This is a genomic window from Knoellia altitudinis (genome assembly GCF_042666355.1).
In the GTDB taxonomy this organism is placed as follows: domain Bacteria; phylum Actinomycetota; class Actinomycetes; order Actinomycetales; family Dermatophilaceae; genus Knoellia; species Knoellia altitudinis.
The window spans coordinates 2109843-2164259 of record NZ_JBHTDK010000001.1 but is presented as its reverse complement, the minus strand read 5'-3'; the positions used below and the strand labels follow the sequence as shown (position 1 = coordinate 2164259).

The window sequence follows — 54417 nt, the reverse complement described above, 5'->3', positions numbered from 1 at the left end:
AGCTTGTCGGCGTAGAGCTCGCGCCCCTTGCCCGAGGTGCAGATGAAACCGTCACCGGACCGGCCGGCATACCGCGCGACGAGCGGACCACCGGCAGCGATGTAGACGGGGATCGGGGCATCCGGGCGGTCGAAGATCCGCGCGTCCTCAGTCCGGTAGTAGTCGCCCTCGAACGTCACCGACTCCTCGGTCCACAGTGCGCGCATCAGCCTGACCGACTCCCGCAGACGGGCGTAGCGCTCTTTGAACTCAGGCCATCCGCTCTCCGGCACCGAACCCACGGCCACCTCGTTGAGCGCCTCACCCGTGCCGACACCCAGCATGATGCGGCCGGGCGCGAGGCACCCCAGCGTCGCGAACGTCTGCGCCACGACGGCCGGGTTGTAGCGGTAGGTGGGGGTCATGACCGACGTCCCGAGCATGACCCGCTCGGTGCGGGCCGCGACCCACGACAGCCAGGCGAGGGAGTTGGGCGCGTGGCCGCCCTCGAGCCGCCAGGGTTGGAAGTGGTCCGAGATCGTGACGGAGTCCAGTCCCAGCTCCTCGGCGAGCACGGCGTATGCCGCCAGGTCGGAGGGGGCGAACTGCTCCGCCGAAGCCTTGTAGCCGATGCGCATGTCCCCCATCCTCTCCCATGCCGGTGCCATAGTGACGAGGTGCTTGACCACCTGGGCCAACGACGACGTATGCCGCGACTTGCCCTCTCCGGGGCGGCTCTGCTCGCGCTCGTGTCGCTGAGCGGCTGCGCCGGGCGCGGGTCGGTCGAGCAGGAGGCGGTCCGGTCCACCGCCTCCGGCTTCGTGCTCGCCACGAGCTCGGCTCCGGCGGAGGCGTGCGCCATGCTGGCACCGGCCACGACAGAGGAGCTCGCCGGCGACGGCGAGGAGTGCACGGACCTCGTCAGCGACGCTGCAGCCTCCGCCCCGGATGGTGACGCGCTCGACGTCGAGGTCTACGGCCGGGACGCGATAGCCCGGTCCGGCGACAAGGCGATCTTCCTCGCGCGGTTCGACGACGGCTGGCGGGTGACCGCGGCCGGATGCACGCCTCGCGGCGAGGACCTTCCCTACGACTGCACCATCGAAGGTCGGTGAGGGCGATGCGCTGGTCGTTCATCGGGTGGCTGCTCTTCATCGTGGCCGGGCTCACGTGGTGCCTCGTCATGGGAGTGACCGGTCGATGAGACGTCTGCGCAGCCACGGGCTCGCCCTCGCCTTCGGGGCCCTGCTGGTGCTCGCCCTCGTGGGTCAGGCGCTCTCGGGACTGGCAGGCACGAACGGTGACGCCCGGGACCACGGACTCGCGACCATCGGGATGGGCGAGTACCTCGCGTCCTCGAGCTTCGCCGTCGACCTCGCCGAGAACTGGCAGTCCGAGTACCTCCAGTTCCTCCTCTTCATCGTGCTCACCGTCTGGTTCGTCCAGAAGGGGTCTCCAGAGTCCAAGGAGCTGGACAAGGTGGGCCGGGAGAGCGACAAGGACCAACAGGTCGGGCGCTACGCCACACCCGACTCTCCCGCATGGGCGAAGGTGGATGGCTGGCGGCGCGGCCTCTACTCGCACTCCCTCGGGCTCGTCATGGCCGCGATCTTCGTCGGGTCGTGGGCGGCTCAGTTCGTGGCGGGCCACGCGGCATACAACGCAGACCAGATCCGCGACCTCAAGGCACCTCTGGGCTGGGGCGACTATCTCGCCGCGCCGGACTTCTGGAGCAGGACGTTCCAGAACTGGCAGTCCGAGTTCCTCGCGGTCGCGAGCATGGTCGTCCTCTCGATCTACCTGCGCGAGCGGGGCTCCCCGGAGTCGAAGCCGGTCGGCGCATCCCACGAGGCGACCGGGACCGAGGGCTGAGCGCGACGTCGGTGACGTGCCACAGGCCTAGGCTGGGACCTGCGTGAGACCCACGCATGCCCCACGCTGCGTCATCCCGCGGCCCAGCACTGACAAAGGAGTCACCACCGTGACCGCGTCGCCCACGACCTCCGCTCCCGCGCGTCCGACCGCCCCGTCGAACCCCTCGCTGGCTGAGCATGAACAGGTCATCCACTGCTCCGACCCCGCGTCCGGCCTGCGCGCGATCATCGCGATCCACAACACCGCCCTCGGCCCGGCCCTCGGTGGCACCCGGTTCTACCCCTACGCGACCGACGACGAGGCGCTCGCCGACGTCCTGCGCCTCTCCCGTGGGATGTCCTACAAGAACGCGGTCGCGGGCATCCCCCACGGCGGCGGCAAGGCCGTCATCATCGGCGACCCGTCGACCCTCAAGACCCCCGAGCTGCTGCGGTCCTACGGCCGGTTCGTCGAGAGCCTGGGCGGGCGCTACGTCACGGCCTGTGACGTGGGCACCTACGTGCAGGACATGGACGTCGTGGCCGAGACCACCCGTTTCGCCACCGGCCGCTCTCTCGAGAACGGTGGAGCAGGAGACTCGTCGGTGCTCACGGCATACGGCGTCTTCCAGGGCATGCGCGCCGCCGCCCAGCACACCTGGGGCGAGCCGACGCTGCGCGGCCGCCGCGTCGGCATCGCCGGCGTGGGCAAGGTGGGGCGCATCCTCGCCGGCCACCTCGTCGAGGACGGAGCGCAGGTCGTCGTGACCGACGTGAACGCCGCCGCCGTCACGGCCCTCCAGGCGGTCCACCCGGGTATCGAGACCTCGGGAGACGTCGCCGCCCTCGTGCGCGACGACCTCGACGTCTACGCCCCGTGCGCCCTCGGGGGCGCGCTGGACGACGACACCGTCGACGTCCTGAGGGCCCGCATCGTGTGTGGTGGCGCCAACAACCAGCTCGTCACCGAGGGTGACGGGGGAACCGCCGACCGACTGGTGGCCCGTGGCATCACCTACTGCCCCGACTTCCTGGTCAACGCCGGCGGTGTCATCCAGGTGAGCGACGAGCTGCGCGGCTTCGACTTCGACCGGGCCAAGGTCGGCGCGACCGCGATCTTCGAGCACACCCTCGAGGTCCTGCGCACGGCCGACGAGCGTGGCGAGACCTCTGCCGCGGCGGCCGACCACATCGCCGAGGAGCGCATGCGGGCCGGGTTGTCGACCATCTGGCTGCCCCACCGCTGAGCAGGCGCCCGACGTGTCGGGCGACACCGTCCCAAGAGTCGACCCCTGGAGCGGAATCACCTTGGCCTGCTGTAGCGTTGACCCCACGACAAACACACGATTCCCGGGACCACAGCTCGACTTGGGATGACCCCTCGGGGCCGTCCCTTCGGGTATGTCGCCCGGCAGACGCACAAGGGGGTCTCGCCATGGGGCGCGGCCGAGCAAAAGCCAAGCAGACCAAGGTGGCACGGGAGCTGAAGTACTACAGCCCCGACACTGACCTGAGTTCGCTTGAGCGCGAACTCCACGGCAGTTCCTCGACGCTGCCCTCGACTCGGGTCGCCGAGCCGGACGGCGACGAGGACGACGACTACGACAAGTGGGCCAGCGGACGTCGTTGACGCCTGATGGTCCGCTCGATCCTCTTTTGCCTGTCCTCGCGCGACTCGTGCGTTCTGTTGCCTGAGGTCTGAGATGCTCTCGGGCATGACTGACGTGCGCACTGCCGAGGCTGCCCAGCGGCTCGGTGTCGAGACCACCGGCATCGAGATCATCGACGAGGCGGAACGCACCGCCGCACCCCGAGATCTCTTCTGGCCCTGGTTCGCCGCCAACGTGTCGGTGTTCGGGATCTCCTACGCGGCCTTCGTCCTCGGCTTCGGCATCTCCTTCTGGCAGGCCGTCGTCGTGACGGTCATCGGCATCGTGGTCTCGTTCGCGCTGTGCGGGGTCATCGCCATCGCCGGCAAACGCGGCTCGGCGCCGACGATGGTCCTCTCTCGTGCCGCGTTCGGCGTCAAGGGACAGAAAGTGCCCGGCGTCGTCTCCTGGCTGGTCTCGATCGGCTGGGAGACCGCGCTGGCCATTCTCGCCGTGCTCGCGACCTCGACGATCTTCGAGCGGCTGGGGTGGGGCGGCGGAACCGCCACCAAGATCGTCGCCTCCGTCGTCGTCGCCGCGCTGATCGTCGCTGCCGCCGTGGCCGGCTACCACGTCATCATGCGGATGCAGTCGGTCCTCACGTGGGTCACCGGCGCCATCACGCTCCTCTACATCGCCATGACCGTCGGTGACGTCGACTGGTCGGCCGTGTCGGCGATGCCGGCCGGGGGCATCGGCGCCACGATCGGGGCCTTCGTCATGGTCATGACCGGATTCGGCCTGGGCTGGATCAACATCGCGGCCGACTGGTCGCGATACCAGCACCGTGATGCGAGCGGCGCCGCGATCGTCGGCTGGAACACCTTCGGTGGCGCCCTGGCCCCCGTCCTGCTCGTGACCTTCGGGCTCGCCCTCGCCGGGTCCGACCCCGCCGTGCTCGAGGGCATCGGTGCCGACCCGATCGGCACCCTGGCCACGCTGCTCCCGACCTGGGTCCTCGTGCCCTTCCTTCTCGCGGCGGTCCTCTCGCTCGTCTCGGGAGCTGTCCTCGGCATCTACTCGTCCGGGCTCACCCTGCTCTCGCTGGGGGTGCGGATCCCGCGCCCCCTGGCGGCTCTCGTCGACGGCATCATCCTCACCCTCGGCACGTTCTTCGTCGTCTTCGTGGCGGAGGACTTCCTCGGGCCGTTCCAGTCCTTCCTCATCACCCTCGGCGTCCCGCTCGCCTCGTGGGCGGGGATCATGATCGCCGACATCGCGCTGCGCCGGCGTGACTACGACGACGACGCCCTCTTCGACTCGACCGGCCGCTACGGAGCCTTCGACTGGGTGTCGATCGGGACGATGGTCGCGACCTCCGTGCTCGGCTGGGGACTGGTCGTCAACAGCTACGCCGACGACGCCGCGTGGAACAACTGGCAGGGCTTCCTGCTCGACCCGCTCGGTCTGGGCACGTTTATCGATGACCCCGCCGGGTCCTACTGGGAGGGCACCTTCGCCTACGCCAACCTCGGTGTCCTGCTCGCGTTCCTCCTGTCGTTCGTGCTCACCTATGTCGCCCGGCGGGGCACGGTGCAGCGCCAGGAGAGCCGGGCGTGACCCCGACACCCGTCGACGCCGTGGAGCCCCTCGACGATGAGTGGCTCGTCATCGTCGACCCGCAGATGGTCTTCGCCGACCCGGAGTCCAGCCCGTGGGGATCGCCGATGTGGGCAGAGACGGTGCCGCGCATCACCCGTCTCGCCACGGCATACGCCGGTCGTGTGGTCGTGACCCGCTTCGTCGCCGACCCGGGGCTCGGCGGCTCGTGGGCGGACTACTACGACGAGTGGCCGTTCGCACTCGTCCCCGACGAGGACCCCCTGTATGCCGTCGTGCCGGAGCTCGCGTCTCTCGCCGACCATGTGGTCACCGAGGGGACCTTCGGCAAATGGGGTCCACAGCTGCGTTCGGTCGTCGGCGACCAGCCTCGCATCGCCCTCGCCGGGGTCGCCACCGACTGCTGCGTCATCGCGACCGCCATCCCGGCGGGCGACGCAGGGGCGAAGGTGCGGGTCGTGGCCGAGGCCTGCGCCGGCTCCGGGATCGCCGCGCACGAGCAGGCGCTGCGCGCCATGGCGCTGTTCGCGCCCCAGATCATCGTCCTCTGAAGTTCGTCCGCTGGTCAGAGGACGCCGGTGACGGCGAGCACTGCCACGCCCACCAAGGCACCGAGCGACCCTGCTGCGACACCCGCGCCCCGAGGCTGCATGGACTCACCGCGACCCAGCAGCGCGGCCGCCGCGAGCCCGACACCCCACCCGACGAGCACGCCCGGCGCCACGTCCAGCAGGAGTGACGTGAGGTCGAGCGCCGCGGTCTCCACGTCCCTGACGGCATCCACCGCCGACACCAGGAGCCAGGCGGCGACGATCACCAACGTGAGGTACCCGGCCAGCACCAGCGTCGCGGCAGACAGCACGCCGACGGCCCACCATCGCGCACTGAGCGGCCTTGAACCTGACATGGTCCGAGGATGCTCCCCCGCCGGGTGTCATGTCACTAGGTCGGGTACTCATGGCCGACGGCGCGGCGCTGGGTCCGACCCGGCCGATAAGCTCGGCGTCAGCGGTTGCGCTCGTCCCACCGGGTGTAACCGGCGCGGCGGGCGGACTCCTCGTCCTCGAACCACTCCTCCGCGTGGGTGTCGCGGTACTCGGGGCTGTCCTCGGTGTGGAAGCGGCGCGACCCGCGATGACCCTTGATCCCCCGGCCCGCCGGCGTGACGCCGTGGGCGTCCGAGCCGGCGCTGCCGTGGTGGACCCGTGCGGTCGTCGTAGGGGTGACGACGTGGTGTTCACGCCGGACCACGGGCGCGACCTGACGGGTGGCCCGGCGGACCACCCAGAACCAGGTGATGACCGCCCCGAGGACGAAGGACAGCAACATGAGCCACCAGCTGACGTCACTCATCGGTGCTCTCCGATCCTCGTGGCGCGCGGGAGATCCGCGAAGGCCTCGTCCTCACTGGTGGGTTTGATGCGGCGGGCTGCCAGCCACGCCACGAGGGCACCCAGCGCGAAAGCGATGAGGTACCAGAACCACTGGATCAGGAACTCGGTCATAGGGGGCCTCCTCAGCCGACCGTGATCTCGACGCGTCGGTTGGCCTCGCGACCGGCCTCCGTCGAGTTCGGTGCGATAAACTTGGTCTCGCCGTAGCCTTTGGCCACGACCTTGTCGGCGGCGATGCCACCCTTGATGAGGGCGGCGCGCACGCTCCGGGCTCGCTCCTCGCTGAGCCGCAGGTTCTTCTGCGCGCTGCCGGGGGCGCTCGTGTAGCCCCGGACATCGACGACCGGCGCCTCGGGACACGTCCTCCACGTCTGCGCGATCTGCTTGAGCGCGGTCTGCGAGGCCGGTGTCGGCGTCGCCCCGTCGTCCGGGAAGGTGATCTTGGTGCGGGCCGTGATCTCCTTGATGTCGCTCGCGAGCGTGGCGCAGCCGTCGCCGCCGGCACTCGGCGAGGCGCTCGGGCTGGCGGAGGGGGAGGCTCCGGCCCCGACAGTGAGCTGGTTGTCCACCGCGGCTTTGGGGAAAGCCGACTTCGCGGCGGTCTCGGCGGCTGCCTTGGCCTCCTCGGAGGCGGCCACCCCCTTGAGCACGACGGTCTCCCCGTCGGCCTCGAGCGAGAAGTCCTCGGCGCTGGCGGCGTCGGCGAGGGCGGTGACCGCGGCTCCGGCCGCGGGGGCACCAGCCCTGACCTGCATGTTGTCCACCACGTTCACGCCCGGAATCCTCGCCTTGACCTCGTCCACGATCGTGGTCCGGGCCGCTTCATCCGGGACCGTTCCCTCCAGCGTCACCTCGTTGCCGACGCGCTTGACCGAGAAGGGCTGCGCGTCAGCGTCGGCGGCGTCTCCGCCGGGACTCTGTGAGGTCGACGGCTCCGCAGCGCGGGCGTCGTCGTCACCGTCCAGGCCCAGGCCGACGGCGGCGAGGATGGCGGGCACGCCGACGAGCGCCAGCCACCAAGGGGCGCCGAGGCCGCGACGGTAGCGGCGGGTGACGGTCTCCCCGCCCGTGGCCGCGGTGGCGGTCGTGTCCACGCGGGCGGCGCCGGGCTCACCTGCCACGCGACGGCGCTCGTCGTCGTCACGGGGTCGGGGGTTCTCTGGAACGTTCATGTGGCCTCTCACGTCACCAGGCGCGGGGGCCTGCGTGGAGGCGTCATACCCCGACCTGGCCTCCGGCAATAGCGCCGAAGCGAAAAGATCAGGGCGAGAGGTCGTCAGGTCAGGCCGTGGGGTGCGAACCGACGACCTGCACCGAGCCGCCGTCGACTCCCTTGGCGCCCCGGACCACCTCGACGCCGTCCTCGATGGGCGCGCCCTCGAGCGCCGTCACCTCACCCATCGGCCAGGCCGCGATGCCGCTCCTGGCCAACGTGGACACCGCCAGGTCGGTCTGATCAGCGGGCAGCATCGCCACGAAGCCGACGCCCATGTTGAGCGTGCGCTCGATGTCGGCCCGAGGCACGCGACCGAGCGACTGGACCGTCGAGAAGACCGCGGGTGGGGTCCAGGTGGCCCGGTCGACCCGGGCGAAGACGTCGTCGGGCAGGACCCGGGCGAGGTTGGCCGCCAGCCCTCCACCGGTGACGTGGGAGAGCGCATGGATGTCGAGGTCGTCGGTGCCGATGAGGTCGAGCAGGTCGCGGGAGTAGACCCGCGTGGGCTCGAGCAGCTCCTCGCCCAGCGTCCGGCCGAACTCGTCGACGTGCCGGTCGAGTGACCAGCCGGCCTGCTCGATGACCTTGCGCACGAGCGAGTAGCCGTTGGAGTGCAGGCCCGAGCTGGCCAGCCCCAGCACCACGTCTCCGGGACGGACGCGCTGCGGACCCAGCACGGCGGCATACTCCACGACACCGGTCGCGGCGCCGGCGACGTCGTACTCGTCCGGCTCGAGCAGGCCCGGGTGCTCGGCGGTCTCGCCACCGACGAGGGCGACACCGGCCTGCTCGCAGGCCCGGGCTATGCCGCCCACGATGGCGGCGATGCGCTCGGGCACGACCTTGCCCGTCGCGATGTAGTCGGTCATGAAGAGCGGCTCGGCGCCGCACACGACGATGTCGTCGACGACCATGCCGACGAGATCGAAACCGATGGTGTCGTGGATGTCGAGGGCCTGGGCGATGGCGACCTTGGTGCCGACACCGTCCGTGCTCGTCGCGAGGACCGGGCGGTCCATGCGGGCGATGGCGCTGGCGTCGAACATGCCCGCGAAGCCACCGAGCCCGCCGAGCACCTCGGGCCGGGTCGCGCGCCTGACGTCGGCCTTCATCAGCTCGACGGCCTTGTCACCGGCCTCGACGTCGACTCCTGCCGCGGCATAGGTGATCTGTTCGCCCTGGTCGCTCACGCCGGTCAGCCTAGAGGTCGGGCGGTCACGGGCGCCGGACGGCCTCTGCCGCACCGCCGGAGGCCGTGACGGAGACCCGCTCGACGTCGAGCGTGCCGGCATCGGTCGGGTCGGTGCCGCCCTCGTCCACGGGGAACTCGAGCTCGAGCAGACCCTTGCCGAGCCGGTCGGACGACGGCAGCTCCAACGGGTAGACACCGGTGAAGCAGGCCGTGCAGAGCCGCTCACGCTCCTGGTTGGTCGCTGCGATCATGCCGTCCTCGGAGATGTAGCCGAGCGAGTCGGCACCGATGGAGTTGCAGACCTCCTCGACCCCGATGCCGGTGGCGATGAGCTCGGCCCGGGTCGCGAAGTCGATGCCGTAGAAGCAGGGCCAGCGCACCGGCGGCGACGAGATGCGCACGTGGACCTCGGCTGCACCTGCTTCGCGCAGCATCCGGACGAGTGCGCGCTGGGTGTTGCCGCGCACGATCGAGTCGTCGACGACGATGAGGCGCTTGCCCTTGATGACGTCCTTGAGCGGGTTGAGCTTGAGCCGGATGCCGAGCTGTCGGATGGTCTGCGAGGGCGCGATGAACGTGCGTCCGACGTAGGCGTTCTTGACCAGCCCCTGGCCATAGGGGATGCCCGACTCCTGCGCATAGCCGATCGCCGCCGGGGTGCCCGACTCCGGCGTCGGCATGACGAGGTCGGCCTCGACGGGGTGTTCGCGGGCCAGGGCACGGCCCATCTCGACCCGGGCCTCGTGCACGACCTGGCCGTTGATCGTGGTGTCCGGGCGGGCGAGGTAGACGTACTCGAAGACACAGCCCTTGCGGTCGGTCTCGGCGAAGCGCTGCGAGCGCAGCCCGTCCTCGTCGATGGCGATGAGCTCGCCCGGCTCGACCTCGCGGATGAAGGAGGCACCGACGATGTCGAGCGCGGCGGTCTCGGACGCGACGACCCAGCCGCGCTCGAGGCGACCGAGGACCAGGGGACGGATCCCCTGGGGGTCGCGGGCGGCATACAGGGTGTGCTCGTTCATGAAGACGAAGCAGAAGGCGCCGCGCAGCCTGGGGAGCACGTCGAGGGCCGCGGCCTCGACGGTGCGGTCGGGGTCGGCGGTGAGCAGTGCGGTCACGAGGGCGGTGTCGGTGGTGTTGCCCCGGCCGATCTCACCACGGTGGCGGCTCGTGCCCGACGCCTCGTCGACGAGGTCACGCAGCTCGGCCGAGTTGATGAGGTTGCCGTTGTGCGCCAGGGCGAGGGTGCCGCCGTCGTGGCCCCCGAGGGTCGGCTGGGCGTTCTCCCAGGTCGAGGCACCCGTCGTCGAGTAGCGGCAGTGGCCGATGGCGAGATGACCGGTCAGCGAGCCCAGGGAGCGCTCGTCGAAGACCTGGGAGACCAGCCCCATGTCCTTGTAGACCAGCAGGCGTCGGCCGTTGCTCGTCGCGATGCCAGCGGACTCCTGGCCACGGTGCTGCAACGCGTAGAGGCCGTAGTAGGTGAGCTTGGCGACCTCCTCGCCGGGGGCCCATACTCCGAAGACGCCGCAGGCGTCCTGCGGCCCCTTCTCGCCGGGCATCAGGTCGTGGGTCAGTCGTCCGTCTCCGCGTGCCACACTCCCAGTGTCCCACGAGTTCCCGGGACGCCGACACGGCGAGGTGCGGGCCTGTGCGACCCATCCACCTCCCGCCCCTGCTCCGAATGGCTTGCCATGGACACTCCCGCTCGCACCAGACCGGCACGATGGCCGTATGCCGTGAGCGGGCTCCTCGCAGCCGCTTCCGGCGCCGCTGCCGGCCACCTCGTCGCTGCCTTCGTGGCGCCCGAGTCCTCACCCGTGCTCGCCGTGGGCTCACAGGTCATCGACGCCACGCCCACACCGGTCAAGGAGTGGGCGGTCCGGACGATGGGCACCGCGGACAAGCCGATCCTCATCGGCAGCGTCGCCGTCGTCACCCTCATCTTTGCCGCCGTGGCGGGGCTCGTGTCCCGTCGCCACCCCACCGTCGGCCGACTCATGATCGTGGTCCTCGCCGCGCTCGCCGCCGCCGCTGCCGTGCTGCGACCCACCGCCGGGCAGACCGACGTCATCCCCGGACTGGTCACCGGCCTCGTCGGCGTGCTCGTGCTCGGCGCCCTGCTGCGACTCCTTCCGCGCGCTGGGGGCGCCGAAGCCACCGAGGGTCAGGGCACTGACCGTCACGCCGTCGAGAGCCCTACCGACCACAACGCCCGGGCGACCGGCGAGCCGAGCCCCGCAGGGCGGCGCGCCTTCCTCCTCGGAGCCGGTGGGGCGACGGTCGGAGCAGCCGCCGTCGGCGGCCTCGGGCAGAAGCTCACGAGCGACGCGATCGCGCCGTCGACGGTTGCCCTCCCGGGCGCCACCGAGCCGCTCGCGCCGCTCCCCGCGGGCATCGAGGGCAAGGTGCCCGGCCTGACGAAGTGGCGCACCGCCAACAAGGACTTCTATCGCATCGACACGGCCCTGGTCATCCCTCGAGTCGACCCCGACTCCTGGGAGCTGAGGATCGACGGCGACGTCGACAACCCCTTCACCCTCACCTATGCCGAGCTCAGCGCGATGCCGCTCATCGAGAAGGACATCACGATGTGCTGCGTCAGCAACGAGGTCGGTGGAGGCTACATCGGTGGCGCCCGCTGGCTCGGCGTCCCCGTGCGCGAGCTGCTCGAGAAGGCCGGCGTGCGCTCCGGCGTCGACCAGATCCTCAGCACCTCGGTCGACGGCATGACCATCTCGACACCGGTCCAGGCCCTGACCGACGACCGCGACGCACTTCTCGCGATCGGCATGAACGGCGAGGCGCTCCCTCGCCGCCACGGCTACCCCGTGCGGCTCGTCACGCCCGGACTCTTCGGCTTCGTCGGGTCGACCAAGTGGCTCGAGAGCCTCACGGCCACGACGTATGCCGCCAAGAAGGCCTACTGGACCGAGCGCGACTGGGCCATCGACGGGCGGGTCATCACCCAGTCCCGCATCGACACCCCCCGCGGCCTGGCCCAGCTCAAGGCCGGCAAGACCGTCATCGGTGGGGTCGCCTGGGCCCAGGGCCGCGGCATCGAGAAGGTCGAGATCCGCATCGACGACGGGCCGTGGCAGAAGGCCACCCTCGGCCCGGACGCCAACATCGACTACTGGCGGCAGTGGTTCCTCGAGTGGGACGCACCCGCAGGGCTCCACGACATCACCGTGCGGGCCACGGACCTCACCGGAGCCGTGCAGGTCGAGAAGAGGGCCTCCCCCTTCCCACGTGGGGCCACGGGCTGGCACTCCATCCCCGTCAACGTCGAGTAGCTGTCACGACTTTTGCTCCCCATGAGGGGAACTGAAGGGTCCGGAGGGAGATTCTCCCTCCGGACCCTTCGCTGTCCGTCATGGGGGAGCACAAGGCGAGGTGGGCCGGGAGCAGGAGGTGGGCGTACGGCATACCCAGCGGTAGAAATCCGAGAAAGGTTGTGTCACAGCCAATCCGGTCAACAGGTGGCGGCGAATAAGAGGTGTACGCCAACCCGCACTGAGGAGACCACCATGAAGCTCACTACCCGCACCGCCGCCCTCGCTCTCGCCCTGACGCTGCCCCTCGGGCTCGCGGCCTGTGGCAGCTCCGACGAGCCGGACGCCGCGTCGTCCTCGTCGACCACGTCCGAGCCCACCCCCTCGGAGACCCCGTCGGAGTCCCCCTCGGAGTCGGCTTCCACCGACGCCATGGCGGGCAAGCCCTTCGGTCCTGGCTGCGCCCAGGTCCCCGCCTCGGGCGCCGGTTCGTTCGACGGCATGTCCACCGCCCCGGTGGCCACCGCCGCCAGCGCCAACCCGCTCCTCAAGACGCTCGTCACCGCAGTCGGTGAGGCCGGCCTCGTCGACACCCTCAACGGCGAGAAGGCCCTCACGGTGTTCGCGCCGATCGACAGCGCGTTCGCTGCCCTGCCCAAGGCGACGATGGACGCCGCGATGGCCGACCCCAAGGGTCTGCTCACCAAGGTGCTCACCAACCACGTCATCGCCGGCAAGATCGGCCCCGACATGATCGCCGGCGAGCAGAAGACGCTCGGTGGCGGGACGATCACCGTCTCCGGCAGCGGCGAGGACTTCAAGGTCGGCGACGCCAGCGTCATCTGTGGCAACGTCCAGACCGCCAACGCCACGGTCTACATCGTCGACAAGGTCCTGCTCCCGGCCATGTGATCGACGGTCACACGGGCTCGATGAGTACGCACGAAGCGAAGTAGGCAATCATGGTCATCATGGCAGCAGTCGGATCAGGCAACACGTCCGCACCGGCTGCTGCCATGGGACCGGATCTCGGAGCACTGCTGACCCGATCCGCTCGCGGTGACGAGTCAGCCTTCGCCCAGCTCTACGACGCCACCGCGGCCAGGATCCACGGCCTCGTCGTCCGAGTCGTCCGTGACCGGGCACAGAGCGAAGAGGTCACCCAAGAGGCCTTCCTCGACATCTGGCGGCACTGCACACGCTTCGACCCGTCGAGAGGTTCGCCCCTCTCGTGGATGCTCACCATCGCGCACCGCAAGGCCGTGGACCGGGTTCGCTCGGCCGAGGCCAGCAAGGCACGTGAAGTGACTTACGAGATGAACACCACTGAACGAGAGCACGACTCGACCCTCGAAGAGGTGGAAGTACGGCTCGACCAGCAACGCGTGCGTCGCGCGCTGGCCACCCTGACCGAGACCCAGCGGGGCGCGGTCGAGCTGGCCTACCTCGGCGGACACACGCACACCGAGGTGGCAGCACTCCTGGGCATTCCGCTCGGGACGGCCAAGACCCGGATCCGAGACGGACTCATCAGACTTCGAGACACATTGGAGGTGACGGCATGAACCCAGACACGCACGCACTTGCAGGTGCATATGCCGTCAACGCCGTGACGGACGAGGAGCGACGCTCCTTCGAGATCCACCTGGACCTGTGCGAGGACTGCCGCGCCGAGGTGGCCGAGCTGCAGGCCGCCGCCGCAGCCATGGCTGTCGACGTCGAGCTGCCTCCGCCCCCTCCGATGCGTGCCTCGGTCCTGGCGGCCATCTCGCAGACCCGCCAGCTCTCGCCGATCGCCTCGGCCACCCAGGGCGAGACCGGACAGAGCGCCCCGACGGCATCGTCCACGTCGGTCGAGCCCTCCCCCGTGTCCCCCACGGCAACCCCATCCCCGGCTCCCGTCGACGAGCTCTCGGCCCGCCGCCGGTTGCGGGTCCAGCCCTGGCTCGCCGCTGCAGCGGCCGCCGCCGTCTTCGCCGTGGGCGGAGCCGTCTGGCAGCCCTGGAACGACCAGCCCGAGCAGCTCACCGCGACCGAGCAGGTGCTCCGTTCCGACGACGCCCAGCGCGTCGACCAGCCGATGAACGGCTCGCAGATCACGATCGTCCGCAGCCCTTCGCACAAGAAGGCCGTGCTTGTCGCCGACTCGATGCCTGCGGCGCCGTTCGGCAAGGCCTACCAGCTGTGGTTCGACATGCCCGGCCGCGGCATGGTCAGCGCCGGCCTCGTCAAGGGCAGCGGGGCCGTGACCATCCCGCTGCAGGGAGACGCGACCGTGGCGACCGGTGCCGGCATCACGCTCGAGCCTGCCAGCGGGTCCGACAAGCCGACGAGCGACCCGGTCGCCCTCTTCTCCTTCGCCTGACTCTGCTACCGCCCGGCCGTGCCCGTCGAGCCAGACGTCACGTGCGGCGACGCCCGCTCAGTGCCAGGGTCAGCCCAGCGACGACCACGAGTGGTCCGACGACCGCCCACAACGTCACTCCGGACATGGCGCTGCCACCGACGACCCCCAGACCCTGAAGGGTCCAGATCGTGCCGAGGACGATGAGGACGGCGCCCAGAGCCCACCGCGCGCCGGAGCTCATGACTTCGGCTGCGACTCGGCGAAGTCCTTGAACGCCACCAGGTACTTGTGGCTCGCCTTCGGGAAGGACCGGCCGAAGAGCACCCCGACGACCTTCATCGCGCCGGTGAACTCGAAGACGTTGTGGGCAACCCATCGGGTGGCATCAGGTCCGTCCTCGTGGAACTCGTGACGAGAGACGTTGTGCACGCCCTTGGCGTCGTAGGTGCCCTCGAAGAGGTGGGGCAGCTCACGACGGGTGACGGTCTCGATCATCTCCATCGTGCCCCGGCCGCGCTTGAAGGTCAGCCGGGACGTGGCCCCGGGATGACCGGGCTCGCCAGTCAGGGGCTCGAACGAGATCAGCCCCTCCTGCCACTTGGCGAGGTTGGCGGGGTCGTCGAAGAGCTCGACGAACCGGCCGCGAGGGACGTTCACGACGATCTCCTGGGTGTACTCCACAGCGGAACGCTACTGCGCACGTCCGCTCGGTGTCAGCGGTTCCGGCGCTCCGACAGGGTCTCGACCAGCACCGAGATGCCAGCGGCCAGGAGGCCGACGACGAGGGCTCCGAGCAGACCCAGATAGCCGACGGCGGTCGACGTGGAGTACTCGCCGGCCGCCACGCGCGCCGACGGCTCGAAACCCCGATAGACACCGAGAGCGCCACCCAGCGCGAACCCCACCAGCGCTCCGATGACGAGGGCGCGGATGTGGTTGGGGCGACGGACCTGGCTGCTCACGACGTCCACGCTACTTGGCCCCGGCCGGGCCGACGACATCGGAGGCGACGGCTTCGAGCGTTGCGAGCGACCCGGCATACGGGGACTCGGGTCGCGGCCAGTGGGTGATGGTGTCGGTGAAGCCGAGCTCGGCCGCGCGCCCCGTCATGTCCTCGTAGACGCCGACGGACTCGAGCGAGAACTGCGGCGACGCGTCGAGCAGGAGATAGCGGTCGAGGGCCTCCGAGCCGGCGATCGCGGTGAACTTCTCCGCCAAACCGGCGACCACCGCCCACCACTCCTCGAGCGTGTCCGTCTTGGCCCCTGTCGTCACCCATCCCTGCCCGTGCGCCGCGGCCAGCCGCAGCGAGCGCGGCCCGTTGGCTGCGACGACGAAGGGCACCCGGTCGCGGACCGGACCCGGCAGCGTGCGGGCGTCGCGCACGGCATACCAGTCTCCGTCGTGGTCGACGTGGTCCTCGCGGAGCAGCCGGTCGAGCAGCGGCACGTACTCGTGGAAGCGGTCGACGCGCGCCTTGAGTGGATGCACCTCGCCCAGGACGGCCGAGTCGAGGTCGCCCCCGGTGCCCAGCCCGCAGAGGAAGCGTCCGCCGGACAGGTCATCGAGGGCCAGGACGTCGCGCGCGAAGACATAGGGATGGCGGAAGTTCGGTGAGGTGACGAAGGTGCCGAGCCTGATCGTCTCGGTCACCCCCGCTGCGGCGGCGAGCGTCGGCACCGCCGGGAACCAGGCACTGTCGGGCAGCCCACCCCAGACGAGGTGGTCATAGACCCAGGCGTGCGCGAACCCCATCTCCTCGGCGGCGCGCCAGCGCGGCCCGGCCTCGCGCCACGGGAGGTCGGGCAGGATCGAGATTCCGTGTCGCACGTCGGCTCAGCTCGTTTCGGTGTCGGGGAAGAGCGGCAGGTATGCCGTGAGGTCGCTTCGCGTGCCGCTGACCCGGAGGCGTCCCTCACCGGCGGCGTTGGTCGGGGTCTCGTGACCGACGGCCAGGGCGAGCCACGTCGCCGCGTCGGTCTCGATGACGTTGGGCGGGGTGCCGCGCCGGTGCTGGAGACCCTCGATGCACTGGACGACGCCGAACGGTGGCACCCGCACCTCGACGCTGCGGCCCGGTGCACGCACCCCCAGCTCCTCGAGGGTGAAGCGCACCGCGAGGGCCGTCGTGGGGCGGTCGACCACCTCACCGTCACGCTGCGCGAGGGTCCAGGCGGTGAGTGCAGCGAGACCGTCGGCGACGAGGATTCGGCGACGGGGCGGCATACCGATCATCGTAGGTCGGTCGCGGTGTCACCCCAGCCGGCCCCTGATCGGCGTCGGTCGCGTCACGTTCGCACACAAGGGTGTGCAAACGGCCCTGATCAGGGCAATATGGGCCGGGTTGCCGGACCCTGCCGGTGACGACCACGCGGTTACCCCGGAGGCAACATGAAGCACGGCACCAAGCTCGCTGCCGTCACGACCGGCCTGATCCTGGCCGGTTCGACGTCGATGATGGCCGGCACCACGGCATCAGCAGCGACCAACATGAAGGGCGGACCGCTCCCCGCGGGGACCACCGCCATCAACATCCTCAACCTCAACGACTTCCACGGTCGCATCGACACCGATGGCAAGGGCACGTTGGGCAAGAACTTCGCCTGCACGATCCTCACCCAGCGTGAGCAGCTCGGCGCGGCGAACACCCTGACGCTCGGGGCAGGCGACCTCATCGGCGCCTCGCCCTTCACCTCGTCCATCCAGAACGACGAGCCGACGCTGGACTTCCTCGACGCCATCGGCATGAACGCGTCCTCCGTCGGCAACCACGAGTTCGACCAGGGCTACGACGACCTGACGCAGCGCGTCGAGCCCCGCGCCGACTTCGAGTACCTCGGTGCCAACGTCTTCCTCAAGGGCACGCAGACGCCGGCGGTCAAGCAGTACCAGACCTACGACGTCGCGGGCGTGCGGGTCGCCGTCGTCGGTGGCGTCACCCAGGAGACCCCCAACCTCGTCGAGGGCTCTGGCGTCGCAGGCCTCGACTTCATCGACCCGGTGCTCGGCGTCAACCGCGTGGCCGACCAGCTCACCGACGGCAACGCCGCCAACGGTGAGGCCGACGTCATCATCGCGGAGTACCACGAGGGCGGTCCCTACTCGTCGACCACAGGCACGCTCGAGGACCAGCTCAAGGTCCCGGTGTTCGCGCACCTGGTCAACGACACCTCGCCCAAGGTCGCGGCGATCATGCAGGGCCACACCCACCAGGCCTACGTCTACGACGTGCAGGTGCCCGGTGAGGCTGCCGGCTCCACCCGCCCGGTCCTCCAGACCGGCCAGTACGCCGCCTCCGTCGGCAAGGTCCAGCTCGGCTACGACGCGGCCACCAAGAAGGTCGTCGGCTACAACGCCTCGCTGGTCCCGGCCACCGCCCCGAACGCAGGCTGCCTCGCGAACCCGAGCTTCCAGGCCGCGTCCAGGATCATCGACGACGCCATCGCGTATGCCGCCCCGATCGCCAACCAGCCGGTCGGCAAGGTGACGGCCGACATCACCCGCGACGGGTCCAGCGACCGCAAGCGCGAGTCGGCCCTGTCCAACCTCATCGCCCAGCAGTACGTCGAGTCGGTCAACGCCCCCGGGCGCGACTTCGGCGCCGACATCGGCGTGATGAACCCCGGTGGCGTCCGTGCCGACCTGCTCTACGGCACCGACGGCACCGTGACGTTCGCCCAGGCCGCCACGGTCCTGTCCTTCGGCAACGCCCTCAAGGTCGCTGACTACACCGGCGCACAGTTCAAGCAGATCCTCGAGGAGCAGTGGCAGCCGGCCACCGCGGCTCGCGGCTTCCTCGCGCTCGGCCTCTCCGAGGGCGTGACCTACACCTACGACCCGACCCGGACCCAGGGCAACCGGATCACCGGCGTGTTCCTCGACGGCGTCCCGATCGACCCGGCGAAGACCTACACGATCACGTCGTCCTCGTTCCTCATCACGAACGTGGGCGCGGCTCCGGACAACTTCGGGACCTTCCTCAAGGGCACGAACTACCGCGATGCCGGCCTCGTCGACCAGAACGCCTTCGTCGACTGGCTCAAGGCCAACAGCCCCGTCTCGCCTCCCCAGGTGCAGCACGGTGTCGGTGTCCTGGGCGCACCCCAGGCGGTCGACTACGGCAAGACCACGACGTTCCGCGTCGAGGGTCTCGACCTTGCCTCGACCGGTGCGGTGAGGAACACCTCGGTGACGGTCTCCGTCGACGGGCGCACCATCGGCACCTACCCCGTGGTCCAGGGGCGGATCACCGAGCCGCTCCCGACGCGTGACGGCGCTGCCACGGTGTCCTTCAAGCTGACCGGCAAGATCCTGCCGGACGACTCGCCACGCACGGTCTACCTCAAGGTCGTGGCCGCCCCCACCGGGACGACCGCGTACATCCCCGTGCGCGTCAAGGGCTGACGCCCGACGTCGATCGCACCACCCAGCACCCCCTGCGCCGCCATGGCGCAGGGGGTGCTTGGCTGAGGGGGTGACCGACGTGGCGGACTTCGAGCGGGACGGCGACGTCACCTGGATCCGCATCGGTGAGCACCCGCAGTCGGCCGTGTCGCTGAGCGACCCAGAGCTGCTCGTCTTCGAGTACGTCCAGCACCTGGCGCTCTGCATCGACGCGGTGTTCCCTCGACCCGAGCCACTGCGGGTGACCCACGTCGGTGGCGCCGGGCTGACGTTGGCGCGGTGGATGCACGCCACCCGGCCGGGATCGCCGCAGATCGTCCTGGAACCCGACGTGCCCCTGACCGAGACCGTGCGCCGCGAGCTGCCCCTGCCGCGGGGCCACCGGATCCGGGTGCGGCCCGTGCGCGGCGAGGAGGGGATCGCGGGGCTGGCCCCCGCCAGTGCCGATCTCGTCATCCTCGACGCCTACGTCGACGGACAGGTTCCAGCGGCGCTGACGACGTTCGAGTGGCTCGGCGAGGTCGGGCGGGTCCTCGCTCCCGGTGGGATGTTCCTCGCGAACCTCGGCGATCGACCTGGCCTTCGGTATGCCGCCCGTGTCGCCTCGGGTGCCCGAGCCGCCCTGGGGCCGGGTGCACAGACGGCCTACGTCGGACTGCACCACGTCCTCAAGGGCAAGGGGTTCGGCAACCTCGTCCTCGCGGCCACGCGCAGGCCCCTGCCACTCTTCGAGATGCGGCGCGCGACGGCTCGCCTGGCCCTGCCCACCGGCGTCGTGGGACCGACCGAGGTGCTCTCGCGTGGCGCCGGCGCCTATCCGTTCAGCGCCGCCGCCGGCGACACCGCCGACTCCCCCGCCCCTCCCACCTGACGCCTGACGCTCTCGTCACCTGCGTCAGCGCGCGTCGGCCTCGCGGTTCAGGCGCGACTCGCGGGCCTCGGCGACCTTGGCCTCGCGGCGGTTGCGCAGCCTCATCTGGGGGTCATCCCCCGCTCCGAGCTGTGCCGGACCGAAGACCTCCCACATCAGCATCTGGATGCGGTAGCCGAGCCGGTAACCCAGCGACAGTCCCTCGTTCTGCGGCTTCCGCACTCTCGACCTTTCTTTGCGCCCTCATTGTTTGTGCACTCACAATATCACCGAACTCACGTAGGATCGAGCCCATGCCGACGTCCAAGACCAGCTCCGCCATTGCGGGGACCGACCTGCTGGCCCTCGACCGACAGGTCTGCTACGCCTTGGCCGTGGCGTCCCGCAACGTCATCGCGCTCTACAAGCCGCTGCTCGAGCCGATGGGGCTGACCCATCCGCAGTACCTCGTCATGCTCGCCCTCTGGGAGGAGACGCCCCTGAAGGTGAGTGAGCTGGGACGCCGCGTCAGCCTCGAGCCGGGCACCCTGTCACCCCTGCTCAAGCGCCTCGAGTCCAGCGGTCTCGTCACCCGCGGACGCGACCCTCGCGACGAACGCGCCCTCGCGGTCTCGCTCACCTCCAGAGGCACCCGCCTCAGGAGCCGCGCCGAGCAGGTGCCACCCGCCATCATCGAGCGCCTCGGCATGGAGATCGACGAGCTGGAGGGCCTGCGCGACGGGCTCACCCGACTCATCACCGCCGCGCGGTCCTGACCGGGCCCACCCGCTCCAACGTCGCGGCATCCGGGCGCGCTTCCGGCGCGGGGGCGCGGAACGTTCCGCGCCCCCGCGCCGGATCTGCGCCCGTCAGGGCAGGGTTCGGTCCTGGGTGGTGCCGGGCCCCTCGCCGCCTGCCCGGCTCATGAGGCTCAGGGCCGGGATCAGCCGACGAAGGTGCGCGCGTTGCGGAACATCCGCATCCACGGCGAGACGTCCTCGACGCGGCCGCTCGTCCACGACAGCTGGGCGTTGCGCTGCACCCGCTCGGGATGCGGCATCATCGCGGTGAAGCGGCCGTCCGTCGTGGTCACCGCCGTGAGCCCGTCCGGGGATCCGTTGGGGTTGAACGGGTATGCCGTCGCGACGCCACCATCGTTGTTCACGAACCGAGCGACCCGCTGGACGGCTGCCGGGTCGCCACGGGTCGAGAAGTTCGCGAACCCCTCGCCGTGGGCCACGGCGATCGGGATGCGGGAGCCGGCCATGCCGGACGTGAACATCGAGGGCGAGTCGAGGACCTCGACGAGCGAGAGCCGGGCTTCGTACTGCTCGGACCGGTTGCGCGTGAACCGCGGCCAGGCCTGCGCCCCCGGGATGAGGTCTGCGAGCGCCGCGAACATCTGCGCGCCGTTGCAGATGCCCAGCCCAAAGGTGTCACCACGCTCGAAGAACGCCGCGAACTCCTCGGTGAGGCCCTCGTTGAAGAGCACCGAGCGCGCCCAGCCCTCACCGGCGCCCAACGTGTCGCCGTAGGAGAAGCCTCCGCACGCCACCAGCCCGACGACGTCGGACAGCGACGCTCGACCGGTCTGGAGGTCGGTCATGTGGACGTCGATCGTCTCGAAGCCGGCGCGGTGGAACGCATAAGCGGTCTCGATGTGTGAGTTGACGCCCTGCTCCCGCAGCACCGCGACCCGCGGCCGCACGCCGACATGGAGGTAGGGCGCAGCAACGTCGACGACCGGGTCGAACGACGTCGAGACGTGGAGACCGGGGTCATCGTCCGTCCCGAAGGAAGCGTGCTCCTCGTCGGCGCAGTCCGGGTTGTCCCGCAGCGACGCGATGCGCCACGAGACCTCGTCCCACGCCTGCGCCAGGTCACGCACCGCCTCGTCGAGCGGCACCTCGCCGTCCACGGACACGGTGACGCGGCGCTCGGACTGCGTGCCGCCCATGATCGACGAGAACTCGCCGACTCCAGCGTTGACGAGGACCTCGCGGACCTCGCTGACCGAGTCGGCGCGCACCCCGAGCACGGCGCCGAGCTCCTCGGTGAACAGAGCCTCGACCGAGTCCACCGCGATCTCGACCCCGAGTCCGCTGGCAAGGGCCATCTCGCACACGGTCGCCCACAGGCCGCCGTCGGAGCGGTCGTGATAGGCGGACAGGAGCCCACGAGAACGCAGCTCACGCACAGCATCGGCGAACGCCACCAGCCGCGCTGGGTCATCGAGATCGGGTGCCTCCCCGCCGAAGGCGCCCGACACCTGCGCGAGCATCGAGCCACCGAGACGGTTGGCGCCAGCCCCGAGGTCGACCAGCACGAGCGCCGAGTCGGGCTCGAGCTGCGGCGTGAGCGTCCCGCGCACGTCGGGCAGCGAGGCGAACGCCGACACGACGAGCGACACCGGTGACGTCACCTGGCGCGACTCGCCTGAAGCCACATCGGTCCACTTGGTCCGCATCGACATCGAGTCCTTGCCGACGGGCACCGAGATGCCCAGTGCCGGGCACAGCTCCATCGCAACCGCCGCAACGGTGTCGAAGAGGGCGGCGTCCTCACCGGTCTCGCCGGCAGCAGCCATCCAGTTGCACGACAGCTTGACCGCCGACAGGGCAGGCAGCGGCGCAGCCAACAGGTTGGTCAACGCCTCCCCGACCGCCATCCGACCGGACGCGGGAGCGTTGACCGCAGCGAGCGGCATACGCTCCCCCGACGCCATGGCCTCGCCCGCGAAGCCGACGTGGTCCGCCAGGGTGACCGCGACGTCGGCCACGGGCACCTGCCACGGCCCGACCATCTGGTCGCGGTGCGACAGGCCGCCGACGGTGCGGTCCGCGATGGTGATGAGGAAGCGCTTGCTCGCCACCGACGGGTGGCGAAGGACGGCGTATGCCGCCTCCCGCAGGTCGATGCCGTCCAGGTCGAGCGTGTCCCCGGTCCACGCCACCCGGGTCGCGTCGCGGGTCATGCGTGGCGGCTTGCCGAGGAGGACCTCCATGGGCATGTCGATCGGCACGTCGTCGTCGGAGTCGCCGGCCACCAACAGCTGCGCATCGTCGGCAGCGACCCCGATCACCGCCAACGGGCAACGCTCACGCGCCGCGAACGACTCGAGCAGCTCGAGCGACTCCGGCGCGATCGCCATGACGTAGCGCTCCTGGCTCTCGTTGACCCAGATCTCCTTCGGTGCGAGGCCGGACTCCTCGAGCTGGATCGCGGACAGGTCGAAGCGGGCACCGAGCCCGGCATCGTTGACGAGCTCGGGGAACGCGTTGGAGAGCCCGCCCGCTCCGACGTCGTGGATCGCGAGCACGGGGTTGTCGGCGCCGAGGGACCAGCAGTGGTTGATGACCTCCTGGGCGCGGCGCTCCATCTCGGGGTTGCCCCGTTGCACGGAGTCGAAGTCGAGGTCGGCGGCGTTGGTGCCCGACGCCATCGACGACGCCGCGCCCCCGCCCATGCCGATCCGCATGCCGGGGCCGCCGATCTGCACGAGCAGCGTCCCGGCGGGGAAGAGGACCTTCTCGGTCTGGTCAGCGCTGATCGAGCCGAGGCCACCGGCGCTCATGATCGGCTTGTGGTAGCCGCGACGCACCCCGTCGACGGTCTGCTCGTAGACGCGGAAGAACCCACCCAGCCCCGGACGCCCGAACTCGTTGTTGAACGCCGCGGCGCCGATCGGACCGTCGACCATGATCTCGAGCGGGGTCGCGATGTGCTCGGGTGAGCCGTAGACCTCGTGCTCCCACGGCTCGTTCGTGCCCGGGAGGTGCAGGTTCGAGACGACGAACCCGGTGAGCCCCGCCTTGGGCGCCGACCCGCGCCCGGTCGCGCCCTCGTCGCGGATCTCGCCGCCGGCGCCGGTCGCGGCACCGGGGAACGGCGAGATCGCCGTCGGGTGGTTGTGCGTCTCGACCTTCATGAGGACGTGGACGTCCTCCTCACGAGCGGCGTATGCCGACGGGCCGTCACCGCGCCCCGGCAGCCAGCGCTCGATCCGCCTGCCCTCCATGACGGAGGCGTTGTCCTTGTAGGCGACGATCGTGCCCGCGCCAGCGACGGCCTCGGTGTGGCGGATCATCCCGAAGAGACTCTTGACCTGCGGCTCGCCGTCGACGATGAAGTCGGCGTTGAAGATCTTGTGCCGACAGTGCTCCGAGTTGGCCTGGGCAAACATCATCAGCTCGACGTCGGTCGGGTTGCGCTGCAGTCCGGTGAACGCGGCCGCCAGATAGTCGATCTCGTCGTCGGACAACGCGAGCCCGTATGCCGTGTTCGCGGCTTCCAGCGCCTCTCGCCCGCCGCCGAGGACGTCGACGTGCTCCATCGGCTCGGCCCGGCGCTCGTCGAACAGGGCAGCGGCCGCCTCGCGCAGCGGCAGCGCGGTCTCGGTCATGCGGTCGTGGAGAACCGCCGCGACAGCACCCCAGGCCTCGGCATCGGACTGGCCGGAGAGGTCGACGCCCTCGACGACGAACTCGACGACCCGCTCGACCCGGCGCAGGTCGATGCCACAGTTGTGCGCGATGTCGGTGGCCTTGCTCGCCCAGGGGGAGATCGTGCCCAGCCGGGGGGCGACCACGACCAGGGTGGACGGGAGGTCGGAAGCCGGCCCGCCGGCATACGCATCGCCGTAGGTGAGGAGTCGCTCGACCGTCGCTCGTTGCTCGTCGTCCAGGGGCCGCTCACTCGCGACCCAGTGGATGAAGCGGGCGCTGACGCCGGTGATGGCGGGGTCGACCGCCCGCAGGCGCCCGAGCAGGGCGCGGGCCCGGAACGGCGAGAGCGCAGACCCACCATCGACAGTGGTCAGGGCAAGGTCGTGCGACGAAACCATCACGTGGGGGATCTCCAGGGTGGTGCGACTGGGCCAAGAGACAGGCTACTGGCCCGGCCGCACCCCCAGACGGTCGCGTCCGTGGAGCCGAGAGCCGTGGCAGCGCTCGGCGACAGGCGGCTGCTCAGTGCCCGGCGTTCCCCCGGCAGGCCTCTCCGGGGCTGGGGACTGCACCCTTGAGGCCGAGGCTGACGAAGAGACCGTAGTTCTGCGTGTAGTTGCGCTGCGAGGTGAGCGCGTCGTCGTCGAAGCCAGGGGGGTTGCCCTCCACGCTGTCCGGAACATCGCGACCCGAGTAGGAGCACTCGGACTTGCCGTTGACCCCGCCAGGGACCGACCCGCCCTTGCCGTTGTACTCCCCGGCGTGGGCCGCGGCGCCGCCGCCGAAGACGAGCCCGAAGGCGATGATGCAGGTGGACGCGATGCGTTTCATGGACTGTCTACTCTCCGTGTGGGGATGGCCAGAAGGCGCACCACGGGGGGCGGCACGCCAGCCGCTCGGGACGCTACTCCCGGCCGCGCACGGCAGACATGGTCCTTCCGAGCTGTCCTCAGCCACCCGGATGAGCCCGCCTCAGAAGGCCTGGCGAGTGAGGCGCTCGCGGGCCTCGACGTCCTTGGCGCGCGTCCGATCGGCGACGTGCGCCTCCAGCTCGGAGACGACGCCGTTCGATGCGCCCGAGACAGATCTGGGTGCTCAGGTGTCCGTGGCACCGACAGGGGGTGACGTGCTGAACCCGACCTTGCCGGTCGTCACTGTGTGACTCGCCTTGCGGGGGGTGGTGTCCACCTGGAGCTGGAAGACGTCCGGCCGGTTGTAGTGGCCCGTGGGGTCCATGAAGCGGCGGGCGGCCGCAACCGAGGCGAGGTCGAGCTCGGCGACGAGCGTGCCCTCCGCCTCGCGAAGCGGCCCCGCCAGCACGGCACCCGTCGGGGCGACGATGACGGTGTTGCCGGGCTCGATCCACGGCCCGTTCTGCTCGAGGTAGTCGGCGGGGACGAGCCGGTCGCGGTCGGGGAAGTCCGCCCGGATGTCGTCGAGATGAAGGACAGGGTTGACCCCGACGACGAACATCCGGTTCTCCCGCGCCAGATGCTGCATCGTCGCGACCCACCCATCGCCCTGGGCGAGAGTCGGTGCGAGCCACACGTCCACCCCTTGCGCATAGAGGTGGAACCGGGCCAGGGGCATGTAGTTCTCCCAGCAGATCAACCCACCGACCCGTGCCTGTGGGGTCTGCACCACGCGCAGCGTCGACCCGTCGCCCATGCCCCAGACGGTGCGTTCGGAGCCGGTCGGCACCAGCTTGCGGTGGCGGTCGACCAGCTCACCCTCGGGGGAGAAGTAGAGAACCGTGTTGTAGATCGTGGAGCCGGTCTCCTCCCGCTCCTGGACCCCCACGACCAACCACACCCCGTGCCTCTTGGCGATGGCGCCCAGCCGATCCGCTGCCGGGCTCGGGATGACCACGGCCTGGTCCGCGAGCATGGCGAACCACTCTGCGTCCCCGTCCCAGATCGGTCTCGTGTCGATCCAGATGGGCGTCCCGGGGACGAAGACTTCGGGGAAGACCACGAGCTGGGCGCCTTGCCGGACTGCATCAGCGGTCAGCTCGTCGACCCGCTCGATCGTCGCGTCGCGGTCCATCAGGACATAGGTCGCCTGCACGGCCGCGACTGTGAGTGTGCCCATGACGGCCTCCCTTCATGTGGAGAACAGCCTCCTCCGCCGGAGGGCACGCGTCTGCCGAACCGCAGTTGTCAGCGGGTGAACTCGGCACGCCACCGGGCGCTGCCGTCGGCGTCGCGATGCTCCTCGAGGGCGATCTCCCTCAGACCCCACCGCGCGAACGATGCGATCTCGTCCCGGGTGAGCGGCCACGGAGGGCCGGACCCGTCGTCGTCCGATGTGCGCACTGCCTGGATGGCGACCAAGGTGCCTCCCGGCGCGACGAGCTCGGACACTGCACTCACAGCCCGCTCTCGGAGGTCTCGCGGCAGCGCCTGCACGGTATAGGTCTCGACGACGAGGTCGAACGAGCTTCGCCACTCCTCCGGTAGCCCGAAGAGGTTCGCCACGCGGTAGTCGACAGTCGAGTCCGGGTTGCGGGAGCTCGCCGTGCGGATCGCAGTCGGCGACAGGTCGAAGGCCGTCGTCGTGAAGCCGAGGGTGGCGAGGTGCTCCGCGTCCGCACCGAGCCCGCAGCCCACGACGACCGCGCGGTGCCCTGTGCCGTCCAGGTCGGCGGCCCGAGTCCACTGCGCCAGCAGTGGCTGGGCCTGCGAGCGATCCCACGCCATCGTCACCTCGCCGGACTCGCCCGCGGCATAGAGCTGCTCGAACCACCCCGTCGGGTCGCCCCGTTCAATGCTCACGTTCGCCAGTCGGTCAGCCTCTTGCTGCCATCCCCGCGGCTGGGTGCTCATGCCTCGACGTTAGCGAGCACCCGCCCGTTTCAGAAGGTGTGGCCGGTGAGCCTTTCGTAGGCCTCGACGTACTTCGCGCGCGTCCGCTCGACCACCTCGGCGGGCAGCGCGGGAGGCGCCTCGCCGGACGACTTCGACCAGCCGCTCCCGGGCGACAGCAGCCACTCGCGCACGAACTCCTTGTCGAAGCTCGGCTGGGTGTGCCCGGGCTCCCACTGGTCGGCGGGCCAGAAGCGCGAGGAGTCCGGGGTGAGCACCTCGTCGGCCAGCACGAGCCGGCCCAGCTCGTCGACACCGAACTCGACCTTGGTGTCGGCGATGAGGATGCCGCGCTCGGCCGCGATCTCGTTGCCGCGCGCCAGGATCCGGGTGGTGAGGTCACGCAGCTCGGCCGCGCGAGCCACGCCGACCTCGGCCTCCACCGCCTCGAACGGCATCGGCTCGTCGTGCTGCCCCACCGGCGCCTTCGTGGAGGCGGTGAAGATGGGCACGTCGAACTTGTCGCCGTCCCGCAGCCCGGCCGGAAGCGCCAACCCGCTCACGGTGCCGTCGGCGACATACTCACGCAGCCCTCCACCGGTCAGGTAGGCACGGGCCACGCACTCCACCGGCACCATCTCGAGCCGCTGGACGAGGACCGCCCGCCCCGCCACCACGTCAGGCACCTCGACCGACACCACATGGTTGGGCACGATGTCAGCCAGCTGCTCGAACCACCACAGCGACAGCTGCGTCAGCACGGCGCCCTTGTCGGGGATCGGCGGGTCGAGGATGAAGTCGAACGCCGAGATCCGGTCCGAGGCCACGAGCAGCAGCTGGTCGTCGCGGCCCTCCGGCACGTAGAGGTCACGGACCTTGCCCGAGTACAGGTGCGTGAAGCCGGGGATCTCGAGCGGTGACTGCGTCGTGGGCGTCGTCATGCCGCAGATTCTGTCAGCCGCAGCGACGGACGAGTCACGCCCTGGCCGCAGTCGGCCAGCGCTGGGCGCCGGGTCCGTCGGCACCGCGCGCATCCTCGGGGTTGTAGATCGGGCACGACGTCATCGACAGGCAGCCGCACCCGATGCAACCGGTCAGCCCGTCGCGCACCTCGGTCAGGGCCTCGATCCGCTCGGTCAGCGCGTCGTGCCACACGGTCGAGAGCCGCGCCCAGTCGTGTTGGGTCGGCGGGCGGTCGGACGGCAGGGTCGCGAGCGCCTCACCGATCTCGGCGAGACTCAGTCCGAACCGTTGCCCTGCGCGGACGACGGCGATCCGGCGGAGGGTATGCCGTGGGTAGCGGCGGTGGTTGCCGGCGTTCCGCACGCTCTGGATGAGTCCGCGGTCCTCGTAGAAGCGGACCGTCGCCACCGAGACGCCGCTGCGTGCCGCGACCTCGCCGATGGCCAGCTCGTCGTTCTTGTCCACGGCTCCACCCTACGACTTGACCTCAAGCGCGCTTGAGATATGAGGATGCTCCGCATGACCTCGACGGCCGACGTGCCCACTACGCCGAACCTGGCCGACGACCCACCGGAGCGGCTCTTCAGCGCCAAGCACCTCCCGGTGGCGGTGGGCATCATCGCCCTCGTCACCCTCGGCGCCTTCGAGAACAGGGCGACGATCAGCATCATGCCGACGGCAGCCCGGGCGCTCGACGGGTTGGCCTGGTTCGGACCGGCCAACGCGGCGTCCATGGTGACGTTCATGGTGGCCGTCGTCGTCGCCGGGCGCTGGGTTGACCGGGTCGGGTCGCGCACCGTCCTCCTCGCCGGGCTCGCCACCTTCGCCGTCGCCCAGGTGGTCACGGCAAGCGCCCCGTCCATGGCGGTCTTCATCGCGGGCCGCGGGCTCTCCGGCGTCGCCGAGGGCCTCATCGACGTCTCCACCCTCGTCTTCGCCGCCCGCGCCCTGCCCGATCACCTCCGGGCCAAGGTGTTCGCGACCTTCGCCGCCGCGTGGATCCTCCCCAGCCTTCTCGGGCCGGGTGCTGCCGGCGCCGCCGAAGCCCTCGTCGGCTGGCGGCTCGTCTTCCTCCTGCCGAACGCCCTCCTCCTCCCGGCGCTGCTCCTGCTCCTCCCGGGGCTTCGCCGCGTCAGCGTCCGGCGCGATGAGGGGGCAGGCACCGAGGTCCCGGACGCAGGCCGGGAGAAGGCGCTGCTGCCCGCCCTCGGGCTCGCCACCGCCGTCGCCCTCCTCAGCGTCGGCGGACCCCTCGCCTTCGACGACGGCGACCACCGCCTCGCGGGGCTGGTGAGCCTCGTCGTCGGCGCAGCCGCGCTGGTCGCCACGATCCGGGCGGCACTGCCGGCCGGGACGCTGACCGCAGCACCCGGCATACCCTCCGTCATCGCCCTGCGCACACTGCTCGTCATCGCCTTCGGCGGCGTCGGCGGCTACCTGCCGCTCATGCTCGACGTCACGCACGACGTGGGCCCGGCCCTCGCGGGCATCAGCCTGAGCGTCACGGGGGTGTTCTGGGCGGCCGGCTCCGCGATCCACAGCCTCGATGCGGTGCAGCGCCGACTCGACGCCGCGGCCCGCGTCCGCCTCGGTCTCGCCCTCATCGCCCTCGGAGGCGTCGGCCCCGTGCTGCTCTCGCTCGAGCTGGTAGCCCTCGTCCCGGGCCTTGCCGGATGGGCGCTCGCCGCGACCGGGATGGGCCTGTCCTCGCCGAGCCTGGCCACGGAGATCTTCACGCTCGCTCCCGAGCACGAGCAGGGGCGGGCGACGGCCGCCTCCCAGATCGGCGCGAGCCTGGGGAGCGCCCTCACCACGGCCGGCGGCGGCGCCCTCATCGCAGCGCGTCACGCCACGCTGGACGGAGGCGTCTTCGCCGTACTCATGGGTATCTCCCTCGGGGCCGCCGTGGTCGGTCTCACCCTCACGCAGCGCATGCGTCCGTAGGAGACTTCCGCGCACGGACGGGGGTGCCGCAAACCGTTGGCGGACTGGCACACTCCGTCCCATGCTCAAGTCCCGCGACCTCGCGCTCATCGCCATCTTCGCCGGGGTGATCGCCGCCCTCGGCCTCATCCCGGCCGTGTCACCGTTCGGTGGCAGCGTGCCGATCACGGCGCAGTCGATGGGCATCATGCTCGCCGGGGCGATCCTCGGCGCGAAGCGCGGCGCGCTCTCGGTCCTGCTCCTCCTCGCGCTCGTCGCGATCGGCCTGCCCCTGCTCTCGGGTGGCCGTGGCGGGCTCGGCGTCTTCGCCGGGCCGAGCGTCGGCTACCTCATCGGCTTCCCGCTCGCGGCCTGGCTCATCGGCCGCCTCACGGAGTCCATCGGTCGCCCCTACCGCCTCACCCTCGGCGTCATGGCCAACATCCTCGGTGGCGTGATCGCCCTCAACGTCGTCGGCATCGTCGGCATGGCCATCGTCCTGGAGGTCTCTCTGGTCAAAGCGACGGCGCTCGCCGCGGTCTTCATGCCCGGTGACCTCGTGAAGGCGGTCGTCACCGCGTTCGTCGCGGCCGGCGTCCACGCGGCCTACCCCGGCCTCATCCCGGCGCGCGCCCCGCGGACCGCCCCGGCGGACCGCGTCTCCGTCTGACTCGCGACACCACCGTGCCGCACACCTCCTGATGCCCCGGATCCGCGTCGCCGACGTCAGCCACTCCTTCGGCGACGGGTCGGCTCGACGCCCGGTCCTGGTCGACCTCGACCTCACCCTCGCGGAGCCCCGCATCGGCGTCGTCGGGGCCAACGGGTCGGGCAAGTCGACCTTCGTCCGCCTCCTCAACGGTCTCGTCCACCCCGACGCCGGCACGGTGACCATCGATGGTCGCGACACCGTCCGCGACGGGCGCGAGGTCCGGCGCAGGGTCGGCTTCTGCTTCACCGACCCGGACGCCCAGATCGTCATGCCGACCGTCGCCGAGGACATCGCCTTCGGCCTGCGCCGCCGAGGCCTCTCCAAGGACGAGATGCGCGCACGCACGCAGGCCGCGCTCACGGCATACGGGCTCGATGGTCACGCGGACCATCCGGCACACCTGCTCTCCGGTGGGCAGAAGCAGCTCCTTGCGCTCGCCAGCGTCCTCGTCACCGAGCCCGACCTGCTCGTCCTCGACGAGCCCACGACGCTGCTCGACCTGCGCAACGCCGCGATGGTCCGACGGGTCGTCGACGGCCTGCCCCAGCAGGTCGTCCTCGTGACCCACCACCTCGACCTCCTCGACGGCTTCGACCGGGTGGTCGTCTTCGACGAGGGCCGGATCGTCCATGACGGAGCACCGGCGGAGGCCGTGGCCGCCTACCGAGCGCTCGCGACCCGCTGATGGCCGCGCAGGCCGTCCCGCTGTTCCACCCGGGCACGTCCGTCGTGCACCGTGTCGGCGCCGGGACCAAGCTCCTCGTGCTGTTGGCGACGGGCATCGCCCTGGCGATCTGGCGGTCACCGTGGCAGGTCGGTCTCGCCCTCGTGCTCGTCCTTGCCGGGTATGCCGTCGCGCGCCTCCCGCTCCGCACGCTCGTGCGCCAGGTGGTCCAGCTGGCCTGGGTCGCGGTGCCGCTGTTGCTGATCCAGTGGATCTTCGCCTCGTGGCAGACGGGCGTGGGTGTCGTCGGGTCCTTCGTCTCGCTCGTGCTGCTGGCCGGCCTCGTGACGCTCACGACCCGGACGACGGCGATGGTCGACGTCGTCGTCCGGATGAGTGGTTGGCTGCGCCGGTTCGGTGTCGACCCCGAGCGCGTCGGGCTCATGCTGGCGCTCGGCATCCGTTCGGTGCACGTCGTCATCGGGCTGGCCCAGGACGTGCGTGAGGCACAGCACGCGCGAGGGCTCCGGGCGAGCCCGCGCGCGTTCGCCGTGCCGCTCATCGTCCGGTCGCTGCGGCACGCCGACCGACTCGGTGAGGCCCTCACCGCTCGAGGCATCGACGACTGAGCTCGACATGGCGCGGCGGCGTGCTCTGTGCCGTCAGACGATGCAGAACTCGTTGCCCTCGGGGTCCTCCATGACGAGATGGTCCAGGTGGCCGTCCAGGTGGTCCTCGCGTTGCCGGCGCGCACCATGGGCGAGGAGGTCGGCCTCCTTGGCCAGAATCCGGGACAGGCGCAGCTCATGGTCGACGTGCCGGCCACCGCCGACCTTGACGTCCAGATGGACGCGGTTCTTCACCGTCTTGGACTCGGGGACCTTGAGGAAGCTGATCGTCGGCCCCGCCCCCGAGACGGGCGTGATCGCTGCACCATCACCCCACTCCTCCTCGGGGACCTCGTGGTCGCGCAGGAAGCTCGGCCAGTCACTCCACCCCTGCGGAGGCGGCGCCTCGACATAGCCCAGTGCCCGGCACCAGAACGCCGCCACCACCTGCGCGTCGTGGCAGTCGACAGTGATGCCCAGAACCGGGTTCTCGTCCATCTGCGCAACGTAGCGGCGAGGACCGACAGCCCTAGGCTGAGGACATGGACCTCCGGATCTTCACCGAGCCCCAGCAGGGCGCCACCTATGACGATCTGCTCGCCGTCGCCCGCGCCACCGAGGACGCCGGGTTCGACGCGTTCTTCCGGTCCGACCACTACCTCCACATGAGTGGCGACGGGTCACCCGGCCCCACCGACGCCTGGGTCACCCTCGCCGGCCTGGCCCGCGACACGACCCGGATCCGTCTCGGCACGCTCGTCACCGCCGCGACCTTCCGCCTCCCTGGTCCCCTGGCCGTCCAGGTCGCGAACGTCGCCCAGATGTCCGGCGGTCGGGTCGAGATGGGTCTCGGTGCGGGGTGGTTCGAGGCCGAGCACACGGCATATGGAATCCCCTTCCCCGACGTCCGGGAGCGCTTCGACCGTCTCGAGGAGCAGCTCGCCGTCATCACCGGGCTCTGGAGGACGCCGCGGGGCGAGACGTTCGACCACGACGGTTCGCACTACCCGATCGTCGACGCGCCGGGGCTCGGCACGTCCGGCGACGATGGCGGCATCCCGGTCATCATCGGCGGCGCGGGCAAGCGGCGCACACCTGAGCTCGCGGCCCGCTACGCCGACGAGTTCAACGCCGCCTTCCGTCCCGCAGCCGAGACCGGCGAGCTCTTTGCCCGGGTCCGGGCGGCCTGCGAGGACCGCCGCCGCGACCCGGTCGAGCTGACCCTCTCGAGCGCCAACGTCGTCTGCCTCGGCAACGACGACGCGACCCTGCGCCGCCGCGCCGCCGCGATCTCACGTGACGTGGACGAGCTGCGCGCCAACGGCTTTGCCGGCTCCAGCGACGAGATCGTCGACAAGCTCGGCGCCTTCGCCGAGGTGGGCACGACTCGCGTCTACCTGCAGGTCCTGGATCTCACCGACCTCGACCACCTCGACGACATCGCCGCGACGGTCCTCCCCCAGCTCAGCTGACGCTGATCTCGCCCCGTGCTGCCCTGAGGGCGATGTCACTGCGGTGGTGCGAGCCGTCCAGCCTGACGAGCTCCACGGCGGCGTAGGCACGTTCGCGGGCCTGCAGCAGGTCGGCACCGGTAGCAACGACGGACAGCACCCGGCCGCCCGCCGACACGAGTGCCCCGTCGGCATCGAGGGCCGTCCCGGCATGGAGCACGTATGCCGTCGGCACCTCCTCGATCTCGCCGAGCCCCGCGATGTGGTCACCTGTGCGCGGGGTGCCTGGGTAGTTGTGCGACGCCACCACCACGGTCACCGCGTGGGCGTCGTCCCAGCGCAGCCTCGGGTAGTCGTCGAGGTGTCCGGTCGCGGCGGCCTTGAGCAGCCCGCCGAGCGGCGTGAGGAGACGCGCGAGGACGACCTGGGTCTCGGGATCGCCGAACCGGGCGTTGAACTCGATGACGCGCGGGCCGCGGGTCGTCATCGCGAGACCGATGAAGAGCACCCCCACGAAGGGCGTCCCACGGCGGCGCATCTCGTCGACCGTGGGCTGCGCCACCCGGGCCACGAGGTCGGTGGTGAGCCCGTCAGGCGCCCACGACAGCGGGCTGTAGGCCCCCATGCCACCGGTGTTGGGCCCCTCGTCGCCGTCGGCGACCCGCTTGAAGTCCTGCGCGGGACTGAGCGGCAGGACCGTCACACCGTCACTGAGGACGAAGAGCGAGACCTCCGGCCCGTCCAGGAACTCCTCGACGACCACGCTGCCCCCCTCCTTGGCGAGGCAGGCCTGCGCATGGGCCAGCGCAGCGTCGCGGTCATCGGTCACGACGACGCCCTTGCCGGCCGCGAGACCATCCTCCTTGATGACGTGGGGGGCGCCGAGCGAGTCGATGGCGTCGGTCACCTGCTCGATCGTCGTGCACACGTGCGCCAGACCGGTCGGCACGTCGGCGGCAGACATGACCTCCTTGGCGAAGGCCTTGCTGCCCTCGAGCCGGGCCGCCTCCGCCGACGGTCCGAAGACGTCAAAACCGCTGTCCTGCAACAGGTCCGCGACGCCGGCCACGAGCGGGGCCTCGGGCCCGATGATGACGAGATCCACCCGGTGGCGCTCGGCGATCGCGAGGACGGCAGGGCCGTCCGTCACGTCGGCCAGCGGCTCGCACAGGGCCAGGGTGTCGATGCCCGGGTTCCCGGGGGCGGCGACGATTCCGTCGACCATCTGGTCCCTCGTCAGGCTGCGGACGATGGCGTGCTCGCGGGCACCGGAGCCGAGGACAAGAACCTTCATGGGCAGTCAGCCTAGGGGCGCGCACCGCGCGCCCGGACAACAGTCCGTGACACGGCATACCGGCGCGTTGTGGGCCAGCAGAAAGAGGTGTGGGCGCGACGCGCCCGGGGAGCAGGGGGGTACCCCCGGGTGCGCCGCGCCCGTTCACGCGGCACTCACGGTTGGGGGGAACCGGAGGCTCTACGCGAACGTCGACGAGGTCGACGTGACCCACCATGACACGTCGTTCACCCTTCATTCAAACCGAACGGCGGCGGATTCCTGACAATGTCGCTTTCCCGCCATAGGGTGAGCACGTGCCCGAGTCCGATCCCCGCCCCTTGGGCGACGAGCTGACCACTCGGCTGTACCTCCTGCTCCTTCGCCTGCCGTCCCCTCGCCGCACCGCACTCCTCCAGGAGGGCTTCACCGAGGACGAGGTCAGCACCTCGCTCGCCCGTCTCCACGAACGCGGACTGGTCGACGCCGCCCGTCGCGACGTCATCGAGGTCTTCCCTCCCGACACGACGCTCCCGGCCCACGCAGCCGACCTCGAGCGGCAGGCCCGCGCCACCCGCTCGGCGATCGAGGGCCTGTCACACCTGTTCTACGAGGCCAGGAGCGGGAAGGCCGGCATCCGCACGAGCCCGGAGGTCTCCCTGCTCGACACCGTCGAGGACATCGAGGCGGCGTTCCTGCGGGCCGCCGGCCGGGCGGAGAGCCGCATCGTGCGCCTCGTCGCCCGCAGCGAACGCATGGACAGGGTCCTCATCCGTCAGCCTGAGTCGATCATCGCGGCGCGCGCCCCCACCATGAGGCCCAGTCCCGAGCGGCTCGTCGTCTTCGAGCAGTCGATCCTGGAGGTCGACGGCGCCTTCAGCGCCCTCGAGACGATGCGCAGTGACGGCATCGAGGTGCGGCTCACTCCACACCTCGCCTTCTCCGTGCTCGCCGTCGACCGCAGCGCCGCCGTCCTGGACATCAGCCACCTCGAGCCCGGTGGAGGCGGGTCCCTCTATGTCCAGCAACGCCAGCTCGCCAGCGCGATCATGGACATGTGCATGGGCTTGTTCTCGCTCAGCACCCCGTTGCCACGCACGCCGCGCGGGCCGACGCTCAGCCGCCTGACCGACCGTGACGGCCAGGTCATCGCGCTCCTCGCTGCCGGCGCGAGCGACCTCACCATCGCCCGGCAGCTGAGCATCTCCCAACGCACGGTCGAACGTCGGGTCCGCGCGATCATGGAGGAGCTCGGGGCCACGACGAGGTTCCAGGCGGGCACCATCGCGGTTCGGCGCGGTTTCCTCTGATCAGGACGCTGCGGACCGGCGGTCACCCGTCACGAACCCGCCTGCCGCCGCGTAGACTCGATGCTTCCGTGCGCTCAGCGCACCGCATACACGCAGCTCTGCAGGGAGGGCCTCGATCGTGACGACCACGCGCCCCGGGGCCACCGACACCTCGGCCGATGTCGCCCGCGAGATCGAGTTCGAGCAGGCTCACGTCGACCGCGTCTATGCCGAGCTCGAGAAGGCGTCGCGGCGTGCCAACGACGTCGAGGCCGACGGCATGGCCCGTGGCCGGACGATGCGCACCGGCGACGTCCGCGACGAGGAGATGACCGGGCTCTTCGAACGTGATGCCCTGGTGTATGCCGCCGCGAAGCGCCGCGCCGCGATCGAGAAGCAGTACGAAGGCCTCGTCTTCGGGCGACTCGACCTGGGCGACCTGGAGACGCCGGCCGCGGACCGGCAGATCCGGCACATCGGCCGTCTCGGTGTCCGCGACGACGACTACGAGCCCCTCGTCATCGACTGGCGCGCACCCGCCGCCGCCGCCTTCTATCGCGCCACGCCGGTCGACCCCATGGGGGTGCTGCGCCGGCGTGTGCTCCGCTGCAGCGGGGCCACCGTCATCGGTGCCGAGGACGACCTCATGGTCCCCGAGGCGCCCGAGGGTCTCGTGGTGCTGGGCGACGGGGCCCTCATCGCCGCCCTCACCCGCAGCCGCGGGCGCCAGATGCGCGACATCGTCGCCACGATCCAGCGCCACCAGGACGAGGCGATCCGGGCGCCCTCGCGTGGCGTCACCGAGATCACCGGCGGACCCGGCACCGGCAAGACGGTCGTCGCCCTGCACCGTGCGGCATACCTGCTCTACTCGGAGCGTCGGCGCTTCGAGTCCGGCGGCATCCTCGTCGTCGGCCCCTCGTCCGCCTACACCGCCTACATCGAGCGGGTCCTGCCCTCTTTGGGTGAGGACAGCGTCTCGCTCCGTGCACTCGGGGACCTCGTCGACGGCGTGACCGCGACCCGGTTGGACCAGCCCGAGGTCGCGGCGGTCAAGGGCTCGCTGCGCATCCGCCGGCTGCTCTCCCGAGCCGCGTCCCGGCCCCCCGTCGGCGCACCGTCGCAGTTCCGGTCGTTCATCAACGGCCACGCCGTGCGGCTCGATGAGGCTGTGCTGCACCGCATTCGACGCCAGGTGCTTCGTTCCGCCCAGCACAACACCGCCACCAAGCAGGCGCGTGAGGACCTCGCGCAGGCCGCGTGGGCCTCGGTCCGCCAAGGTGAGCGCGACGAGTTCTTCGACGCGTTCGACTCCTCACGCGACGTCGACGAGTTCATGCTCGCGTGGTGGCGCCAGGTCGACCCGCGCGAGGTGCTGCTCACCTTCGCCGACACCGACCTGGTCTATGCGCTGGCCCGTGGCGTCCTCGACCAGGAGGAGTCCGCGGCACTGGCCCACTCGATGCGCGAGGCCCTCGCGCTCGGCTCGTGGTCGGTCTCCGACATCGCCCTCATCGACGACCTGTCGGCCAAGCTCGGCCAGGTCCAGGAGGCCGAGTCCGAGGAGCGCGGCTTCTATGACATCGAGGAGTTCGACGACCTCTCGTCCTATGGCGTCCTCGATGTCCGGGCGGGTGTCGACCGCCGGGTGAGCGACGAGTCGAAGCGCAGCGTCATCACCCCCACCGATGCCCGTGAGCGGCTGCTCCACGGGCGCATCGACCGTGCCTCGAGCAGCGCCCACGTCCTCGTCGACGAGGCGCAGGACCTCTCGCCCATGCAGTGGCGGATGCTGGCCCGGCGGGGGCGCAACGCCTCGTGGACCGTCGTCGGCGACGCCGCCCAGGCGTCCTGGGGCGACCTCGAGGAGGCGCGGGCTGCTCGGCTCGAGGCCTACGGGTCGAGCGAGCGGCGGGCGTTCCACATGGACACCAACTACCGCAACGCCCGCGAGATCTTCGACTACGCCCGCGACGTCATCCTGCCGCTGGTGCCCGACGCCGACATCCCGGCAGCAGTGCGCGAGACCGGGGTCGACCCGGTCGACCGCACCGTCGAGGCACCTCCGGTGGCCTCGGTCGAGGCAGCCGTCCAGGAGCTGCTCGGGGAGGTCGAGGGGTCGATCGCGGTCATCACCCCCCGACGGTGGGCCGATCGCCTGTCCCACCTCGAGGGTGTCGGCGAGGGCCGGGTCCAGGTCATCGACCCGCTGTCGAGCAAGGGCCTCGAGTGGGACGCGACCGTCGTCGTCGACCCCGACGCGATCATCGACGAGTCACCGGGTGGGGTGCGCGTGCTCTATGTCGTGCTCACCCGCGCAGCGCACCGCATGACCGTCCTCCGCCCCAGCTGAGGAACGCACACCACACGCGCGGTCGACAGTTCACCGGTCCCTGGCGCAGGACGGCCTTCACGCTCACACTGAAGTCATGGACCTCAAGCGCCTGACGTGCCGTCTTGCGGGCCACCGCTGGAACCATCACCGGATGCCGGATCACACGGTCAAGTCGACGTGCAGGAGGTGTGGCCTCGTCGAGTTCGGCCGCGGCGAGCCCGACTGGCGGGCCAACCACATCGTCGGAGGCGGGGGCCCGTCCGGGCCGGGTTGACGTCACATCAGTCGAGGAGGGGGTGGCGCTCGATGATCTCGTGGCGGCCGGGGCCGACGCCGATGGCCGAGACGCGGGCACCGATGAGCTCCTCGACGCGCAGCACGTAGGCCTGCGCGTTCGCGGGCAGTGACTCGAAGGTGCGGCACTCGGAGATGTCCTCCCACCAGCCGGGCAGCTCCTCATAGATCGGCTTCGCGTGGTGGAAGTCGCTCTGGCCCACCGGCATCTCGTCGTGACGCACCCCGTCGACGTCGTAGGCGACGCAGATCGGGACGGTGTCCAGACCGGTCAGCACGTCGAGCTTGGTGATGACGAAGTCCGTGACCCCGTTGATGCGGGTGGCGTAGCGGCCGATGACGACGTCGAGCCAGCCGCAGCGACGCGGGCGACCCGTCGTCGTGCCGTACTCGGCGCCGGTCTTGCGCAGGAACTCGCCGTTGTCGTCGTCGAGCTCGGTCGGGAACGGACCCTCGCCGACTCGCGTCGTGTAGGCCTTGAGGATCGCGATGACCCGCGAGACGCGCGTCGGCGGGATGCCGGACCCGGTGCACGCACCACCGGCCGTGGCCGACGACGACGTCACGAACGGGTAGGTGCCGTGGTCGACGTCCAGCAACGTCGCCTGCCCGGCCTCGAGGAGCACGTTCTTGTCGTCGTTGAGCGCCTGCTCGAGCACGAGGGCGGTGTCGGCGACCATGGGACGCAACCGGTCGGCATACGAGAGGAGCTCCTCGACCACCCGGTCGGCCTCGACGGAACGCGTGTTGTAGATCTTGACGAGGATCTGGTTCTTGAACGCGAGCGCCGCCTCGACCTTCTGGCGCAGGATGCCTTCGTCGAAGATGTCCTGGATGCGGATGCCGACGCGGTTCATCTTGTCGGCGTAGGTCGGCCCGATGCCGCGACCGGTCGTGCCGATCTTGCGGGCGCCGAGGAAGCGCTCGGTGACCTTGTCGAGGGTGCGGTTGTAAGGGGCGATGACGTGGGCGTTGGCGCTGACGAGCAGCTTGCTCGTGTCGACGCCGCGCGCGTTGAGCCCGTCGAGCTCCTCGAAGAGCACCTCGAGGTCGACGACGACGCCGTTGCCGATGATCGGCGTGACGCTCGGCGTGAGGATGCCGGAGGGCAGCAGGTGGAGGGCGTACTTCTCGCGCTGGCCGTCCTCGCCCTCGATGACGACGGTGTGGCCCGCGTTGTTGCCCCCGTTGAACTTGACGACGTAGTCGACGTCCTCGCCCATGAGGTCGGTGGCCTTGCCCTTGCCTTCGTCGCCCCACTGGGCTCCGACGAGCACGATTGCCGGCATCTTGTTGTGTCCTTCCCTGCGCAGGAGGGCCTGCGCGCGCGTGACATGCGAAGGACCCGGCGCGTGGCTCACGCGGCAGGCCTCGATGGCAGCAGCCTAACGGGTGTGCCGCACGCGGTCCGTCGCCGTCTGGCCTCGTGAGGCGGCGAGCGCGGCACCCAGCTGGAAGCGGGTGTCGACACCGTGGACCGACATCAGGGCTGCGATACGACGCCGGACCGTGCGCAGCCCGATACCGAGGAAACGGGCGATCGCCTCGTCCTTGAGCCCCATGCCGAGCAGCTCGAGGAGTCGCTCGTCTCCGGGCAGGCTCGCAGCGAAGGGCACGGCGTGCGCGTGCTCCCAGGCGAGGTCGAAGTAGGCCGTGAGGGTCGAGATGAGCAACGGGTCCCGGACGAGCACGTAGCCGGAGCCGAGATCGCCCCAGCGCGCCAGCCCGACAGCCCCGGCCTCGCCGAAGACCGCGAACTCGGAGCCGACCTGGGGCAGCAGTCGCTGCTCCTCACCCACCCCGGCCCAGGACCGCATCCACTGCAGGCCCTGCGGGGTGTCGAGCGCGGCGGCCGGATAGATCGTGCGCTGGAGGTTGCCATCGCTGATCCACTGCTGGTTGTCGCGCATGGTGACGTCGTCGAGGGCCGGCCCTGAGTCGACGACCATGACGACGTTGCGCAGGATCCCGCTGCCCTCGTGCAGGAGTCGTTGGACCACCGTGGGAGCGATGTCGTCGCTGATCGGCTCGACACCCGGTGTGGGATGCGTAGGACCGGACTCGCGCAGCCGTTCGAGCAGACCCCGCACCTGGCCGAGGTCACGGAAGCGCTCCTCGATCCGCACGTCCTCGCGGTCGAAGTACTCCTCGAGGAGTCGGCCCGGCGACGTGACGTCCGGGCGCGTTCGAGCCATGGGTCGCTCCTGTGTGCTGGTCCGTGTGGGAGGGACGGCAGGTTGCTGCCATTGGCATCTAAGTGTCGCAGAAATGTCTGTGCAGAGTGCATGATGGGCGCACGTTCGTCCCGAGGTGGCAGGGGACACTCACGGACGAGCGAGCGCCTCGGCGCGGCGTCCCTGGCAGGGGACAGAGGGGCTCGGACCTGGTGGTCCGAGCCCCTCTTTGCCGTGCCGTGAGCTAGTGCGGCAGACCGGGGGTATGCCGCCCGGCCGGCTGTGTCGTGCTGCCTACAGTCCCAGCTCGCGCGCGCCGGCGGCCGAGGAGTCACGCAGGAAGTCCGCGCAGCGGCGCTGCTCGTCGGTCTCGCCGATGAGTCCCGCCGCCCTGGACAGCGCGGCCAGTGCTCGCAGGAAGCCGCGGTTGGGCTCGTGCTCCCACGGGACGGGGCCCTGGCCACGCCAGCCGTTCTTGCGCAGGGAGTCCAGCGCGCGGTGGTAGCCGGTGCGCGCATAGGCGTAGCCCTCGACGGTCCGGCCGTCGGCCAGGGCGTCCTCGGCGAGGGTGGCCCAGGCCAGTGACGAGGTCGGGTTCGCGGCAGCGACCTGGTCCGCAGCCACGCCCTCGTCGAGCAGGCGCGCTGCCGGGTCCTCGGGGAGGCGGGTCTCGGGGATGCCGAGGAGGTTCTCCGTCATCGTCGGCCTCAGGCCTGGTGGGTGCCGGCGGAGCGGAGGTGCTCGCAGGCCTCGCGGACGCGGGCAGCCATGCCGGCCTCGGCCTCCTTGCCCCACGCGCGGGGGTCGTACTGCTTCTTGTTGCCGACCTCACCGTCGATCTTGAGGACACCGTCGTAGTTGCGGAACATCCACTCGACGACCGGGCGCGTGAACGAGTACTGGGTGTCGGTGTCGATGTTCATCTTGACCACGCCGTAGTCGACAGCAGCCGCGATCTCCTCCGCCGTGGAGCCGGAGCCGCCGTGGAAGACGAGGTGGAACGGCTTGTCGTTCGCGGTGTTGAACTCCTTGCGCACCGCGTCCTGCGCTGCCTTGAGCACCTCGGGCTTGAGCTTGACGTTGCCCGGCTTGTAGACGCCGTGCACGTTTCCGAAGGTGAGGGCGGTCATGTAGTAGCCCTCCTCACCGGTGCCGAGCGCCCGCGCGGTGGCGATGGCGTCCTCGGGCGTGGAGTAGAGCTGGTCGTTGATCTCGTTGTCGACGCCGTCCTCCTCGCCACCGACGACACCCACCTCGATCTCGAGGATGATCCTGGCCGCCTTGCAGAGCGCGAGCAGCTCGTCGGCGATGACGAGGTTCTCCTCGAGCGGCACCGCCGAGCCGTCCCACATGTGGGACTGGAAGATCGGCAGACCGCCGGCCTTGACCCGCTCGGTGCTGGCTGCGATGAGCGGACGCACGAAGCCGTCGAGCTTGTCCTTGGGGCAGTGGTCGGTGTGGAGCGCGATGTTGACGGGGTAGTTCTTCGCGACCTGCTCGGCGTAGGCCGCGAGTGCGAGCGACCCCGTCACCATGTCCTTGATCGTCGAGCCGGAGGCATACTCGCCGCCACCGGTGGACACCTGGATGATGCCGTCACTGCCCGCCTCGGCGAAGCCACGGATCGCCGCGGTGATCGTCTGGCTCGACGTGATGTTGATGGCCGGGTAGGCGAACGAGCCGTTCTTGGCCCGGTCGAGCATGTCGGCATAGATCTCGGGTGTGGCGATGGGCATGGGTTCTCCTTGGAAGCGGCGAGCAGGATCTTCAGTCGATCCTTCCACGAGGGGTGCTTGTGGCGACAGGCGTGCCCAACGACCGGCCAGTAACCGGGTCGGCGAACCACGGCATGACCCTCGCCGACGTCCGAGGGCTACGCCAGCTCGCCCAGGCGGCTGGAGAGGTGGGCGCGCTCGATCACGTTGTCGCACAGCGCCATGGCTCGTGCGAGCTCTTCACTGGCGCCCGCACGGTCCCCTGCCCGCGCGAGGAGCTCCCCGCGGACGGCAGGAAGGCGGTGCCCCGGCAGCTCGACGCCGTCGAGGAGCAGCAGCCCGGCCCGAGGACCCTCTGCCTCTGCCACGGCCACGGCGCGGGCGACACGCACCGCAGGTGAGGGGGTGACCTGCTCGAGCACGGCATACAGGGTCGTGATGCGGTCCCAGCGGGTCGCCTCGGGTGACGGGGCGGTCGCGTGCTCGGCGGCGATGCGCGCCTGGAGCCGGAAGCTCTCGGACAGTGCGGTGACGGGGACCGGTGGCTCTGTCGCCTCGAGCAGCGCCAGGGCCTCGGCGATCTCGTCGTGGTGCCAGCGGCGACGGTCCTGGTCCGGCAGGAGCACGAGCGACCCGTCGGGTGCAACCCGAGCGTCACGTCGCGAGTGTTGGAGTGCCATGAGGGCGATGAGGTGGGCGAGCGTGTCCGTGGGCCTCAGGGCGTGGGTGACGCGGGCGAGCCGGATCGCCTCACCCGCGAGCTCGGCGCGCAGCAGGTCTGGCCCGCTGCCGGGCGCGTAGCCGGCGGTGAAGGCGAGGTATGCCGTGTGGGCCACGACGTCGAGCCGCTCACCGAGGGCATCGGTCCCGGGGATGGCGAACGGGATCCCCGCGGTGACGATCTTCTTCTTGGCACGCGTGATCCGGGCTGCCATGGTCGCCTCGGGAACGAGGAAGAGCCGGGCGACGTCCGCGGTGGAGATGCCCATGACGAGCCGCAGCGACAGGGCGCTCGCACCCTCCGGCGGCAGCGCGGGGTGGGCGCACATTAGGACGAGGCGGAGCAGGTCGTCGTCGACGAGCGAGCCGTCATCGGCCATGACGCCCTCCTGTGGCTGACGGGTTGCCTCGACGAGGAGCAGCGGCTCCTTGCGTGCGGCCATCGTCTCGGCACGGAGCCGGTCGAGGATGCGACGCCGGGCTGCCGTGACGAGCCAGGCGCTGGGGTTGTCGGGCTCGCCGTCGTCCGGCCAGCGGGTCTGGGCCGTGGCGACGGCGTCGGCGAGCGCGTCCTCGACGAGGTCGAGCCGTCGGAACTGCGCGAGGAGCAGGGCGACGAGTCGGCCCCACTCCTCGCGCACGACGCGCTCGAGTGCGGTCATCCGACCTGCTCACCGGCGTCGTCGAGCTCGATGACGGCCCGGATCTCGACCGTGTAGGCCGGCGGCAGCATGGACGCGGCCGCAATGGCGACGTCGAGGTCGGGGAGCTCGATGTCGTAGTAGCCACCGATCATCTCGACCGACTCGACGAACGGTCCGTCGGTCACGAGCGCCCTGCCGTCACGGCGTCGGATCGTCGTCGCCGTGTCGGCGTCGGCCAAGGCCGCGCCGCTGACCCGGCGGCCGTGCTCGTCGACGAAGGCGTGGAACGCGTTGTGCCCGTCCACGTAGACCTGTCGCTCCTCGGGGGTCGCCGCCTCCCAGCCACCCGGTTCGTAGGCCAGGAGGACGAGGTAGCGCTTCATGACTCCCGGCCCTCGGCGGTGGCGACGCGACGCACCTCGACGCCGCCCATCCCGGTGCGACCGTGGTCGGGACCCGCGAGGATGCCCACGACCTGGAGCAGGTCGTCGAGGTCGTCCGTCTCGACCTCGTAATAGCCGGTGAGCTGTTCGGCCGTCTCGGCGTAGGGCCCGTCCGTGATGACGACCTTCCCCGCCGCATCCGCCCGGACGAGCTTGGCCTCACGAGAGTGCGTCAGCTCGGCGCCGCCGACGACCGAGTGCCCCCCGGCCGTGAGCCGGTCGGCGAACTCCTGGTGCCGGGCATAGACCGTGTCGCGCTGCTCCGGCGACGCCTCCTCCCACGACGACTCGTCACCCGGGAGCAGGACGACATAGCGGGAGGTCATGACGCACGGTCCTCGGGGGTGTTGACCGGCCGCACCTCGATGGCGTCGCCGAGCTGGGCGATCAGCTGGCAGCAGTCGAGCAGGTCGTCTAGGTCCTCGGTCTGGACCTGGTAGAAGCCACCCACCTGCTCCGCCGACTCCGCGAACGGACCGTCGGTCACGGGGCCGCCGCCTGCCGGGATGGACTTCGCCGTCGCACTGCCCTGTAGCTCGGCGCCGCCGGTCACGGTGTGTCCACGCTTGCCGAGCTCTTCGTCGAAACGCGTGTATGCGGCATACCCGGCTGCTCGTTCTTCCTCCGTCATCGACGTCCACCAGCGGTCGGCGTCTCCGACGATGAGCACGACGTATTCCTTCATGACGTTCTCCTTCTCTCAGGCCAACCGGCGGAGCTCGAGGTGTTCACCACGGGCCGCGAACTGCTCGCAGATGCGCCTCAGGTCGTCAGCGTCCTCGGACTCGAGGAGATAGAAGCCGACGACCTGTTCTGCGGACTCGGTGAACGGGCCCTCGGTGACGAGAGCCGCACCACCGTCCTTGCCGGGGCGCATCGACACGGCCTGCGCCGAAGGCTCCAAAGGGCTCGTGGCGAGGATCTCGTGCCCACCGGCGGCGAGGTCGCGGTAGAACTGCTCGTGGGAACGCTGCCCCTTCTCGTGCTCCTCGGGCGGGAGCTCAGCCCACTCCGCCTCGGGTGCGGGCAGCAGGACGAGAAAGCGGCTCATCGGGATCTCCTTGTGGTCGGCTGGATGCGAGGGCGCGAGTGCGACCTCACTTCCCTGACGAGCGAACCACAGCCGAATCGACAACTCGACCGGAACTCGTGGACGAGCCAAGGTCGATGCCGCCAGAAGCGCTGTATGCCGTTCGCCTCCACGCCGGTCCCCGACTCGCCGTGCTCGCCTGGACCCTCTAGAACGGGATGGTCTGCGGGTGCTGTGGTGGTCGCGGTAGGAGGTCGATCCGGTAGCGCTTCCAGCTGGGGCTGTGGTCGAGGTCGATCGTGGGTGGTGGGCTGCCGTAGGTGTTGCCGTCGATGTCGAACGAGACCGGGTAGGCGCGGGGTGCGGCGTTGTCGGGTCCGCCGAGGAGCTCGATGAGCTCTTCCTCGAAGGTGGTGGGGATGTCGGCGGGGTCGACTGTGGCGCGGTTCGAGGCGCGGAGGTCGCGATGTGTCGCTTCGGCGGTGACAAGGTGCAAGTGGTCGACACGCACGAGCTGGCGGGCACGCTCGGTCACCGCGGCCCACGCGGTCCGGGCCTGCTCCACCTTGAAGTCCCCGCGCCAGTGGTCCGTGCCGTGCACCCCGGTGCGCCGGGTGAGCCCGCGCCGGGCGCGTTCGTCCTGCGCGTGCGCGGTCACCGCGTCCGGGTCGACCTGCGCCGCCGTGCGCGCCAGCAGCCGGCGCAACGGACCGGTCGTCAGCTGCCCCCACACGCCCTTGACCCGGTCCACCACCTCCGCCGCGGACTCCGCCGACAGGAACTCGGTCTCCTCCGTCACGACCCGCGCCCGCTGCTCGTCCAGCTCACCCGAGGCCATCGCATCGACCACGGCCGGGGTCCGGGTCAGCTGACGGATCGCATCCAGGACCCGGTTCGTCGCGACATGGACAGAACACCCCAACCGGGGCGCAGCCAGCTCCGGGGCATCCAACCGCTGGTACCCCAACCCGTGGTGCACCTCGACCGACGTGCCGTCCTCCTGCACGTGCGAGTCAAGCGCCGACAGTGCGCCAACGCCACCGCCTGCCGCGCCGACGCCGCGTCCTTCTCCCGCTGCGCCGACTCGATCACATCCAGAAGCTCCTCGGAACTCAACGTGGAAGCCGAAGCAGACAACGCGGCATACCGGCCCTCCAGGACGGCGGTCGCAGCAGTGCTCTCCATGACCCCACACTACTCGAACATGTGTTCCACGATCAACTTTGTCCACAACCAGGTTGGGCTGAACACGCAACTTGCGCAGTGGAATTCACGTGATGGGGTGCTCATCCTGCAGAGCCGGAGGGAGTGGCTTGGAGTGGACGACGGTGAGGTCGGAGACGGCTCGGGTGAGGACGACGTAGAGGCGCCGCAGACCGGTCCGATCGTCGGGCTCCGCCGCGGCGATCTCGGCCGGTTCGAGCACGAGGACGTGGTCGAACTCCAGGCCCTTGGCCACCGTCGCAGGCACGACGTCGACCTGGTGCTCGACGTCGCCGTGCGTGGCACCAAGAGTGCCGTGCTCGATCCCGGCGGCCTGCAGGGCTCGAGAGACGTCAGCGACCCGGGCGTCCGGCACGATGACGCCGATGCTGCCCGGGAGTGCCATCAGCCGATCCAACTCTGTCACAACCGCACTCACGAGCCCTGCGCCCGCGACAAGAACGAGGTCGAGCCGACCAGGGTTGTCTCGCACCGACTCCGGCGCTGCGAGACCAGGGGCCGCCTGGGGCAGCAACCGGGCCGCGAACTCGATGACCGACGCCGGCACCCGGAACCCACGACGCAGCTCCGACACGATGCCGTCGGGCTTGCCGAGGTGCTCGAGGCTCTCGGCCCACGACGCCGTCGACCACGGGGTGGTGCCCTGGGCGATGTCCCCGAGGATGGTCGCGGCCCCGGTCGAGCACCGCCGACCCACCGCCCGCAGCTGCATCGGTGACAGGTCCTGCGCCTCGTCCAGCACCACGTGACCCAGGCTCGGCGTCCGGTTGAGGAGATCACCGAGCTCGTCGAGCAGCACCGCGTCGGCGAGGGTCCACTTCGCGGATCCCGCTGTGCGAGAGGGCTTCTCCCAGAGCAACACCTTCTGCTCGTCCTGCGACAGCACCCCGTCGGCCGCCGCCGCGAGCGCGTCCGCATCCGACAGCAACCGGTGCAGCAGCGCACGGGCGTCGACCTTGGGCCAGATCGAGCCGGCATACGCCTTGACGGGGGCGCTGCGCGCGATGGCGTCCTGGACGCGGTCGTCGGGGTACTCCCCCAGTGCCTCCATCTTCACGAGCACCGAGTGGGCCAGCCGCTGCGGCAACAGCGCGCGCGCTGCCTCATAACGGATCTCGCGGCCTGCGAGCCCGTCGACCAGTGGCGCGACGTCATAGGTCGCCACGCGCCATACGCGTGACCCGCGCGGCACGACCATGGCCTCCTCGGGCGGCACGAGGTGCGACCACACGGCGCGGTGCAGCACCCGAGCCATCCGCGCGTCGCCCTTGAGCTGTGCGACGGCCGTCTCTTCTGTCGCCCGGATCGGCACCGACGCCGTGAGCGCCTCGATGCTCGTGTGCCGGACCTCGACCTCGCCGAGCGTGGGGAGCACGGCACCGATGTGCTCGAGGAAGGCCTCGTTGGGGCCGATGACGAGGACACCGCTGCGCCCCAGCCGCTGGCGATAGGCATAGAGCAACCAGGCCGCCCGGTGCAGGCCGACCGCGGTCTTCCCGGTGCCGGGCGCACCCTGGATGCAGACCGTCGTGGTCGCGTCGACGCGCACGAGCGCGTCCTGCTCGGGCTGGATCGTCGCGACGATGTCGCGCATGGGACCGACCCGGGGGCGCTCGATCTCCGTGGCGAGGATCTGCGAGCGCGCCTCTGGCTCGGCCGCGTCCAGGAGGTGCTCGTCCTCCAGCGCCGTGATCGAGCCGTGGTCGTAGCCGAAGCGGCGACGCAGCCGCACGCCCATGGGCTCGGAGTGCGATGCGCGATAGAAGGTCGTCGACACCGGCGCCCGCCAGTCGATGACGAGCGGGTCGCCGGCGTCGTCGGTGACGTGCCGACGACCGATGTACCAACGCTCGTCGGTGTCGAGGTCCACGCGGCCGAAGAAGAGTGCCGTCGTGGGATCGTCCTCGAGTGAGCGGGCACGCCGCCAGAGGGTCTCGGCGAGCGCCTCCGACGACGCCGCGTTGCCGCCCTGGACGTCGAGGGCGAGGGTGCGTTCGCGCATGCGGGCCAGCTCGGCGCGTGCGGTCGCGAGATGGGTCTGTTCTGCCGTGAGCTCCTCGTTCATGGGCATGACGAAGTGCCTCTCCTGAGCTCAGGGTGTGATGGGGGGAAGAGACAGCCTAGGCGATCGGCTGGTCGAACACGTGCCGTCGCACCCACGCGTGCATCGCGATGGCCGCCGCGGCGCCGGCGTTGATCGACCGGGTCGAGCCGAACTGCTCGATGTGGAGGGTCGCCTCGCACTCGGCGCGCATCGCCTCGGACAACCCCGGCCCCTCCTGCCCGAAGACGAGCATCGCGTTCCGCGGCAGGTCATAGGTCTCCAGAGCGCGGCTGCCGGGCAGGTTGTCGACCCCGATGAGGCGTATGCCGTTCGCTGCCGCCCACGTCGCCAGGTCACCGGGCGTGGAGTGGTGGTGCTCGTGCTGGTAGCGGTCGGTGACCATCGCACCTCGTCGGTTCCATCGGCGTCGACCCACGATGTGGAAGGCCGCGGCGCCCATCGCGTTCGCGGTGCGCACGACCGAGCCGATGTTGAAGTCGTGCTCCCAGTTCTCGATGGCGACGTGGAAGTCGTGGCGGCGGGTGTCAAGGTCGGCGACGATCGCCTCGTGACGCCAGTAGCGATAGCCGTCGACGACGTTGCGGCGGTCGCCGTCGCGGAGCAGGTCCGGGTCGAGCCTCTCGTCGTCGGGCCACGCCCCCTCCCACGGTCCGACACCGACCTCGCCATCGGCAATGCGCTCGCGCTCGTCACTCACGGGCCCAACAATGGCAGGCATGAGTGAGAAGCCCCTGCTGGGCGAGAGAGACAACTACGCCGACTACCTCGACAGCCGCCGCGAGGCGTTCGAGAAGAAGTGCGAGGGGCTGACGCCGGAGCAGCTGGCGCTGCGCTCGGTGCCCCCCTCGTCGATGTCGCTGCTGGGTCTGCTGCGGCACCTCGCCGAGGTCGAGCGCGGCTGGTGGCGTCGCGCGCTGGCGGGAGAGAGTCCGGAACGGCTCTGGGGCCCGCGGGGCGCCGACGCCGACTTCAACGACGTCGTGGGCGAGCAGTCCGCGGTCGACGAGGCGTGGGCGGCCTGGCGGGTCGAGGTCGCCTACGGCCAGGAATGGCTCGCGGCGCATGACGACATGGGTGCCGTGGTCGACGGCCACCACCACGGGCAGCTCAACGTTCGCGATGTCGTCGTCCACCTCATCGAGGAGTACGCGCAGCATCTTGGACACGCCGACCTGCTGCGGGAGTGCATCGACGGCCGCACCGGCCAGTGACTCAGTGGTTGCGCAGGGCGTCGATCAGCTCGTCCTTGTTCATCGAGGAGCGACCCTCGATGCCGATCTCGCCCGCGCGCTTGCGCAGCTCGTCGACCGTGCGGTCCTCGTAGTTCTCGGCCTCACCACCGCGCTCACCGACCTTCGAGCGCGAGCTGGCTGCGGCCGCGTTGGAGATGCGTGCGGCCTTCTCCTTGCTCGCGCCGTCATCGCGCAGCTCCTCGTAGAGCTTCGGATCCTTGATGCTCGGACCCGGGTCCTTCGCACCGCTCCTGCCCTGTGGCATGGCTCCTCCTCCGGTCGAGTGCAGTCCCCATCCACCCTGCGCCCGACGCTCGCACTTTGCAACGTGACCCACCCACGGGGGCGAGCCGTCCAGCGCACGCCCAGCCACACGGCATACCCTTGCGCGCGTGATGATGCCGACGCTTGGCCCCGACTGGATGGACCCCCAGTGGCTCCTCGACCGCTTCGGCTCCCAGTTCTTCTGGGTCAGCGTCGCGATCGTCTTCATCGAGTGCGGGCTGCTCTTCCCGATCCTGCCCGGTGACTCCCTGCTCTTCGCCGTCGGCCTGTTCATCAGCCGCGGCGACATCGGCATCAACATCGCGGTGGCCTGCCTGATCCTCAGCCTCGCGGCGTTCGTCGGCAACGTCGTCGGCTACGAGATCGGCCGCGCCATCGGTGCCCCCCTCTATGAGCGCGACGGACGCTTCATCAAGAAGAAGTACTTCGACCAGACGCACGAGTTCTTCGAGAAGCACGGCGCCAAGGCCCTCGTCCTCGGCCGGTTCGTGCCCATCGTGCGCACCTTCATCACCGTTGTCGCAGGGGTGAGCCGGATGGACCGCCGCCACTTCTTCGTCTGGAGCGGGGTCGGCGCCGTGCTCTGGGCCACCGGCATCACCCTCCTCGGCTACTTCCTCGGCGGCATCGAGCTCATCCACGAGAACCTCGAAGCAGCGATCCTCGTCATCGTGGCGGTGTCGGTGGTGCCGATGGTGATCGAGTTCATCCGTCACCGCAGCGCCACCCGCATCGTCATCGAGGAGACCGACGAGGTCATCGACGACCTCCGCGACGACCGCGTCTGACCGGGACCCTTCTCGACGCTTGATTCCTCGGCGTCCGGGTAAGGAAACTGGCAGAACGCAGATCACGCACCGCTCCCGCCGAAAGGAACGAGGACCCATGACCCGCGCCAAGCTCACCCAGATCGAAGCCCAGTCGCAGGAGTGGCCCGGCACCACGGGCGAACTCACCCCGGCACCGGACCACGGTGAGACGTCGTGGACCGGTCGTGGACGCCTCGACGGCAAGCGGGTCCTCATCACCGGAGGTGACTCCGGCATCGGGCGCGCGGTGGCCATCACCATGGCCAAGGAGGGCGCGACGGTAGCGATCGCCCACCTGTCCGAGGAGCAGGGCGACGCCGAGGACACGGCTCGCGTCGTCAAAGAGGTCGGAGGTACGGCGCACCTGTTCGCGACGGACCTCACCGAGCTCGCGGCCAACCAGCAGCTCGCCAAGGACGCGGTGAAGGCCCTCGGGGGACTCGACGTCCTCGTCTGCAACGCGGCATACCAGATGACCTTCGACCAGATCGAGGCCTTCCCACCGGAGCAGATCCAGCGGACCTTCGCGACCAACGTCTTCTCGCCCTTCTGGCTCGTCCAGGCACTCGCCGGAGAGCTCGAGAAGAGCGAGGGCAGCGTGATCATCACGACCTCGATCCAGGCCTACGAACCGTCCGAGCAGCTGCTCGACTACGCAGCGACGAAGGCCGCGCTCAACAACATGGTCGTCAACCTCGCCAGCCAGCTCGGCAAACGCGGCGTGCGCGTCAATGCCGTTGCGCCGGGGCCGATCTGGACCCCGCTCATCCCTGCGACCATGCCGCCCGAGAAGGTCGAGAACTTCGGCGCCGACACGCCCCTGGGGCGAGCCGGCCATCCCGTCGAGGTGGCGGCCGCCTATGTCTTCCTCGCGTCCGAAGAGGCGAGCTATGTCTCGGGAACCGTCCTCGGAGTCACTGGCGGGCGCCCGGTCTTCTAGGACCGGCACGCCGTGCCGGGACTCACCTCCCGGGCACGGCGATCAGACCGAGCGTGTATGCCGCCGTGACCGCCGCGGTCCGGTCCGTCACGTCGAGCTTGGTGAAGATCCGCAGCAGGTGGGTCTTGACCGTCGCCTCACCGATGAAGAGCTCACGACCGACCTCGGAGTTCGACAGGCCCCGGGCGACGGCACGCAGCACGTCGAGCTCACGTGGGGTCAGGTCGGCCCTCGCCGGTGCCCGCAGCCGCTCCGCGAGCCTGGCCGCCACCGGCGGGGCAAGGACCGTCTCGCCCAGCGCGGCCCGGCGGATGGCGTCGGCGAGGACCGACGGCGGCGTGTCCTTGAGCAGGTAGCCCCGAGCACCTGACTCGACGGCCCGCACGATGTCGGCGTCGGTGTCATAGGTCGTGAGGACGAGCACCTCGGGCGCATCGGGCTGGGCGCGCAGTCGTGCGGTGGCCTCGGCGCCGTCCATGACCGGCATGCGCAGGTCCATGAGGACGACGTCCGGCGCCAGCCCGGGAGCGAGGGCGATCGCCTCGGCGCCGTTGCCGGCCTCGCCGACGACCTCGAGGTCCTCGAGCTCGCTGAGCAGCGCCACCATGCCGGCCCGCACGACGGGATGGTCGTCGACGACGAGGATGCGGATCATCGGGGCAGCTCCATCACGAGCCGGGTCCCCCGCGGTCGCGCGGGAGCGATGGTCACGTCTCCCCCGAGCGCGGCCGCGCGAGCCCGCAGCCCGTCGAGCCCGAAGCCGCGGGCCGTCGCGGGGTCGAAGCCGTCACCGTCGTCGGTCACCTCGAGCGCCACCCGTTCCGGGGCGTAGTCGAGCGTCACAGCCGCGGCCCCTGCCCCCGAGTGCCGTCGGACGTTGGAGAGCGCCTCCTGGGCACCTCGCAGGACGACCACCTCGGCGTTGCCACCGAGCGGCGCGGGCTCACCGGTGACGGACGACGAGACCCGTATGCCGGTCTCCCGGGTCATCGTGTCGGCGAGCCGGGCCAGCGCTTCCACGAGCGTGCGGGACTGGAGGTGTCCCGGGGTGAGCTCGGCGACGATGATGCGGGCCTCGGCGAGGTTGTCGACGGCGGTGCTCTCGATCATCGAGAGCCGCTCCCGTGCCGTGTCGACGTCGTCACGGTCGAGGGCGGAGCCGGCCGCCCGGGACAGCGCGATGACCGAGGTGAAGCCCTGCGCGAGGGTGTCGTGGATCTCTCGGGAGAGTCGGCTGCGCTCGTCCTGCACGCCCTGGGCGCGCTCGACGGCGGCGAGCTGGGCCCGCGTGGCGCGCAGCTCGTCGATGACCATGGCCCGCTCCTCGGCCTCGCCGATGATCCGGTGGATGAACATGCCGAGGGCTGCCGAGAGCACGAAGGAGATGAGGACGGACACGAGCGCGCCGGGCACCTCCTCGGCGGGATCGTCGGCCGGGACGACGGCCGCGGTGAAGAGTGCCGCGAGGGCGAGCCCGGTGGCCACGAGCGCCGGGCGCTTCTCGAACGTGGCCCAGATCTGCGGGAAGAGGCAGAAGAAGAGCAGCCACGACTCGAACTCGGGGTCGATGACGATGATCGTGAGGAGGCAGGCCCACGCGCAGAGCTGATGGAGCACGGCATACCGGGTCGCCTCACGTTGGATCGCCCGTCGCCCGAAGAGCGCGTAGGAGAGTCCCACGCCCGAGAGCAGCAGGAGCGTCGGCAGGCGGCCGTGCGGACCCGGCGGCTCGATGAGGACGATGACGAGGGCCGTCGTGATGAGGGCGTAGCAGCTGAGGTGCCACCACCTCGCCTGCCCGCGCCACATGGCCGCGAGCTGGTCGCTCGACAGCTCTGCGGGTGAGGCTGGTGTGGTGGTCACCGGCTCATCATGTCGTGCCGCGCTTGAACCAGCGGAAGGTGAGGACGCATAGGACGAGTCCGCCCAGGGCCCACACACCGAGCACGAGGGCCGTGCGCCCGAGCTCCCAGGCGCCGCCCATCTCGATGGATGCCATGACGTCGGGGAAGAAGACCGAGCGCATGCCCTGCGCGATCCACTTGAGCGGGAACACCGAGGCGACCTGCTGGAGCCATCCGGGGATGTCGGTGAAGGCGAAGTAGACGCCCGAGATGAACTGCAGGAGGAGCATCGGCGCGACCACCACGGCGCCGGCGCTCCTGGCCGAGGCGAGCGAGCTGTACGCCGTGCCGAGGACCGTGCCGGCGAAGGCGCCGAGGCCGAAGACCCAGGCGAAGGTCAGCCACCGTGCGGCGGTGTCGGGCAGGTCGACGCCGAAGGCGAACGTGGCGACGGCGAGGAGCAGCGCCTGCTGCGCCAGCGCCGTGACGACGACGAGGCCGACCTTGCCCAGGAAGTAGGACACCGGTGGCATGGGCGTGCTGCGGAGGCGCTTGAGCGTGCCGTCGTCGCGTTCGGCGGCGACCGACATGGCCATCGTCTGGAAGGAGGTGAGCAGGATGCCGGCCGAGATCATGCCGGGGAGGAAGTAGGCCGCAGCGCTCATCTCGGCGCCACCCGCCTCCATGCTCTCGCCGAAGATGACCGAGAAGAGGGCAAGCATGAGGATCGGGAAGAGGAAGGAGAAGAAGACGGCCTCCTTCTCGCGCGAGTACATCTTGAGCTCGATCACGGTCCGGTCGAGCCCCAGGGA

At 70.3% G+C, this 54417-nt stretch carries 61 protein-coding genes (2 of these 61 running past the window's edge); 24 read left to right on the top strand and 37 right to left on the bottom strand.

Going from position 1 to position 54417, the window contains the following annotated elements:
- A protein-coding gene (gene fgd, locus ACFQW8_RS10230; protein ID WP_380087060.1) for a glucose-6-phosphate dehydrogenase (coenzyme-F420) crosses the window boundary here: on the bottom strand, window positions 1-617 show its 5' portion. It extends 418 nt beyond the left edge of the window; 617 of the gene's 1035 nt are visible here — the first part of the coding sequence; the start codon lies at window positions 615-617; its stop codon lies off the left edge, out of view.
- 39 nt (window positions 618-656) lie between these two features.
- On the opposite strand from fgd, the gene ACFQW8_RS10225 reads away from it, so the two are divergent.
- The 6 genes from ACFQW8_RS10225 to ACFQW8_RS10200 all read left to right on the top strand — a co-directional run bounded on the left by ACFQW8_RS10225 (window position 657) and on the right by ACFQW8_RS10200 (window position 5592).
- Window positions 657-1094 (top strand): hypothetical protein, encoded by a 438-nt coding sequence (locus ACFQW8_RS10225; protein ID WP_380087059.1) that lies wholly within the window; start codon window positions 657-659, stop codon window positions 1092-1094.
- A gap of 85 nt (window positions 1095-1179) precedes the next feature.
- The gene (locus ACFQW8_RS10220; protein ID WP_380087058.1) at window positions 1180-1851 is read left to right on the top strand and encodes a DUF6766 family protein; all 672 of its coding nucleotides are present in this window, start codon (window positions 1180-1182) and stop codon (window positions 1849-1851) included.
- Window positions 1852-1960: 109 nt separating this feature from the next.
- Window positions 1961-3079 carry a Glu/Leu/Phe/Val family dehydrogenase gene (locus ACFQW8_RS10215; protein ID WP_380087056.1) on the top strand — a complete coding sequence of 373 codons (1119 nt, stop codon included), beginning with the start codon at window positions 1961-1963 and terminating at the stop codon, window positions 3077-3079.
- 188 nt (window positions 3080-3267) lie between these two features.
- Window positions 3268-3462 carry a DUF3073 domain-containing protein gene (locus tag ACFQW8_RS10210; RefSeq protein ID WP_380087054.1) on the top strand — a complete coding sequence of 65 codons (195 nt, stop codon included), beginning with the start codon at window positions 3268-3270 and terminating at the stop codon, window positions 3460-3462.
- Window positions 3463-3547: 85 nt separating this feature from the next.
- On the top strand, window positions 3548-5041 hold the full coding sequence (locus tag ACFQW8_RS10205; RefSeq protein ID WP_380087053.1) for a purine-cytosine permease family protein: 1494 nt from the start codon (window positions 3548-3550) through the stop codon (window positions 5039-5041).
- Window positions 5038-5592: a cysteine hydrolase family protein gene (locus tag ACFQW8_RS10200; protein WP_380087052.1), complete on the top strand. Its 555-nt coding sequence runs from the start codon at window positions 5038-5040 to the stop codon at window positions 5590-5592. The genes ACFQW8_RS10205 and ACFQW8_RS10200 overlap by 4 nt, the downstream gene beginning before the upstream one ends.
- A 14-nt stretch (window positions 5593-5606) precedes the next feature.
- On the opposite strand, the gene ACFQW8_RS10195 is transcribed toward ACFQW8_RS10200, so the two are convergent.
- The 6 genes from ACFQW8_RS10195 to purF all read right to left on the bottom strand — a co-directional run bounded on the left by ACFQW8_RS10195 (window position 5607) and on the right by purF (window position 10441).
- The gene (locus tag ACFQW8_RS10195; protein WP_380087050.1) at window positions 5607-5948 is read right to left on the bottom strand and encodes a hypothetical protein; all 342 of its coding nucleotides are present in this window, start codon (window positions 5946-5948) and stop codon (window positions 5607-5609) included.
- 98 nt (window positions 5949-6046) lie between these two features.
- On the bottom strand, window positions 6047-6394 hold the full coding sequence (gene arfC, locus ACFQW8_RS10190; protein WP_380087048.1) for a channel accessory protein ArfC: 348 nt from the start codon (window positions 6392-6394) through the stop codon (window positions 6047-6049).
- Window positions 6391-6546, bottom strand: a complete 156-nt coding sequence (gene arfB / locus ACFQW8_RS10185; protein WP_380087046.1) for a channel accessory protein ArfB — start codon at window positions 6544-6546, stop codon at window positions 6391-6393. Before arfB ends, arfC begins: the two co-directional genes overlap by 4 nt.
- A gap of 11 nt (window positions 6547-6557) precedes the next feature.
- Window positions 6558-7607 carry a channel-forming protein ArfA/OmpATb gene (gene arfA / locus ACFQW8_RS10180; RefSeq protein ID WP_380087044.1) on the bottom strand — a complete coding sequence of 350 codons (1050 nt, stop codon included), beginning with the start codon at window positions 7605-7607 and terminating at the stop codon, window positions 6558-6560.
- A 109-nt stretch (window positions 7608-7716) separates the two neighbouring features.
- Window positions 7717-8841 carry a phosphoribosylformylglycinamidine cyclo-ligase gene (gene purM / locus ACFQW8_RS10175; RefSeq protein ID WP_380087042.1) on the bottom strand — a complete coding sequence of 375 codons (1125 nt, stop codon included), beginning with the start codon at window positions 8839-8841 and terminating at the stop codon, window positions 7717-7719.
- 25 nt (window positions 8842-8866) lie between these two features.
- Window positions 8867-10441 (bottom strand): amidophosphoribosyltransferase, encoded by a 1575-nt coding sequence (gene purF, locus ACFQW8_RS10170; RefSeq protein WP_380087041.1) that lies wholly within the window; start codon window positions 10439-10441, stop codon window positions 8867-8869.
- A gap of 96 nt (window positions 10442-10537) precedes the next feature.
- Here purF and ACFQW8_RS10165 point away from each other — a divergent pair, with 96 nt between their 5' ends.
- The 4 genes from ACFQW8_RS10165 to ACFQW8_RS10150 all read left to right on the top strand — a co-directional run bounded on the left by ACFQW8_RS10165 (window position 10538) and on the right by ACFQW8_RS10150 (window position 14483).
- Entirely contained in the window at window positions 10538-12139 is a 1602-nt protein-coding gene (locus ACFQW8_RS10165; protein WP_380087040.1) for a molybdopterin-dependent oxidoreductase, read from the top strand.
- A gap of 234 nt (window positions 12140-12373) precedes the next feature.
- On the top strand, window positions 12374-13030 hold the full coding sequence (locus tag ACFQW8_RS10160) for a fasciclin domain-containing protein (RefSeq protein WP_380087039.1): 657 nt from the start codon (window positions 12374-12376) through the stop codon (window positions 13028-13030).
- Window positions 13031-13080: 50 nt separating this feature from the next.
- Window positions 13081-13683, top strand: a complete 603-nt coding sequence (sigK, locus tag ACFQW8_RS10155; RefSeq protein ID WP_380087038.1) for an ECF RNA polymerase sigma factor SigK — start codon at window positions 13081-13083, stop codon at window positions 13681-13683.
- Complete coding sequence (locus ACFQW8_RS10150) at window positions 13680-14483, top strand: anti-sigma factor (protein WP_380087037.1); 804 nt, start codon at window positions 13680-13682, stop codon at window positions 14481-14483. The genes sigK and ACFQW8_RS10150 overlap by 4 nt, the downstream gene beginning before the upstream one ends.
- A gap of 37 nt (window positions 14484-14520) precedes the next feature.
- On the opposite strand, the gene ACFQW8_RS10145 is transcribed toward ACFQW8_RS10150, so the two are convergent.
- Genes ACFQW8_RS10145 through ACFQW8_RS10125 form a run of 5 tightly spaced genes read right to left on the bottom strand, consistent with a single transcriptional unit; the run spans window position 14521 to window position 16691 of the window.
- Window positions 14521-14706 carry a hypothetical protein gene (locus ACFQW8_RS10145; RefSeq protein WP_380087036.1) on the bottom strand — a complete coding sequence of 62 codons (186 nt, stop codon included), beginning with the start codon at window positions 14704-14706 and terminating at the stop codon, window positions 14521-14523.
- Window positions 14703-15146, bottom strand: coding sequence for an SRPBCC family protein (locus ACFQW8_RS10140; protein ID WP_380087035.1), 444 nt, complete (start codon window positions 15144-15146; stop codon window positions 14703-14705). Before ACFQW8_RS10140 ends, ACFQW8_RS10145 begins: the two co-directional genes overlap by 4 nt.
- A gap of 32 nt (window positions 15147-15178) precedes the next feature.
- Window positions 15179-15427 (bottom strand): hypothetical protein, encoded by a 249-nt coding sequence (locus ACFQW8_RS10135; protein ID WP_380087034.1) that lies wholly within the window; start codon window positions 15425-15427, stop codon window positions 15179-15181.
- A gap of 10 nt (window positions 15428-15437) precedes the next feature.
- The gene (locus ACFQW8_RS10130; protein ID WP_380087033.1) at window positions 15438-16295 is read right to left on the bottom strand and encodes an LLM class flavin-dependent oxidoreductase; all 858 of its coding nucleotides are present in this window, start codon (window positions 16293-16295) and stop codon (window positions 15438-15440) included.
- Between the two features lie 6 nt (window positions 16296-16301).
- A complete protein-coding gene (locus ACFQW8_RS10125; RefSeq protein WP_380087032.1) occupies window positions 16302-16691 on the bottom strand; it encodes a sterol carrier family protein in 390 nt (129 codons plus the stop codon).
- A 165-nt stretch (window positions 16692-16856) separates the two neighbouring features.
- On the opposite strand from ACFQW8_RS10125, the gene ACFQW8_RS10120 reads away from it, so the two are divergent.
- Together ACFQW8_RS10120 and ACFQW8_RS10115 are read left to right on the top strand one after the other, a co-directional pair.
- Window positions 16857-18869: a bifunctional metallophosphatase/5'-nucleotidase gene (locus ACFQW8_RS10120; RefSeq protein WP_380087031.1), complete on the top strand. Its 2013-nt coding sequence runs from the start codon at window positions 16857-16859 to the stop codon at window positions 18867-18869.
- A gap of 70 nt (window positions 18870-18939) precedes the next feature.
- Window positions 18940-19740 carry a spermidine synthase gene (locus ACFQW8_RS10115; RefSeq protein WP_380087030.1) on the top strand — a complete coding sequence of 267 codons (801 nt, stop codon included), beginning with the start codon at window positions 18940-18942 and terminating at the stop codon, window positions 19738-19740.
- Window positions 19741-19764: 24 nt separating this feature from the next.
- On the opposite strand, the gene ACFQW8_RS10110 is transcribed toward ACFQW8_RS10115, so the two are convergent.
- Window positions 19765-19962 (bottom strand): hypothetical protein, encoded by a 198-nt coding sequence (locus ACFQW8_RS10110; RefSeq protein ID WP_380087028.1) that lies wholly within the window; start codon window positions 19960-19962, stop codon window positions 19765-19767.
- 71 nt (window positions 19963-20033) lie between these two features.
- On the opposite strand from ACFQW8_RS10110, the gene ACFQW8_RS10105 reads away from it, so the two are divergent.
- Window positions 20034-20495 carry a MarR family winged helix-turn-helix transcriptional regulator gene (locus tag ACFQW8_RS10105; protein ID WP_380087026.1) on the top strand — a complete coding sequence of 154 codons (462 nt, stop codon included), beginning with the start codon at window positions 20034-20036 and terminating at the stop codon, window positions 20493-20495.
- A 167-nt stretch (window positions 20496-20662) separates the two neighbouring features.
- Here the strand turns inward: ACFQW8_RS10105 and purL are convergent, their stop codons facing one another.
- The 6 genes from purL to soxR form a co-directional block, all read right to left on the bottom strand.
- On the bottom strand, window positions 20663-24562 hold the full coding sequence (purL, locus tag ACFQW8_RS10100) for a phosphoribosylformylglycinamidine synthase (protein WP_380088646.1): 3900 nt from the start codon (window positions 24560-24562) through the stop codon (window positions 20663-20665).
- A 124-nt stretch (window positions 24563-24686) separates the two neighbouring features.
- Complete coding sequence (locus ACFQW8_RS10095; RefSeq protein WP_380087024.1) at window positions 24687-24995, bottom strand: hypothetical protein; 309 nt, start codon at window positions 24993-24995, stop codon at window positions 24687-24689.
- 264 nt (window positions 24996-25259) lie between these two features.
- Complete coding sequence (locus tag ACFQW8_RS10090; RefSeq protein WP_380087023.1) at window positions 25260-26255, bottom strand: carbon-nitrogen hydrolase family protein; 996 nt, start codon at window positions 26253-26255, stop codon at window positions 25260-25262.
- 68 nt (window positions 26256-26323) lie between these two features.
- Window positions 26324-26989: a class I SAM-dependent methyltransferase gene (locus tag ACFQW8_RS10085; protein WP_380087021.1), complete on the bottom strand. Its 666-nt coding sequence runs from the start codon at window positions 26987-26989 to the stop codon at window positions 26324-26326.
- Between the two features lie 29 nt (window positions 26990-27018).
- A complete protein-coding gene (locus ACFQW8_RS10080) occupies window positions 27019-27909 on the bottom strand; it encodes a phosphoribosylaminoimidazolesuccinocarboxamide synthase (protein WP_380087020.1) in 891 nt (296 codons plus the stop codon).
- Between the two features lie 34 nt (window positions 27910-27943).
- Window positions 27944-28396, bottom strand: coding sequence for a redox-sensitive transcriptional activator SoxR (gene soxR, locus ACFQW8_RS10075; RefSeq protein ID WP_380087019.1), 453 nt, complete (start codon window positions 28394-28396; stop codon window positions 27944-27946).
- Window positions 28397-28450: 54 nt separating this feature from the next.
- On the opposite strand from soxR, the gene ACFQW8_RS10070 reads away from it, so the two are divergent.
- From ACFQW8_RS10070 to ACFQW8_RS10055, 4 genes are all read left to right on the top strand, one after another.
- Window positions 28451-29875: an MFS transporter gene (locus tag ACFQW8_RS10070; RefSeq protein ID WP_380087018.1), complete on the top strand. Its 1425-nt coding sequence runs from the start codon at window positions 28451-28453 to the stop codon at window positions 29873-29875.
- Between the two features lie 61 nt (window positions 29876-29936).
- Window positions 29937-30524: a biotin transporter BioY gene (locus ACFQW8_RS10065; RefSeq protein WP_380087017.1), complete on the top strand. Its 588-nt coding sequence runs from the start codon at window positions 29937-29939 to the stop codon at window positions 30522-30524.
- A gap of 31 nt (window positions 30525-30555) precedes the next feature.
- Window positions 30556-31251 (top strand): energy-coupling factor ABC transporter ATP-binding protein, encoded by a 696-nt coding sequence (locus tag ACFQW8_RS10060; RefSeq protein WP_380087016.1) that lies wholly within the window; start codon window positions 30556-30558, stop codon window positions 31249-31251.
- Window positions 31251-31859 (top strand): energy-coupling factor transporter transmembrane component T family protein, encoded by a 609-nt coding sequence (locus ACFQW8_RS10055; RefSeq protein ID WP_380087014.1) that lies wholly within the window; start codon window positions 31251-31253, stop codon window positions 31857-31859. Before ACFQW8_RS10060 ends, ACFQW8_RS10055 begins: the two co-directional genes overlap by 1 nt.
- 33 nt (window positions 31860-31892) lie before the next feature.
- Here the strand turns inward: ACFQW8_RS10055 and ACFQW8_RS10050 are convergent, their stop codons facing one another.
- Window positions 31893-32336 (bottom strand): VOC family protein, encoded by a 444-nt coding sequence (locus ACFQW8_RS10050; RefSeq protein WP_380087012.1) that lies wholly within the window; start codon window positions 32334-32336, stop codon window positions 31893-31895.
- 44 nt (window positions 32337-32380) lie between these two features.
- On the opposite strand from ACFQW8_RS10050, the gene ACFQW8_RS10045 reads away from it, so the two are divergent.
- Window positions 32381-33310 (top strand): LLM class F420-dependent oxidoreductase, encoded by a 930-nt coding sequence (locus ACFQW8_RS10045; protein WP_380087010.1) that lies wholly within the window; start codon window positions 32381-32383, stop codon window positions 33308-33310.
- Here ACFQW8_RS10045 and purD read toward each other — a convergent pair.
- A complete protein-coding gene (purD, locus tag ACFQW8_RS10040; protein ID WP_380087008.1) occupies window positions 33303-34583 on the bottom strand; it encodes a phosphoribosylamine--glycine ligase in 1281 nt (426 codons plus the stop codon). The two genes, ACFQW8_RS10045 and purD, sit on opposite strands and share 8 nt — an antisense overlap.
- Before the next feature lie 296 nt (window positions 34584-34879).
- Here purD and ACFQW8_RS10035 point away from each other — a divergent pair, with 296 nt between their 5' ends.
- The 3 genes from ACFQW8_RS10035 to ACFQW8_RS10025 all read left to right on the top strand — a co-directional run bounded on the left by ACFQW8_RS10035 (window position 34880) and on the right by ACFQW8_RS10025 (window position 38460).
- Entirely contained in the window at window positions 34880-35872 is a 993-nt protein-coding gene (locus ACFQW8_RS10035; protein WP_380087007.1) for a helix-turn-helix transcriptional regulator, read from the top strand.
- Between the two features lie 118 nt (window positions 35873-35990).
- Window positions 35991-38204, top strand: coding sequence for a HelD family protein (locus ACFQW8_RS10030; protein ID WP_380087004.1), 2214 nt, complete (start codon window positions 35991-35993; stop codon window positions 38202-38204).
- 76 nt (window positions 38205-38280) lie between these two features.
- Window positions 38281-38460 carry a DUF1660 family phage protein gene (locus ACFQW8_RS10025; RefSeq protein WP_380087002.1) on the top strand — a complete coding sequence of 60 codons (180 nt, stop codon included), beginning with the start codon at window positions 38281-38283 and terminating at the stop codon, window positions 38458-38460.
- A gap of 7 nt (window positions 38461-38467) precedes the next feature.
- Here the strand turns inward: ACFQW8_RS10025 and ACFQW8_RS10020 are convergent, their stop codons facing one another.
- The 12 genes from ACFQW8_RS10020 to ACFQW8_RS09965 form a co-directional block, all read right to left on the bottom strand.
- The gene (locus ACFQW8_RS10020; protein WP_380086999.1) at window positions 38468-39769 is read right to left on the bottom strand and encodes an adenylosuccinate synthase; all 1302 of its coding nucleotides are present in this window, start codon (window positions 39767-39769) and stop codon (window positions 38468-38470) included.
- Between the two features lie 96 nt (window positions 39770-39865).
- A complete protein-coding gene (locus ACFQW8_RS10015; protein ID WP_380086998.1) occupies window positions 39866-40675 on the bottom strand; it encodes a helix-turn-helix transcriptional regulator in 810 nt (269 codons plus the stop codon).
- Between the two features lie 273 nt (window positions 40676-40948).
- Window positions 40949-41353 (bottom strand): DUF3151 domain-containing protein, encoded by a 405-nt coding sequence (locus tag ACFQW8_RS10010; RefSeq protein WP_380086997.1) that lies wholly within the window; start codon window positions 41351-41353, stop codon window positions 40949-40951.
- Between the two features lie 8 nt (window positions 41354-41361).
- Entirely contained in the window at window positions 41362-42390 is a 1029-nt protein-coding gene (fbaA, locus tag ACFQW8_RS10005; protein ID WP_380086994.1) for a class II fructose-bisphosphate aldolase, read from the bottom strand.
- 137 nt (window positions 42391-42527) lie between these two features.
- Window positions 42528-43751 carry an RNA polymerase sigma factor gene (locus ACFQW8_RS10000; protein ID WP_380086992.1) on the bottom strand — a complete coding sequence of 408 codons (1224 nt, stop codon included), beginning with the start codon at window positions 43749-43751 and terminating at the stop codon, window positions 42528-42530.
- Window positions 43748-44116, bottom strand: a complete 369-nt coding sequence (locus ACFQW8_RS09995) for a YciI family protein (RefSeq protein WP_380086990.1) — start codon at window positions 44114-44116, stop codon at window positions 43748-43750. The genes ACFQW8_RS10000 and ACFQW8_RS09995 overlap by 4 nt, the downstream gene beginning before the upstream one ends.
- On the bottom strand, window positions 44113-44502 hold the full coding sequence (locus ACFQW8_RS09990; RefSeq protein ID WP_380086988.1) for a YciI family protein: 390 nt from the start codon (window positions 44500-44502) through the stop codon (window positions 44113-44115). Before ACFQW8_RS09990 ends, ACFQW8_RS09995 begins: the two co-directional genes overlap by 4 nt.
- Window positions 44499-44861 carry a YciI family protein gene (locus ACFQW8_RS09985; protein WP_380086986.1) on the bottom strand — a complete coding sequence of 121 codons (363 nt, stop codon included), beginning with the start codon at window positions 44859-44861 and terminating at the stop codon, window positions 44499-44501. The genes ACFQW8_RS09990 and ACFQW8_RS09985 overlap by 4 nt, the downstream gene beginning before the upstream one ends.
- A 15-nt stretch (window positions 44862-44876) precedes the next feature.
- Window positions 44877-45227 (bottom strand): YciI family protein, encoded by a 351-nt coding sequence (locus ACFQW8_RS09980; protein WP_380086985.1) that lies wholly within the window; start codon window positions 45225-45227, stop codon window positions 44877-44879.
- Between the two features lie 187 nt (window positions 45228-45414).
- Window positions 45415-46212 (bottom strand): DUF222 domain-containing protein, encoded by a 798-nt coding sequence (locus ACFQW8_RS09975; protein WP_380086983.1) that lies wholly within the window; start codon window positions 46210-46212, stop codon window positions 45415-45417.
- A gap of 264 nt (window positions 46213-46476) precedes the next feature.
- Window positions 46477-48495 carry a HelD family protein gene (locus ACFQW8_RS09970; RefSeq protein WP_380088645.1) on the bottom strand — a complete coding sequence of 673 codons (2019 nt, stop codon included), beginning with the start codon at window positions 48493-48495 and terminating at the stop codon, window positions 46477-46479.
- A gap of 55 nt (window positions 48496-48550) precedes the next feature.
- On the bottom strand, window positions 48551-49192 hold the full coding sequence (locus ACFQW8_RS09965; protein ID WP_380086982.1) for a TrmH family RNA methyltransferase: 642 nt from the start codon (window positions 49190-49192) through the stop codon (window positions 48551-48553).
- A gap of 19 nt (window positions 49193-49211) precedes the next feature.
- Between ACFQW8_RS09965 and ACFQW8_RS09960 the strand changes: the two genes are divergently transcribed.
- The gene (locus ACFQW8_RS09960) at window positions 49212-49706 is read left to right on the top strand and encodes a DinB family protein (RefSeq protein ID WP_380086981.1); all 495 of its coding nucleotides are present in this window, start codon (window positions 49212-49214) and stop codon (window positions 49704-49706) included.
- Between the two features lies 1 nt (window position 49707).
- Here the strand turns inward: ACFQW8_RS09960 and ACFQW8_RS09955 are convergent, their stop codons facing one another.
- A complete protein-coding gene (locus ACFQW8_RS09955) occupies window positions 49708-49992 on the bottom strand; it encodes a DUF7218 family protein (protein ID WP_380086980.1) in 285 nt (94 codons plus the stop codon).
- 130 nt (window positions 49993-50122) lie between these two features.
- Between ACFQW8_RS09955 and ACFQW8_RS09950 the strand changes: the two genes are divergently transcribed.
- The gene (locus tag ACFQW8_RS09950; RefSeq protein WP_380088643.1) at window positions 50123-50800 is read left to right on the top strand and encodes a DedA family protein; all 678 of its coding nucleotides are present in this window, start codon (window positions 50123-50125) and stop codon (window positions 50798-50800) included.
- Between the two features lie 97 nt (window positions 50801-50897).
- Entirely contained in the window at window positions 50898-51761 is an 864-nt protein-coding gene (locus ACFQW8_RS09945; RefSeq protein ID WP_380086979.1) for an SDR family oxidoreductase, read from the top strand.
- Between the two features lie 22 nt (window positions 51762-51783).
- Here the strand turns inward: ACFQW8_RS09945 and ACFQW8_RS09940 are convergent, their stop codons facing one another.
- The 3 genes in view from ACFQW8_RS09940 to ACFQW8_RS09930 are tightly spaced (at most 7 nt apart) and all read right to left on the bottom strand, a layout consistent with a single transcriptional unit that may run on beyond the window.
- A complete protein-coding gene (locus ACFQW8_RS09940; RefSeq protein ID WP_380086977.1) occupies window positions 51784-52416 on the bottom strand; it encodes a response regulator in 633 nt (210 codons plus the stop codon).
- Entirely contained in the window at window positions 52413-53624 is a 1212-nt protein-coding gene (locus tag ACFQW8_RS09935) for a sensor histidine kinase (protein ID WP_380086976.1), read from the bottom strand. The genes ACFQW8_RS09940 and ACFQW8_RS09935 overlap by 4 nt, the downstream gene beginning before the upstream one ends.
- Window positions 53625-53631: 7 nt before the next feature.
- A protein-coding gene (locus tag ACFQW8_RS09930) for an ABC transporter permease (protein ID WP_380086974.1) crosses the window boundary here: on the bottom strand, window positions 53632-54417 show its 3' portion. The gene runs 12 nt beyond the window's last position; only the last 786 of its 798 coding nucleotides appear in the window; its start codon lies off the right edge, out of view; its stop codon occupies window positions 53632-53634.

Bases quoted from the DNA above. Each gene is read 5' to 3' on its own strand.
- ACFQW8_RS09995 (WP_380086990.1), bottom strand. From the start codon at position 44,116: ATGAAGCGCTACCTCGTCCTCCTGGCCTACGAACCGGGTGGCTGGGAG.
- ACFQW8_RS09955 (WP_380086980.1), bottom strand. From the start codon at position 49,992: ATGCCACAGGGCAGGAGCGGTGCGAAGGACCCGGGTCCGAGCATCAAG.
- ACFQW8_RS09990 (WP_380086988.1), bottom strand. From the start codon at position 44,502: ATGACCTCCCGCTATGTCGTCCTGCTCCCGGGTGACGAGTCGTCGTGG.
- ACFQW8_RS10070 (WP_380087018.1), top strand. From the start codon at position 28,451: ATGACCTCGACGGCCGACGTGCCCACTACGCCGAACCTGGCCGACGAC.
- purD (WP_380087008.1), bottom strand. From the start codon at position 34,583: ATGAAGGTTCTTGTCCTCGGCTCCGGTGCCCGCGAGCACGCCATCGTC.
- ACFQW8_RS09985 (WP_380086986.1), bottom strand. From the start codon at position 44,861: ATGAAGGAATACGTCGTGCTCATCGTCGGAGACGCCGACCGCTGGTGG.
- ACFQW8_RS10195 (WP_380087050.1), bottom strand. From the start codon at position 5,948: ATGTCAGGTTCAAGGCCGCTCAGTGCGCGATGGTGGGCCGTCGGCGTG.
- ACFQW8_RS09970 (WP_380088645.1), bottom strand. From the start codon at position 48,495: ATGAACGAGGAGCTCACGGCAGAACAGACCCATCTCGCGACCGCACGC.
- ACFQW8_RS10090 (WP_380087023.1), bottom strand. From the start codon at position 26,255: ATGGGCACACTCACAGTCGCGGCCGTGCAGGCGACCTATGTCCTGATG.
- ACFQW8_RS10020 (WP_380086999.1), bottom strand. From the start codon at position 39,769: ATGCCGGCAATCGTGCTCGTCGGAGCCCAGTGGGGCGACGAAGGCAAG.
- ACFQW8_RS10125 (WP_380087032.1), bottom strand. From the start codon at position 16,691: ATGCCGCCCCGTCGCCGAATCCTCGTCGCCGACGGTCTCGCTGCACTC.
- arfA (WP_380087044.1), bottom strand. From the start codon at position 7,607: ATGAACGTTCCAGAGAACCCCCGACCCCGTGACGACGACGAGCGCCGT.
- ACFQW8_RS09940 (WP_380086977.1), bottom strand. From the start codon at position 52,416: ATGATCCGCATCCTCGTCGTCGACGACCATCCCGTCGTGCGGGCCGGC.
- ACFQW8_RS10095 (WP_380087024.1), bottom strand. From the start codon at position 24,995: ATGAAACGCATCGCGTCCACCTGCATCATCGCCTTCGGGCTCGTCTTC.
- ACFQW8_RS10010 (WP_380086997.1), bottom strand. From the start codon at position 41,353: ATGACGGAGAACCTCCTCGGCATCCCCGAGACCCGCCTCCCCGAGGAC.
- ACFQW8_RS10145 (WP_380087036.1), bottom strand. From the start codon at position 14,706: ATGAGCTCCGGCGCGCGGTGGGCTCTGGGCGCCGTCCTCATCGTCCTC.
- ACFQW8_RS10210 (WP_380087054.1), top strand. From the start codon at position 3,268: ATGGGGCGCGGCCGAGCAAAAGCCAAGCAGACCAAGGTGGCACGGGAG.
- ACFQW8_RS10085 (WP_380087021.1), bottom strand. From the start codon at position 26,989: ATGAGCACCCAGCCGCGGGGATGGCAGCAAGAGGCTGACCGACTGGCG.
- ACFQW8_RS10045 (WP_380087010.1), top strand. From the start codon at position 32,381: ATGGACCTCCGGATCTTCACCGAGCCCCAGCAGGGCGCCACCTATGAC.
- ACFQW8_RS09950 (WP_380088643.1), top strand. From the start codon at position 50,123: ATGATGCCGACGCTTGGCCCCGACTGGATGGACCCCCAGTGGCTCCTC.
- ACFQW8_RS10065 (WP_380087017.1), top strand. From the start codon at position 29,937: ATGCTCAAGTCCCGCGACCTCGCGCTCATCGCCATCTTCGCCGGGGTG.
- ACFQW8_RS10055 (WP_380087014.1), top strand. From the start codon at position 31,251: ATGGCCGCGCAGGCCGTCCCGCTGTTCCACCCGGGCACGTCCGTCGTG.
- sigK (WP_380087038.1), top strand. From the start codon at position 13,081: ATGGTCATCATGGCAGCAGTCGGATCAGGCAACACGTCCGCACCGGCT.
- ACFQW8_RS10165 (WP_380087040.1), top strand. From the start codon at position 10,538: ATGGACACTCCCGCTCGCACCAGACCGGCACGATGGCCGTATGCCGTG.
- ACFQW8_RS09980 (WP_380086985.1), bottom strand. From the start codon at position 45,227: ATGAGCCGCTTTCTCGTCCTGCTGCCCGCACCCGAGGCGGAGTGGGCT.
- purL (WP_380088646.1), bottom strand. From the start codon at position 24,562: ATGGTTTCGTCGCACGACCTTGCCCTGACCACTGTCGATGGTGGGTCT.
- ACFQW8_RS10000 (WP_380086992.1), bottom strand. From the start codon at position 43,751: ATGACCGCACTCGAGCGCGTCGTGCGCGAGGAGTGGGGCCGACTCGTC.
- ACFQW8_RS10025 (WP_380087002.1), top strand. From the start codon at position 38,281: ATGGACCTCAAGCGCCTGACGTGCCGTCTTGCGGGCCACCGCTGGAAC.
- ACFQW8_RS10015 (WP_380086998.1), bottom strand. From the start codon at position 40,675: ATGGCTCGAACGCGCCCGGACGTCACGTCGCCGGGCCGACTCCTCGAG.
- ACFQW8_RS10205 (WP_380087053.1), top strand. From the start codon at position 3,548: ATGACTGACGTGCGCACTGCCGAGGCTGCCCAGCGGCTCGGTGTCGAG.
- ACFQW8_RS10080 (WP_380087020.1), bottom strand. From the start codon at position 27,909: ATGACGACGCCCACGACGCAGTCACCGCTCGAGATCCCCGGCTTCACG.
- fbaA (WP_380086994.1), bottom strand. From the start codon at position 42,390: ATGCCCATCGCCACACCCGAGATCTATGCCGACATGCTCGACCGGGCC.
- ACFQW8_RS10105 (WP_380087026.1), top strand. From the start codon at position 20,034: ATGCCGACGTCCAAGACCAGCTCCGCCATTGCGGGGACCGACCTGCTG.
- arfB (WP_380087046.1), bottom strand. From the start codon at position 6,546: ATGACCGAGTTCCTGATCCAGTGGTTCTGGTACCTCATCGCTTTCGCG.
- ACFQW8_RS09960 (WP_380086981.1), top strand. From the start codon at position 49,212: ATGAGTGAGAAGCCCCTGCTGGGCGAGAGAGACAACTACGCCGACTAC.
- ACFQW8_RS10060 (WP_380087016.1), top strand. From the start codon at position 30,556: ATGCCCCGGATCCGCGTCGCCGACGTCAGCCACTCCTTCGGCGACGGG.
- arfC (WP_380087048.1), bottom strand. From the start codon at position 6,394: ATGAGTGACGTCAGCTGGTGGCTCATGTTGCTGTCCTTCGTCCTCGGG.
- ACFQW8_RS10160 (WP_380087039.1), top strand. From the start codon at position 12,374: ATGAAGCTCACTACCCGCACCGCCGCCCTCGCTCTCGCCCTGACGCTG.
- ACFQW8_RS09945 (WP_380086979.1), top strand. From the start codon at position 50,898: ATGACCCGCGCCAAGCTCACCCAGATCGAAGCCCAGTCGCAGGAGTGG.
- ACFQW8_RS10220 (WP_380087058.1), top strand. From the start codon at position 1,180: ATGAGACGTCTGCGCAGCCACGGGCTCGCCCTCGCCTTCGGGGCCCTG.
- ACFQW8_RS10050 (WP_380087012.1), bottom strand. From the start codon at position 32,336: ATGGACGAGAACCCGGTTCTGGGCATCACTGTCGACTGCCACGACGCG.
- ACFQW8_RS10150 (WP_380087037.1), top strand. From the start codon at position 13,680: ATGAACCCAGACACGCACGCACTTGCAGGTGCATATGCCGTCAACGCC.
- ACFQW8_RS10120 (WP_380087031.1), top strand. From the start codon at position 16,857: ATGAAGCACGGCACCAAGCTCGCTGCCGTCACGACCGGCCTGATCCTG.